Annotated in this window: 52 protein-coding genes (2 of these 52 cut by a window edge); 32 read left to right on the top strand and 20 right to left on the bottom strand. The window is 56.8% G+C overall.

Annotated features, from left to right (window positions below; translation table 11 throughout):
- Positions 1 to 18, bottom strand: the start of a protein-coding gene (gene can / locus ABIC80_RS12780) for a carbonate dehydratase (protein WP_042716572.1). 645 nt of this gene lie to the left of the window's left edge; only the first 18 of its 663 coding nucleotides appear in the window; its start codon is at positions 16 to 18; its stop codon lies off the left edge, out of view.
- Between the two features lie 107 nt (positions 19 to 125).
- Between can and ABIC80_RS12785 the strand changes: the two genes are divergently transcribed.
- Together ABIC80_RS12785 and ABIC80_RS12790 are read left to right on the top strand one after the other, a co-directional pair.
- A complete protein-coding gene (locus tag ABIC80_RS12785; RefSeq protein ID WP_023480271.1) occupies positions 126 to 1,052 on the top strand; it encodes an ABC transporter ATP-binding protein in 927 nt (308 codons plus the stop codon).
- Positions 1,049 to 1,819 (top strand): ABC transporter permease, encoded by a 771-nt coding sequence (locus ABIC80_RS12790; RefSeq protein WP_094419373.1) that lies wholly within the window; start codon positions 1,049 to 1,051, stop codon positions 1,817 to 1,819. The genes ABIC80_RS12785 and ABIC80_RS12790 overlap by 4 nt, the downstream gene beginning before the upstream one ends.
- A gap of 81 nt (positions 1,820 to 1,900) precedes the next feature.
- Here ABIC80_RS12790 and ABIC80_RS12795 read toward each other — a convergent pair whose 3' ends face one another.
- Positions 1,901 to 2,230, bottom strand: a complete 330-nt coding sequence (locus ABIC80_RS12795) for a hypothetical protein (protein WP_305206853.1) — start codon at positions 2,228 to 2,230, stop codon at positions 1,901 to 1,903.
- 216 nt (positions 2,231 to 2,446) lie between these two features.
- On the opposite strand from ABIC80_RS12795, the gene ABIC80_RS12800 reads away from it, so the two are divergent.
- Positions 2,447 to 3,691, top strand: a complete 1,245-nt coding sequence (locus ABIC80_RS12800; protein ID WP_023480477.1) for a polysaccharide deacetylase family protein — start codon at positions 2,447 to 2,449, stop codon at positions 3,689 to 3,691.
- A gap of 4 nt (positions 3,692 to 3,695) precedes the next feature.
- Here the strand turns inward: ABIC80_RS12800 and panD are convergent, their stop codons facing one another.
- The 9 genes from panD to thpR all read right to left on the bottom strand — a co-directional run bounded on the left by panD (position 3,696) and on the right by thpR (position 10,780).
- Entirely contained in the window at positions 3,696 to 4,076 is a 381-nt protein-coding gene (gene panD / locus ABIC80_RS12805) for an aspartate 1-decarboxylase (protein WP_023480241.1), read from the bottom strand.
- Between the two features lie 105 nt (positions 4,077 to 4,181).
- Entirely contained in the window at positions 4,182 to 5,039 is an 858-nt protein-coding gene (gene panC, locus ABIC80_RS12810; RefSeq protein ID WP_242388971.1) for a pantoate--beta-alanine ligase, read from the bottom strand.
- 11 nt (positions 5,040 to 5,050) lie between these two features.
- Positions 5,051 to 5,842: a 3-methyl-2-oxobutanoate hydroxymethyltransferase gene (panB, locus tag ABIC80_RS12815; protein WP_023480251.1), complete on the bottom strand. Its 792-nt coding sequence runs from the start codon at positions 5,840 to 5,842 to the stop codon at positions 5,051 to 5,053.
- 108 nt (positions 5,843 to 5,950) lie between these two features.
- A complete protein-coding gene (gene folK / locus ABIC80_RS12820) occupies positions 5,951 to 6,430 on the bottom strand; it encodes a 2-amino-4-hydroxy-6-hydroxymethyldihydropteridine diphosphokinase (protein ID WP_054802815.1) in 480 nt (159 codons plus the stop codon).
- On the bottom strand, positions 6,427 to 7,824 hold the full coding sequence (pcnB, locus tag ABIC80_RS12825) for a polynucleotide adenylyltransferase PcnB (protein ID WP_225975754.1): 1,398 nt from the start codon (positions 7,822 to 7,824) through the stop codon (positions 6,427 to 6,429). The genes folK and pcnB overlap by 4 nt, the downstream gene beginning before the upstream one ends.
- 58 nt (positions 7,825 to 7,882) lie before the next feature.
- Positions 7,883 to 8,779 (bottom strand): tRNA glutamyl-Q(34) synthetase GluQRS, encoded by an 897-nt coding sequence (gluQRS, locus tag ABIC80_RS12830; protein WP_139567589.1) that lies wholly within the window; start codon positions 8,777 to 8,779, stop codon positions 7,883 to 7,885.
- 90 nt (positions 8,780 to 8,869) lie between these two features.
- On the bottom strand, positions 8,870 to 9,325 hold the full coding sequence (gene dksA, locus ABIC80_RS12835; RefSeq protein ID WP_007373199.1) for an RNA polymerase-binding protein DksA: 456 nt from the start codon (positions 9,323 to 9,325) through the stop codon (positions 8,870 to 8,872).
- A 172-nt stretch (positions 9,326 to 9,497) separates the two neighbouring features.
- Positions 9,498 to 10,202 carry a DNA/RNA nuclease SfsA gene (gene sfsA, locus ABIC80_RS12840; protein WP_042714932.1) on the bottom strand — a complete coding sequence of 235 codons (705 nt, stop codon included), beginning with the start codon at positions 10,200 to 10,202 and terminating at the stop codon, positions 9,498 to 9,500.
- A gap of 44 nt (positions 10,203 to 10,246) precedes the next feature.
- A complete protein-coding gene (thpR, locus tag ABIC80_RS12845) occupies positions 10,247 to 10,780 on the bottom strand; it encodes an RNA 2',3'-cyclic phosphodiesterase (protein WP_429177391.1) in 534 nt (177 codons plus the stop codon).
- Between the two features lie 72 nt (positions 10,781 to 10,852).
- On the opposite strand from thpR, the gene hrpB reads away from it, so the two are divergent.
- The 6 genes from hrpB (at position 10,853) to fhuB (ending at position 22,138) form a co-directional block, all read left to right on the top strand.
- On the top strand, positions 10,853 to 13,282 hold the full coding sequence (gene hrpB / locus ABIC80_RS12850; protein WP_429177392.1) for an ATP-dependent helicase HrpB: 2,430 nt from the start codon (positions 10,853 to 10,855) through the stop codon (positions 13,280 to 13,282).
- 117 nt (positions 13,283 to 13,399) lie between these two features.
- On the top strand, positions 13,400 to 15,922 hold the full coding sequence (mrcB, locus tag ABIC80_RS12855; protein WP_139567587.1) for a bifunctional glycosyl transferase/transpeptidase: 2,523 nt from the start codon (positions 13,400 to 13,402) through the stop codon (positions 15,920 to 15,922).
- A 250-nt stretch (positions 15,923 to 16,172) separates the two neighbouring features.
- Positions 16,173 to 18,422: a ferrichrome porin FhuA gene (gene fhuA / locus ABIC80_RS12860; RefSeq protein WP_429177393.1), complete on the top strand. Its 2,250-nt coding sequence runs from the start codon at positions 16,173 to 16,175 to the stop codon at positions 18,420 to 18,422.
- A 49-nt stretch (positions 18,423 to 18,471) separates the two neighbouring features.
- Positions 18,472 to 19,269, top strand: a complete 798-nt coding sequence (gene fhuC / locus ABIC80_RS12865; RefSeq protein WP_023480201.1) for a Fe3+-hydroxamate ABC transporter ATP-binding protein FhuC — start codon at positions 18,472 to 18,474, stop codon at positions 19,267 to 19,269.
- Positions 19,269 to 20,159: a Fe(3+)-hydroxamate ABC transporter substrate-binding protein FhuD gene (gene fhuD, locus ABIC80_RS12870; protein WP_429177394.1), complete on the top strand. Its 891-nt coding sequence runs from the start codon at positions 19,269 to 19,271 to the stop codon at positions 20,157 to 20,159. The genes fhuC and fhuD overlap by 1 nt, the downstream gene beginning before the upstream one ends.
- A complete protein-coding gene (gene fhuB / locus ABIC80_RS12875) occupies positions 20,156 to 22,138 on the top strand; it encodes a Fe(3+)-hydroxamate ABC transporter permease FhuB (RefSeq protein WP_429177395.1) in 1,983 nt (660 codons plus the stop codon). Before fhuD ends, fhuB begins: the two co-directional genes overlap by 4 nt.
- 132 nt (positions 22,139 to 22,270) lie before the next feature.
- On the opposite strand, the gene ABIC80_RS12880 is transcribed toward fhuB, so the two are convergent.
- A complete protein-coding gene (locus tag ABIC80_RS12880) occupies positions 22,271 to 22,510 on the bottom strand; it encodes a hypothetical protein (RefSeq protein ID WP_429177397.1) in 240 nt (79 codons plus the stop codon).
- 28 nt (positions 22,511 to 22,538) lie between these two features.
- On the bottom strand, positions 22,539 to 23,819 hold the full coding sequence (gene hemL, locus ABIC80_RS12885; protein ID WP_270221330.1) for a glutamate-1-semialdehyde 2,1-aminomutase: 1,281 nt from the start codon (positions 23,817 to 23,819) through the stop codon (positions 22,539 to 22,541).
- Between the two features lie 168 nt (positions 23,820 to 23,987).
- On the opposite strand from hemL, the gene clcA reads away from it, so the two are divergent.
- Both clcA and erpA read left to right on the top strand, forming a co-directional pair.
- Positions 23,988 to 25,394, top strand: a complete 1,407-nt coding sequence (gene clcA / locus ABIC80_RS12890; protein ID WP_042711953.1) for a H(+)/Cl(-) exchange transporter ClcA — start codon at positions 23,988 to 23,990, stop codon at positions 25,392 to 25,394.
- 81 nt (positions 25,395 to 25,475) lie between these two features.
- On the top strand, positions 25,476 to 25,820 hold the full coding sequence (gene erpA, locus ABIC80_RS12895) for an iron-sulfur cluster insertion protein ErpA (protein WP_023480429.1): 345 nt from the start codon (positions 25,476 to 25,478) through the stop codon (positions 25,818 to 25,820).
- Positions 25,821 to 25,861: 41 nt separating this feature from the next.
- On the opposite strand, the gene ABIC80_RS12900 is transcribed toward erpA, so the two are convergent.
- From ABIC80_RS12900 to mtnN, 3 genes are read right to left on the bottom strand one after another with little or no spacing between them, the layout of a single operon-like run.
- Complete coding sequence (locus ABIC80_RS12900) at positions 25,862 to 26,485, bottom strand: TRIC cation channel family protein (RefSeq protein ID WP_023480298.1); 624 nt, start codon at positions 26,483 to 26,485, stop codon at positions 25,862 to 25,864.
- A 14-nt stretch (positions 26,486 to 26,499) separates the two neighbouring features.
- Positions 26,500 to 27,300 carry a vitamin B12 ABC transporter substrate-binding protein BtuF gene (gene btuF, locus ABIC80_RS12905; protein WP_429177398.1) on the bottom strand — a complete coding sequence of 267 codons (801 nt, stop codon included), beginning with the start codon at positions 27,298 to 27,300 and terminating at the stop codon, positions 26,500 to 26,502.
- A complete protein-coding gene (mtnN, locus tag ABIC80_RS12910; RefSeq protein WP_042711574.1) occupies positions 27,293 to 27,991 on the bottom strand; it encodes a 5'-methylthioadenosine/S-adenosylhomocysteine nucleosidase in 699 nt (232 codons plus the stop codon). The genes btuF and mtnN overlap by 8 nt, the downstream gene beginning before the upstream one ends.
- A gap of 106 nt (positions 27,992 to 28,097) precedes the next feature.
- On the opposite strand from mtnN, the gene dgt reads away from it, so the two are divergent.
- The 3 genes from dgt (at position 28,098) to cdaR (ending at position 32,504) form a co-directional block, all read left to right on the top strand.
- On the top strand, positions 28,098 to 29,612 hold the full coding sequence (gene dgt, locus ABIC80_RS12915; protein ID WP_128483615.1) for a dGTPase: 1,515 nt from the start codon (positions 28,098 to 28,100) through the stop codon (positions 29,610 to 29,612).
- A 135-nt stretch (positions 29,613 to 29,747) separates the two neighbouring features.
- Positions 29,748 to 31,184: a serine endoprotease DegP gene (degP, locus tag ABIC80_RS12920; RefSeq protein ID WP_312277772.1), complete on the top strand. Its 1,437-nt coding sequence runs from the start codon at positions 29,748 to 29,750 to the stop codon at positions 31,182 to 31,184.
- 162 nt (positions 31,185 to 31,346) lie between these two features.
- Positions 31,347 to 32,504: a DNA-binding transcriptional regulator CdaR gene (gene cdaR, locus ABIC80_RS12925; RefSeq protein ID WP_023480257.1), complete on the top strand. Its 1,158-nt coding sequence runs from the start codon at positions 31,347 to 31,349 to the stop codon at positions 32,502 to 32,504.
- Between the two features lie 212 nt (positions 32,505 to 32,716).
- On the opposite strand, the gene ABIC80_RS12930 is transcribed toward cdaR, so the two are convergent.
- The 4 genes from ABIC80_RS12930 to map form a co-directional block, all read right to left on the bottom strand.
- The gene (locus ABIC80_RS12930) at positions 32,717 to 33,106 is read right to left on the bottom strand and encodes a DUF3461 family protein (protein WP_023480393.1); all 390 of its coding nucleotides are present in this window, start codon (positions 33,104 to 33,106) and stop codon (positions 32,717 to 32,719) included.
- Positions 33,107 to 33,227: 121 nt separating this feature from the next.
- Positions 33,228 to 34,052: a 2,3,4,5-tetrahydropyridine-2,6-dicarboxylate N-succinyltransferase gene (dapD, locus tag ABIC80_RS12935; RefSeq protein ID WP_023480482.1), complete on the bottom strand. Its 825-nt coding sequence runs from the start codon at positions 34,050 to 34,052 to the stop codon at positions 33,228 to 33,230.
- A 34-nt stretch (positions 34,053 to 34,086) separates the two neighbouring features.
- Positions 34,087 to 36,762 carry a bifunctional uridylyltransferase/uridylyl-removing protein GlnD gene (gene glnD, locus ABIC80_RS12940; RefSeq protein WP_042716715.1) on the bottom strand — a complete coding sequence of 892 codons (2,676 nt, stop codon included), beginning with the start codon at positions 36,760 to 36,762 and terminating at the stop codon, positions 34,087 to 34,089.
- Positions 36,763 to 36,916: 154 nt separating this feature from the next.
- The gene (map, locus tag ABIC80_RS12945; RefSeq protein WP_023480350.1) at positions 36,917 to 37,708 is read right to left on the bottom strand and encodes a type I methionyl aminopeptidase; all 792 of its coding nucleotides are present in this window, start codon (positions 37,706 to 37,708) and stop codon (positions 36,917 to 36,919) included.
- A gap of 309 nt (positions 37,709 to 38,017) precedes the next feature.
- Here map and rpsB point away from each other — a divergent pair, with 309 nt between their 5' ends.
- From rpsB to ABIC80_RS13035, 18 genes are all read left to right on the top strand, one after another.
- Entirely contained in the window at positions 38,018 to 38,743 is a 726-nt protein-coding gene (rpsB, locus tag ABIC80_RS12950; protein ID WP_023480483.1) for a 30S ribosomal protein S2, read from the top strand.
- 140 nt (positions 38,744 to 38,883) lie between these two features.
- Positions 38,884 to 39,735: a translation elongation factor Ts gene (gene tsf, locus ABIC80_RS12955; RefSeq protein ID WP_023480457.1), complete on the top strand. Its 852-nt coding sequence runs from the start codon at positions 38,884 to 38,886 to the stop codon at positions 39,733 to 39,735.
- 145 nt (positions 39,736 to 39,880) lie between these two features.
- Positions 39,881 to 40,606 (top strand): UMP kinase, encoded by a 726-nt coding sequence (pyrH, locus tag ABIC80_RS12960; protein ID WP_023480331.1) that lies wholly within the window; start codon positions 39,881 to 39,883, stop codon positions 40,604 to 40,606.
- Positions 40,607 to 40,756: 150 nt separating this feature from the next.
- Positions 40,757 to 41,314: a ribosome recycling factor gene (gene frr, locus ABIC80_RS12965; protein ID WP_023480286.1), complete on the top strand. Its 558-nt coding sequence runs from the start codon at positions 40,757 to 40,759 to the stop codon at positions 41,312 to 41,314.
- Positions 41,315 to 41,411: 97 nt separating this feature from the next.
- Complete coding sequence (gene ispC, locus ABIC80_RS12970) at positions 41,412 to 42,608, top strand: 1-deoxy-D-xylulose-5-phosphate reductoisomerase (protein WP_023480337.1); 1,197 nt, start codon at positions 41,412 to 41,414, stop codon at positions 42,606 to 42,608.
- 186 nt (positions 42,609 to 42,794) lie between these two features.
- Positions 42,795 to 43,553, top strand: a complete 759-nt coding sequence (gene ispU, locus ABIC80_RS12975; RefSeq protein WP_023480217.1) for a (2E,6E)-farnesyl-diphosphate-specific ditrans,polycis-undecaprenyl-diphosphate synthase — start codon at positions 42,795 to 42,797, stop codon at positions 43,551 to 43,553.
- A 12-nt stretch (positions 43,554 to 43,565) separates the two neighbouring features.
- Positions 43,566 to 44,423: a phosphatidate cytidylyltransferase gene (gene cdsA / locus ABIC80_RS12980; protein ID WP_305206841.1), complete on the top strand. Its 858-nt coding sequence runs from the start codon at positions 43,566 to 43,568 to the stop codon at positions 44,421 to 44,423.
- 11 nt (positions 44,424 to 44,434) lie between these two features.
- Positions 44,435 to 45,784: a sigma E protease regulator RseP gene (rseP, locus tag ABIC80_RS12985; RefSeq protein WP_429177400.1), complete on the top strand. Its 1,350-nt coding sequence runs from the start codon at positions 44,435 to 44,437 to the stop codon at positions 45,782 to 45,784.
- Between the two features lie 31 nt (positions 45,785 to 45,815).
- Positions 45,816 to 48,230: an outer membrane protein assembly factor BamA gene (gene bamA, locus ABIC80_RS12990; protein ID WP_263753235.1), complete on the top strand. Its 2,415-nt coding sequence runs from the start codon at positions 45,816 to 45,818 to the stop codon at positions 48,228 to 48,230.
- 114 nt (positions 48,231 to 48,344) lie between these two features.
- Positions 48,345 to 48,839, top strand: coding sequence for a molecular chaperone Skp (skp, locus tag ABIC80_RS12995; protein ID WP_023480303.1), 495 nt, complete (start codon positions 48,345 to 48,347; stop codon positions 48,837 to 48,839).
- A 3-nt stretch (positions 48,840 to 48,842) separates the two neighbouring features.
- Positions 48,843 to 49,871 (top strand): UDP-3-O-(3-hydroxymyristoyl)glucosamine N-acyltransferase, encoded by a 1,029-nt coding sequence (gene lpxD, locus ABIC80_RS13000; RefSeq protein ID WP_429177402.1) that lies wholly within the window; start codon positions 48,843 to 48,845, stop codon positions 49,869 to 49,871.
- Positions 49,872 to 50,044: 173 nt separating this feature from the next.
- The gene (gene fabZ, locus ABIC80_RS13005; protein ID WP_023480493.1) at positions 50,045 to 50,500 is read left to right on the top strand and encodes a 3-hydroxyacyl-ACP dehydratase FabZ; all 456 of its coding nucleotides are present in this window, start codon (positions 50,045 to 50,047) and stop codon (positions 50,498 to 50,500) included.
- 3 nt (positions 50,501 to 50,503) lie between these two features.
- Positions 50,504 to 51,292, top strand: coding sequence for an acyl-ACP--UDP-N-acetylglucosamine O-acyltransferase (lpxA, locus tag ABIC80_RS13010; protein WP_054802825.1), 789 nt, complete (start codon positions 50,504 to 50,506; stop codon positions 51,290 to 51,292).
- Positions 51,292 to 52,440 carry a lipid-A-disaccharide synthase gene (gene lpxB / locus ABIC80_RS13015; RefSeq protein WP_076768869.1) on the top strand — a complete coding sequence of 383 codons (1,149 nt, stop codon included), beginning with the start codon at positions 51,292 to 51,294 and terminating at the stop codon, positions 52,438 to 52,440. Before lpxA ends, lpxB begins: the two co-directional genes overlap by 1 nt.
- On the top strand, positions 52,437 to 53,033 hold the full coding sequence (gene rnhB, locus ABIC80_RS13020; protein WP_042712004.1) for a ribonuclease HII: 597 nt from the start codon (positions 52,437 to 52,439) through the stop codon (positions 53,031 to 53,033). The genes lpxB and rnhB overlap by 4 nt, the downstream gene beginning before the upstream one ends.
- A 37-nt stretch (positions 53,034 to 53,070) precedes the next feature.
- Positions 53,071 to 56,553, top strand: a complete 3,483-nt coding sequence (dnaE, locus tag ABIC80_RS13025; RefSeq protein WP_094419397.1) for a DNA polymerase III subunit alpha — start codon at positions 53,071 to 53,073, stop codon at positions 56,551 to 56,553.
- Positions 56,554 to 56,565: 12 nt separating this feature from the next.
- The gene (gene accA / locus ABIC80_RS13030; RefSeq protein ID WP_023480513.1) at positions 56,566 to 57,525 is read left to right on the top strand and encodes an acetyl-CoA carboxylase carboxyl transferase subunit alpha; all 960 of its coding nucleotides are present in this window, start codon (positions 56,566 to 56,568) and stop codon (positions 57,523 to 57,525) included.
- A gap of 111 nt (positions 57,526 to 57,636) precedes the next feature.
- Positions 57,637 to 57,671: the start of a lysine decarboxylase LdcC gene (locus tag ABIC80_RS13035; RefSeq protein WP_054802827.1), read on the top strand. The gene runs 2,104 nt beyond the window's last position; 35 of the gene's 2,139 nt are visible here — the first part of the coding sequence; the start codon lies at positions 57,637 to 57,639; its stop codon lies beyond the right edge, outside the window.

Below are 57,671 nucleotides of genomic sequence, written 5' to 3' on the forward strand. Positions count from 1 at the left end.
TGTATCTATGTCTTTCATAGCGCTTTGCGACCTGTAAGCAAAATGAGTGCGAGGCCTAATATAGGTCAACTCTTTCTCTTTTAAAACCACACATCGAGTGTAAGAAAATAGGTAAGTGATAATTCATGACCATTGCACTGGAGCTTGAGCAGCTTAAAAAAACCTATCCTGGCGGCGTTCAGGCGCTGCGCGGAATCGATCTGCAAGTCGAGGCGGGAGACTTCTACGCCCTGCTTGGGCCGAACGGCGCGGGTAAGTCGACCACCATCGGTATTATCAGCTCGCTGGTGAATAAAACCTCTGGCCGGGTCAGCGTCTTTGGCTATGACCTGGAAAAGGATGTGGTGAACGCCAAACGCCAGCTTGGGCTGGTGCCGCAGGAGTTCAACTTCAACCCCTTTGAAACCGTACAGCAGATTGTCGTTAACCAGGCGGGCTACTACGGTGTCGATCGCAAAGATGCGTTAGTGCGCAGCGAAAAGTACCTTAACCAGCTCGATCTGTGGGGAAAGCGTAACGAACGTGCGCGCATGCTCTCCGGCGGGATGAAGCGTCGTTTGATGATTGCCCGTGCGCTGATGCATGAGCCAAAACTGCTCATTCTTGATGAGCCAACGGCGGGCGTCGACATCGAACTGCGCCGCTCCATGTGGGGCTTTTTGAAGGATCTGAACGACAAAGGCACCACCATTATTCTCACCACTCACTATCTGGAAGAGGCGGAGATGCTGTGCCGCAATATCGGCATCATCCAGCATGGCGAGCTGGTGGAGAACACTTCGATGAAGTCACTGCTCTCCAAGCTCAAATCGGAGACCTTTATCCTCGATCTGGCGGCGAAAAGCGCGCTGCCGAAGCTGGAAGGGTATCAATATCGACTGGTAGATACCTCAACGCTCGAAGTGGAAGTGCTGCGCGAGCAGGGGATCAACAGCGTCTTTAGCCAGCTGAGCGCGCAGGGGATCCAGGTATTAAGTATGCGTAACAAAGCCAACCGCCTTGAAGAGCTGTTCGTTACGCTGGTGCATGACAGGAAAGGAGAGGGCGCATGATGCAGCTTTATTGGGTGGCGCTGAAGAGTATCTGGTACAAAGAGATCCAGCGTTTTATGCGTATCTGGGTGCAGACACTGGTGCCGCCGGTGATCACCATGACCCTCTACTTTATTATTTTCGGCAACCTGATCGGTTCGCGTATTGGTGAAATGCACGGCTTCACCTATATGCAGTTTATCGTTCCGGGTCTGATCATGATGGCGGTGATCACCAACGGCTATGCCAACGTTGCCTCCTCCTTCTTTAGCGCCAAGTTCCAGCGCAACATTGAAGAACTGCTGGTGGCACCGGTGCCGACGCACGTAATTATCGTGGGTTATGTTGGCGGCGGCGTGGCGCGCGGCCTGTGCGTTGGCGTGCTGGTAACGGCGGTGTCGCTCTTCTTCGTGCCTTTCCAGGTGCACTCATGGCTATTTGTCGGGCTGACGCTGCTGCTCACCGCGGTGCTCTTCTCGCTGGCCGGTCTGCTGAATGCGGTGTTCGCCAAAACCTTTGACGATATCAGCCTGATCCCGACCTTTGTGTTGACCCCGCTGACCTACCTCGGCGGCGTCTTCTACTCCCTGACGCTGCTGCCGCCGTTCTGGCAGGCGCTGTCGCACCTGAACCCGATCGTCTATATGATCAGCGGCTTCCGCTTCGGCTTCCTCGGGATTAGCGATGTACCGCTTATCACCACGGTCGGCGTGCTGGTGGTCTTTATCCTCGGCTTCTATCTAACCTGCTGGTATCTGATTCAGCGTGGGCGCGGATTGCGTAGCTAACGGTTATCCGGCTATTTTCAGCATTGCTCTAAAAAACAATAAGATCGCTTCGGCGATCTTATTGTTTTGCATGAACAGCACTTAATCGTGTTTTAAAGACATTCTAATTTGATCGCCCGTTTCTAATCGGTAGTCACAATAAGTGAGTCCATTGTTTCTGGTGGGCTGATTCATCGCATTTAAGAGTTCTTTTACTTTACTGCCTATGATGGCCATCGGGTCGAATCCTTTCCATCTACAGTTAGTGGCGGATGGGGAGCAATAAACCACGCTTGAAATCCCATCCGTGTCCGTTTCCACGCCCGTTGACGTTATGCTTCCTTTTGCCGGGCATTGACCCGCGAAAGCCGCGCCTGACGCGGATGAAAAGCCTAAAAGCAGAGCGAGAATAATAGCTTTATCCATGTTCATGATGATCCCTTAGTCCATTATTAAGGTGCAATTGCACAAATAACATACAGCAGGGAAATGGAAAGGCAAAGTTTGAACAGAAGATGAGCATTCCACACCAGAGGTCACCTGCCAGGAAGCAATCCACCGAGTTAGCCCACTTTTTGACCTAAACAAAGCCATTAAATCCCTCAGGTTTTGTTACAATCACGCCACTTTCCTAACGCGGTTCGTCTCATGTCTCGTTTGATTGCCTTTCTCTTTCTGTTGCTGGCCGGTAGCGCCTCTGCCGCCATTATCAGCGAACAAGCTGTTCCTGCACGTTATCTGCAAACCACCGAAGATGCCGACATCTGGGCGCAGGTGGGCGATAAGGTCATTACCGTCGGCAATATTCGCGCCGGGCAGATCATCGGCGTGGTGCCGGGCGAGGAGGATTACTACGCCTTTCGCTTCGGCTTTGGCTCGGGGTTTATTGATAAAGGCCATCTCGGCACGGTGACGGGCAACAAGCGCGTGCAGGATAGCCTCGGCGATCTTAATAAGCCGCTCAGCAACCAGAATCTCATCACCTGGCAGGATACGCCGCTCTACAACGCGCCGGATAAAACCAGCCCGCAGTTCGGCACGCTGGCGCAAAACCTGCGCTACCCGATTATCGATAAGCTCAAGGATCGCCTGAACCAGACCTGGTTTCAGATCCGCATCGGCAACCGGCTGGCGTGGGTCAGCAGCCTCGATGCGCAGGAAGATAACGGCCTGCCGGTGCTGACCTACCACCATATTTTGCATGACGAAGAGAACACCCGCTTTCGCCACACTTCCACTACCACTTCGGTTCGTGCCTTTACCAACCAGATGACGTGGCTGCGCGACCAGGGCTACGCCACGCTGTCGATGTATCAACTGGAAGGGTATGTGCGTAACCGCATGAATCTGCCCGCCCGCGCGGTGGTGATCACTTTTGATGATGGGCTGAAGTCCGTCAGCCGCTACGCCTACCCGATCCTGCGCCAGTATGGTTTTAAAGCGACGGCGTTTATTATCTCGTCGCGCATCAAGCTAAAGCCGCAGAAGTGGGACCCGAAATCGCTGCAATTTATGAGCGTGTCGGAACTTAACGGCATTCGTGACGTGTTTGATGTGCAGTCACACACTCACTTCCTGCACCGGGTCGATGACGCGCGCCATCCGATCCTTTTTAGCCGCAGCTATCACAACATTCTGTTTGATTTTAAACGTTCGCGCCGCGCGCTGGCGCAGTTCAACCCGCATGTGCTCTATCTCTCCTATCCGTTTGGCGGTTATGACGATAAAGCGGTGAAAGCGGCAAATGACGCCGGTTTCCATATGGCAGTGACTACGGTGCGCGGGAAGGTGAAGCCGGGGGACAATCCGTTCCTGTTAAAACGGCTCTATATCTTACGCACGGACTCGCTGGAAACGATGTCGCGGCTGATCAGCAATCAGCCGCAGGGGTAGGGCATCAGGCAACCTGAACCGGCACGGCTTTCGCGGTGCGTTTCATCTCGTTGTCGCCGTCAAAATAGGCCACTTTCGGCTGCCAGCTGCGGGCCACGTCATCGGGCATGGTGACGTAGCTGGCGATAATCAGAATATCGCCGACATCCGCACAGTGCGCCGCCGCGCCGTTAACGGAGATAATGCGCGAGCCGCGCTCACCGGCAATCGCATAGGTAGAGAAGCGCTTACCGTTGGTGACGTTATAGATATCAATGGCTTCGTATTCAAGGATACCGGCCGCTTCCAGAAAATCCTGGTCGATGGCGCAGGAGCCTTCGTAATGCAGGTCGGCCTGCGTCACTTTGACGCGGTGGAGCTTGCCTTGCAGCATAGTGCGAATCATAAGTTGAACCTTCGTTACTGAGAGTAAAGCCGAAACGGGGAGACGGCTCCCTGCTTAACCCCGTCTGTTGTTGCTGCGCCTTAACCGGCGCAGCGTTCTGCCAGATTATTTCTGGGTCAATTCAACCACTTTGTTGTCGATAAGCCGCGCCTGGCCGAGCCATGCCGCCATCAGAATCACCGCGCGCTGGCTGCTCTCAGTGAGTTCAAGCAGCGTGTCCGCATCACGGATCTGAATATCATCAGCGCGGAAACCGGCTTCATTAACCTGCTGCTCCGCCAGTGCCACCAGCTCTTCGATATCGCGCTCGCCCGCCTGTAACTTATCGGCGATGGCGTTCATCACTTTGCTCATCCCCGGCGCGATTTTGCGCTGGTCAGCGGTGAGATAGCCGTTACGCGAGCTGAGCGCCAGGCCATCTTTCGCCCGCACGGTGGGCACGCCGACAATCTCAATGTCGTAACCCATATCCGCCACCATTTTGCGGATCAACTGCAACTGCTGATAATCCTTCTCGCCGAAGCAGGCGATGTCGGGCTGGACCAGGTTAAACAGCTTGCTGACGATGGTGGAGACGCCGCGGAAATGGCCGGGACGGCTGGCACCTTCCAGCATCGTCGAGATGCCCGGAACGTCCACATAAGTCTGGCCTTCCGTGCCCTGCGGGTAGATATCCGCAGGCGCAGGGGCAAAGACGAAATCGACTTTACGTTTGTTCAGCTTTTCGCAATCTTCCTGCAAGGTGCGCGGGTAGCGCACCAGGTCATCCTGGCGGTCAAACTGCATCGGGTTTACAAAGATGCTTACTACCACCACATCGGCGCGCAGTTTCGCTTCGTCGACCAGCTTCATATGACCATCGTGCAGGTTGCCCATGGTCGGCACCAGCGCAATGCGTTTTCCTTCCTGACGCAGGCGGCGAATATGCTGGCGCAGCAGCGGCAGGGTTTCAATAATCAACACAACAAGGCTCCTTAATGGAAACTGTGCTCTTCGCCCGGATAGGCTCCGGACTCGACTTCAGCCACATACTGCCTGACCGCGGCACGCATGTCGCCTGCTTCATTGAGGAAATTTTTAGCAAATTTTGGAATATGTCCACCGGTAATGCCAAAGGCGTCATGCATCACCAGAATCTGTCCGTCTGTCACATTGCCTGCGCCAATACCAATCACCGGAATGGTTAGCGCCTCAGTAATGCGCTGCGCCAGTTCAACCGGCACACACTCCAGCACCAGCAGCTGCGCGCCTGCCGCTTCCAGCGCCAGCGCATCTTCATACAGGCCCTGCGCCGCATCGCCGCGCCCCTGCACTTTATAACCGCCGAAGATGTTGACCGATTGCGGGGTTAAACCGAGATGACCGCATACCGGCACTGCGCGTTCGGTAAGCATTTTCACCGTTGGCGCCAGCCAGCGGCCGCCTTCGATTTTCACCATATTGGCACCGGCGCGCATCACCGCAGCCGCGTTCTCAAACGCCTGTTCGGGGGTGGCGTAGGCCATAAACGGCAGATCGGCGAGTAGCAGGCAGGCAGGCGCGCCGCGGCGAACCGCCTGGGTGTGATAAGCAATGTCGGCTACCGTTACCGGCAGCGTGGAGTCGTGCCCTTGTACCGTCATGCCTAACGAATCGCCGACCAGCATCACGTTGATTCCCTCTTCGGCAAAGAGTTTGGCGAAGCTGTAGTCATAGGCGGTGATGGTGGCGAAGCGGCGCTTCTCCTGCTTACATTTCAGCAGCCACGAGAGGGTCGTCGGTTTCATAGCGTTTCCTGATAGTCGAAGGCGAATCTGGCGCATTCTAAGCAGCAACATTCAGGGGGGCAATGACTTTAGGCAACCCGTTGATGCAGGTCACCTTTTCAGGCGGGGTTACCAGGCGTGAGGTTTTGGCGCGTTCAGCCGCGTCAGCACGGCCTGTAATGATTCGCCATCGGGGAAGTGCAGATCCGGGGCGATCTCAAACAGTGGCCACAGCATAAAGCCGCGGTTTTTCATATCGTAATGGGGAATGGTCAGGCGCGCGGTCTGCACCGTCATCTCGCCAAACAGCATAATATCGAGGTCGAGGGTACGCGGCCCCCAGCGCTCGGCTTTACGCACGCGCCCCTGTTGCAGCTCAATGCGCTGCGTATGGTCGAGAAGGGCTTCCGGCGCGAGCGTGGTTTCCAGCGCCACGGCGGCGTTGAGATAGTCAGGCTGATCCGGCGGGCCGAGCGGGGGAGTGCGGTAAAGCGAGGAGCACGCCACGATCCGGCTGTCGGGGATCTCCCCCAGCGCGGCTATCGCGGCGTTAACTTGATCGAGCGGCGAGGCGAGATTGCTGCCCAGCGCGATAAAGGCCAGCGTCACGCACTGCCCTCACGGCGCGGTGCGCGCTTGCGCGGACGGCGATGGCGACGGCGCTCGGCCGGCTCTTCACCTAAATCATCAAGCATATGTTTTTGCGCCGGCGGTGCAGAGACCTGGAACTCGCCCCACCATTTTGTCAGGCGTTGCAGTTCAGCATTGTTTTCCGCCTCGGCGCGCAGCGCCAGCAGATCGTACGAGGCGCGGAATTTCGGATGCTCCATCAGTTTCCAGGCGCGTTTGCCCTGGCGACGGGACATGCGCAGCTGCAGCTGCCAGATATCGCGAACCAGCGTAGTGATGCGTTTCGGGATCGCCAGCGAGCGGCACGCTTCGTCGAGCACGTCGTTCATCGCCAGTGCGAAGGCGTCGTAGTAGGCCAGCCCGCCCTCCTGGGTAATACGCTGCGCGTTCTCCAGCAGCGGATACCAGAACATAGCGGCAAACAGAAACGCCGGGTTAACGCGCATATCGTTGTGAATGCGGTTATCGGTGTTCTTCAGCACCTGGGCAATAATGCGCTCCATCGGGCTGTCGCCGCGCTCGGTAAAGCAGCGGGTGATAATCGGGAAGAGCGGCTGGAAGAGGCCATATTCGCGCAGGAGCTGGTAGGTATCGTAACCGTAACCGGCCTGCAGCAGCTTCAGGGACTCTTCAAACAGACGCGCCGGCGGCACGTCGTTAATTAAGGTTGCCAGACGCGGGATCGGCTCGGCGGTCTCTTCGCTGATCTGCATCCCCAGCTTGGCGGCGAAACGCACCGCGCGCAGCATGCGCACCGGATCTTCGCGGTAGCGGGTTTCCGGGTTGCCGATCAGGCGGATGGTGCCCTCTTGCAGATCGCGCATGCCGCCGACGTAATCACGTACGGTAAAGTCGGCAACGCTGTAATAGAGGCTGTTAATGGTGAAGTCACGACGCTGGGCATCTTCTTCAATTGAGCCGAAGATGTTGTCGCGCAGCAGCATGCCGTTCTGGCCGCGCTGGGAGATGGTGCGATCGGTTTGTTGATCGTCATGATGACCACGGAAGGTCGCCACTTCGATAATCTCCGGCCCGAACATCACATGTGCGAGGCGGAAACGGCGACCCACCAGGCGGCAGTTGCGGAACAGCTTGCGCACCTGATCCGGCGTGGCGTTGGTGGTGACATCAAAATCTTTTGGTTTTTTGCCCAGCAACAAGTCGCGCACACCGCCGCCTACCAGGTAAGCTTCATAGCCCGCTTTATTCAGACGATAGAGCACTTTGAGCGCATTTTCGCTGATATCTTTGCGGGAAATAGCGTGCTGCTCACGCGGGATAACCGCCATTTGCGGTTTGGCCATTGCCTCAACGGCCATGCTCTCTTCGCGGCTTAGCACCTTGCGGCAAAAATTAGCGACTCGGGTAAAAATAGTACACCTCGGTAGTGTCAGACGTCATCGGGACAAAAAAATAGCGGCTAATCATAGCTCAGCGCGAAGCATTTGAGAATGCTGTATTCGCATCGCCTGTTACAGGTACGCGTGAAAGCGACCAGTTCGCCACCGCCTTTTCCAGCAGATCCTCCAGCGAGAGATCCTGCCACTCTTTTGTTACATCCTGGTTCATAAATTGTAAAGCACGGATCAACACAGGACGCGGATCGCCCTCCGGCAGGGCAGGCGCATGGTTCTGCTTGGAGAGCTTATCCCCTTGTTCATTAAGGGCTAATGGCAGATGAACATACTCAGGTGCCGGCCAGCCTAATTGTTGATAAAGGGAGAGGTGCCGCACCGTCGGTGCAATCAGATCCGCGCCGCGCACGATCTCCGTCACACCCTGAAAATGGTCATCGACCACCACGGCGAGGTTATAAGCAAATAATCCATCGCGGCGGTGAATAATAAAATCTTCGCGCGCCAGTTTCTCTTCGGCGACGATGCGCCCGCGCAGGCGGTCGGTAAATTCCAGCACCGGCTGGCGTTGCAGCAGGCGGACCGCGGCGTTTTCCGGGCCATGATTCAGGGTGCGGCAGTGGCCATCATAGAAACCGCCGACACTTTGAATACGCGCCCGCGTGCAGGTGCAGAAGTAGCTCAGCCCTTCACGGTGCAGCCGTGCCAGCACTTCCCGATAAGCCTCATGTCGCCGCGATTGCCACAGCACCTCGCCGTCCCAGTGCAGGCCGTAATGTTCCAGCTGGCGCAAAATTGTCTCTGCCGCACCGGGCACTTCGCGGGGAGGATCGATATCTTCAATCCGCACGCGCCAGATTCCATGCTGAGCACGGGCTTGCAGATAGCTACCGAGGGCGGCAATTAACGAACCAAAATGCAGTTCACCGGATGGGGATGGCGCAAAGCGCCCGATATAGTGTGATTCAGGCATATCGACAGGCAAAAAAGTACAGGGCGGGCGCGTTCGCCGCCGTATAAGAGACGCCCCGCATCAGCGGGGCGTCTTGGGGAATGCCGGGGGTTAGCCCGCCATCTGTTTTTCGCGGATTTCCGCCAGGGTTTTGCAGTCGATGCACAGGTCGGCAGTCGGACGCGCTTCCAGACGACGGATACCAATTTCAACGCCGCAGGATTCGCAGAAACCGAAATCTTCGTCTTCTACTTTTTTCAGCGTTTTTTCGATCTTCTTAATCAGCTTACGCTCGCGATCGCGGTTACGCAGTTCGAGGCTGAACTCCTCTTCCTGAGCAGCACGGTCAACCGGGTCCGGGAAGTTAGCCGCTTCGTCCTGCATGTGCGTAACGGTGCGATCGACTTCATCCCTAAGTTGATTGCGCCATGCTTCAAGAATCCGCTTGAAGTGCGCCAGCTGGGCTTCGTTCATATACTCTTCGCCCGGTTTCTCTTGATACGGCTCCACCCCAGCGATGGCGAGAATACTCAGGGACGATGTTTTACGGTTTTGCCCTTCTTGCATGTTGCTTCTCCTTAACACGCACTATCGATCCCCGTATGGGGGAAAAATCAGGCCGCTATAAATAGCAGATGCTTTTACGGATGGCAAATATCCATACGTAACACTTGACAACCCTGTGAAGAAAAGCGTATTTGCGCACGCGACCAAATCACTTATTCGTCAGGCGCTTGCCTTAAAGCGAGAACGGTAGCGGCAAGCTAAGACTCATATTATCGGCAGAAAGTTCCGCTTTATAAGCAATAACTTCCACCCCATTTTGTTGCGCTTCACTCAATAATCGTGCGTATTCCCCATCAATATGGCGCGCGGGTGCGAAATGTTCAACGGCGGAGTGCAGAATGGCAAACAAGATCACCGCACGGTCACCATTGGCCGCAACGCTCATCAACTCCCGTAAATGCTTCTGCCCGCGCAGTGTGACCGCATCCGGGAAATAGCCTGACTGCTGCTCGGCGAGCGTGACCGATTTCACTTCAATATAGCAGTTGCGGCGATCCTCCGCCTGTAACAGAAAATCAATTCTGCTGCGCTCCGCACCATATTTCACTTCGCTTTTCAGCGCGCTATATCCCGTTAACTCAGGCAGGCGGTCGGCGATAATCGCCTCTTTCGTCAACATATTTGCCCGCTGCGTATTCACGCAAATAAACGCGCCCTGTTGCGTTTCAGTTAATTCCCAGGTGTGGGCATATTTGCGCTTCAGATTTGTTGAGGTGGAATACCAGACCCGATCGCCTGGCGTCGCGCAGCCGGTCATCGCGCCGGTATTGGGGCAGTGCAGCGTCAGGGTTTCGCCTTCGGGCGTCACGACATCCGCCAGAAAGCGCTTATAGCGCGTCACAAGCGTGGCGGATTGTAGCGGTGGGGTGAATTCCATATCTCTTCCTTAATATGTTCGTGGCTCAGGACGCGCAGAAATGATTACTCCCCGCTAAGGGACCAGCGCTTCAGGGCGGTGTAACGGGTACGCCCGTTGAGAAACTGCGACTCGTAGAGCGCAAACTCAGCGACCGCAAAAGACCAGCGAAAACCCGGCGGCGGGAGCGAAACCGCGTGGCTGGCATCGCGCAGCAGCGTGATATGCGGGTGAAAAGGCTGCGGGCTTTGATAGCAGCCGCTACGTGCTGCCTGCGCGCGCAGCATATCCGCCAGTTGCAGTAATCCGCGCGGCGGCTGGCGCGAACCGAGCCACACCACGCGCGAGCGCAGCCACTGCCCGGCATCATCCAGCGTCAACGTAAAGCCCGGCTGGCGAATGCGCCCGGCCAGCGTCTCCAGCGCCTTCTGTTTCTCGGCGCTGATATCGCCCAGAAAGGCCAGCGTCAGATGTAAATTGGCGGCGGCAATTGGCCGTCCCGCTTCCGGCGCGAAGTGTTGCGCGCGCCACTGCACCAGTTGGGGCTGGAGTTCGGCGGGCAGTTCGATGGCAAAAAAGAGCCTTTTTGATGCGGGCATAGTGTGCTCGAGGTCAAGAATATGTGGGGATGGTATACTGCCGCTCCTCTTCTGTTAACCCCTGGAGCGTTTGTGTCCTTACTGCCGGTTGCCGCCGTTCTGCCCAATCTTCTCTCTGCGCTGAAAAATGCGCCACAGGTGCTGCTGAGCGCCCCGACCGGGGCCGGGAAATCGACCTGGCTGCCGCTGCAACTGCTGCAACAGAATGCAGTTGAAGGGAAAATTTTGCTGCTGGAGCCGCGACGTCTGGCGGCGCGCAACGTTGCGCAGCGGCTGGCGGAGCTTCTCAATGAGCAGCCCGGCGACACCGTGGGTTACCGCATGCGCGCCGATACCTGCGTCGGCCCGAACACCCGCCTTGAAGTGGTCACCGAAGGGATCCTCACGCGCCTGATCCAAAACGATCCGGAGCTAAACGGCGTCGGGCTGGTGATCCTCGACGAGTTCCACGAGCGCAGTCTACAGGCCGATCTGGCGCTGGCGCTGCTGCTTGATGTGCAGCAGGGACTGCGTGACGATCTGAAAGTGCTGATTATGTCCGCGACGCTGGATAATGAGCGTCTACACTCGCTGTTGCCGGATGCGCCGGTGATCGTCTCCGAAGGGCGTACGTTCCCCGTTGAACAGCGCTACCAGTCACTGCCCGCTCATCAACGTTTTGATGAGGCGGTGGCACAGGGCACGGCTGAGCTACTGCGCAACGAGCCGGGTTCGCTGCTGCTCTTTTTGCCGGGTGTCGGCGAAATTCAGCGCGTGCAGGAGCAACTGGCGTCGCGCGTCGGCAGCGATGTGCTGCTCTGCCCCCTGTATGGTGCGCTGCCGTTAAGCGAACAGCGCAAAGCGATTCTGCCTGCGCCCGCCGGCAAACGAAAAGTGGTGCTGGCGACCAATATTGCCGAAACCAGCCTGACCATTGAAGGGATCCGGCTGGTGGTGGACAGCGCGCAAGAGCGCGTTGCCCGTTTTGATGTCCGCAGCGGCTTAACGCGCCTGATTACCCAGCGCATCAGCGTGGCGTCGATGACCCAGCGCGCCGGACGCGCCGGGCGTCTGGAGCCGGGTATCTGCCTGCATCTGATTGCCAAAGAGCAGGCGGAGCGCGCGGCGGCGCAGAGCAGCCCGGAGATCGTTAATAGCGATCTCTCCGGTCTGTTGATGGAGTTATTGCAGTGGGGCTGCCAGGATGCTGCCCAGCTTAATTGGCTGGATCTGCCGCCTGAGACTAACCTGGCGGCGGCGCGCAGGCTGCTGACGCAACTGCGCGCGCTGGAAGAGGGGCGTTTAACGCCGTTTGGCATGAAAATGGCGGCGCTCGGCAACGATCCGCGTCTGGCAGCAATGCTTTCGAGCGCGCAGGGCGATGATGAGATTGCCACCGCCGCGAAGCTTGCAGCGATCCTCGAAGAGCCGCCGCGCGGCGGTAATTCTGATTTGAGCGCTGCCTTCTCGCGCCAGCAGGGGACCTGGCAACAGCGCGCGCGCCAGCTGGCACGCAGGCTGAAGAGCAGCAGAGGCGAGCCGGATAACAGCGCGCTGGCACCGCTTCTCGCCTGTGCGTTTGCCGATCGTATCGCGCGCCGACGCGGTCAGCAGGGGCGCTACCAGCTGGCGAACGGTCTAGGTGCAACGCTGGATGCCGATGACGCGCTAAACCGTCACGAATGGCTGCTCGCGCCGCTGCTGTTGCAGGGGAGCCAGTCGCCGGATGCGCGCATATTACTGGCGCTGCCGCTGGATATTGATGCGCTTGTGGCTCAATGCCCGCAGCTGATTACCCAGTCCGACAGCGTCGAATGGGATGAAACGCTCGGTACGCTGAAAGCATTTCGTCGTCGGCAAATTGGTCAACTGACGCTGAGCGCGCAGCCGCTGGCGAAGCCCTCTGAGGAGGAGCTGCACCAGGCGATGCTAAACGGTATTCGCGAAAAGGGGCTGCGGGTGCTGAACTGGACAAGCGAAGCGGCGCAGTATCGTTTACGCTTACTCTGCGCCGCGAAGTGGTTGCCGGAGTTCGACTGGCCCGCCGTTGATGACGCCTCGCTGCTCGACACCCTTGAGGCGTGGCTGCTGCCGCAGATGGGCGGCATTCGTTCCCTGCGCGATTTGCAGTCTCTCGACGTGGGGCAGGCGTTGCAGCAGGCGCTGCCGTGGTCGTTGCGTCAACGGCTGGATAGTGAGCTGCCTGGGCATTACACTGTGCCGACCGGAAGCCGGATAGCCATCCGATATCATGAAGATAATCCGCCTGCGCTGGCGGTGCGGATGCAGGAGATGTTCGGTGAAGCCACCACGCCGACGATTGCGCAGGGGCGCGTGGCGCTGGTGCTGGAGCTGCTTTCGCCTGCCCAGCGGCCGCTGCAAATTACGCGCGATTTAGGCGCGTTCTGGGCCGGAACCTACCGCGAGGTGCAAAAAGAGATGAAGGGGCGCTACCCCAAACATGTCTGGCCGGACGATCCGGCGAACACCGCGCCGACGCGGCGAACGAAAAAGTATTCATAGTGCTGATGCGTATAGCGTCATTCAGCAGTGGTATAAATTGAGAGAGTTCTTCTTCTGCCTGTGGGCCGAAGAGCTGAGAATCGGGCCCTTGCGCCTGAACGTTGCGGAGAGTAAAGCATGGCGGGGAATGACCGCGAGCCAATTGGACGTAAGGGGAAACCTGCGCGCCCGGCAAAAGAGAAAATCAGTCGTCGTCGCGTTCGTGATGAAGAGTATGACGAATACGATGATGAAGAGGAAAACGCAGTGCCGAAAAAGGGAAGAGGCAGAGGCAAGAAGCCCCGCGGTAAACGCGGTTGGTTCTGGCTGCTGCTGAAAATTTTCATTGTTTGCGCAGTGCTGTTTGCCATTTATGGCGTCTATCTGGATCAGAAAATCCGCGCGCGTATCGACGGTAAAGTATGGCAGCTGCCTGCCGCCGTCTATGGCCGTATGGTCAACCTCGAGCCGGATATGGCCATCAGCAAAAATGAGATGGTCAAGCTGCTGGAGGCGACGCAGTACCGCGAAGTGACCAAGATGACGCGTCCCGGTGAATTCACCGTGCAGGCGAAAAGCATCGAGATGATCCGCCGTCCGTTTGATTTCCCGGACAGCAAAGAGGGCCAGGTGCGCGCGCGTCTGACCTTTGACGGCGATCGCCTGGAGACAATCGAGAATATGGACAGCAACCGCCAGTTCGGTTTCTTCCGTCTCGATCCGCGCCTGATCACCATGCTCTCTTCGCCGAACGGCGAGCAGCGCCTGTTTGTTGCGCGTAACGGCTTCCCGGATCTGCTGGTCGATACACTGCTGGCGACGGAAGACCGCCACTTCTACGAGCATGACGGCATCAGCTTCTACTCCATTGGCCGTGCGATGCTGGCGAACCTTACCGCGGGTCGCACGGTGCAGGGGGCGAGTACGCTGACCCAGCAGCTGGTGAAAAACCTCTTCCTGAGCAGCGAGCGCTCCTACTGGCGTAAAGCCAACGAAGCCTATATGGCGCTGATCATGGATGCCCGCTACAGCAAGGATCGCATCCTTGAGCTCTATATGAACGAGGTCTACCTCGGTCAGAGCGGCGATAACGAAATCCGCGGTTTCCCGCTGGCGAGCCTCTACTACTTTGGCCGTCCGGTTGAAGAGCTGAGCCTCGATCAGCAGGCGCTGCTGGTGGGGATGGTAAAAGGGGCGTCGATTTATAACCCATGGCGTAACCCGAAACTGGCCCTTGAGCGTCGTAACCTGGTGCTACGCCTGCTGCAACAGCAGAGCGTGATTGACCAGGAGCTGTATGACATGCTCAGTGCCCGTCCGCTCGGCGTGCAGCCGCGCGGTGGGGTGATCTCTCCTCAGCCAGCCTTTATGCAGATGGTGCGTCAGGAGCTGCAGAGCAAACTTGGCGATAAAGTCAAAGATCTCTCCGGCGTGAAGATCTTCACCACCTTTGACTCGGTGGCGCAGGATGCTGCCGAAAAAGCGGCGGTGGAGGGCATTCCGCTGCTGATCAAACAGCGCAAGCTGTCGGATCTGGAAACCGCGATGGTGGTGGTCGATCGCTACACCGGTGAAGTTCGCGCGATGGTGGGCGGTGCGACACCGCAGTTTGCCGGTTATAACCGTGCCATGCAGGCGCGTCGCTCTATCGGCTCGCTGGCAAAACCGGCAACCTACCTGACGGCGCTGAGCCAGCCAAATACCTATCGCCTGAACACCTGGATTGCGGATGCGCCGATTTCCCTGCGCCTCTCCAACGGCCAGGTGTGGTCACCGCAGAACGACGATCGCCGCTTCAGCGGTCAGGTGATGCTGGTGGATGCGCTGACGCGCTCGATGAACGTGCCGACCGTTAACCTCGGCATGGCGGTAGGCTTACCGGCGGTAACGGACACCTGGGAGAAACTCGGCGCGCCGAAAAATCAGCTGAACGGCATGCCGTCGATGCTGCTGGGTGCGCTCAACCTGACGCCGATTGAAGTGGCGCAGGCCTTCCAGACCATCGCCAGCGGCGGTAACCGCGCGCAACTCTCCGCGCTGCGTTCGGTGATTGCTGAAGATGGCACGGTGCTCTATCAGAGCTACCCGCAGGCGGAACGTGTGGTGCCTGCTCAGGCAGCGTACATGACGCTGTGGACTATGCAGCAGGTGGTTCAGCGCGGAACGGGTCGCCAGCTTGGCGCGAAGTATCCGGGCCTCCATCTGGCAGGGAAAACCGGTACCACCAACAACAACGTTGATACCTGGTTTGCCGGCATCGACGGGCGTGAAGTGACCATCACCTGGGTTGGCCGCGATAATAACCAGCCGACCAAGCTGTATGGTGCCAGCGGCGCGATGGCGATTTACCAGCGTTATCTGCAAAACCAGTCGCCGATCCCGCTGGATCTGACGCCGCCGGAGGACATCACCAACATCGGCGTTGATGATATGGGTAACTTTATCTGCGGCGGCGGTGGCGTACGTCAGCTGCCGGTCTGGACCACCAATCCGGACGCGCTGTGCCAGCAAAGCCAGATGATGCAGCCGCAAACGGGCAACCCGTTCGATCAGTCGACGCAGCCGCAACAGCAGCAACAGCCGCAGCAACAACAGCCGCAGCAGGAGCAGAAGAGCGACGGCGTCGCGGGCTGGATTAAAGATATGTTCGGCAGTAACTAGTAATAAAAACCCCGGTTCAGCAGACCGGGGTTTTTATTTTGTCCTTTCTGATACATTCAAATAACGCCGCGTTAAATTCCTTTCTTCATGCAATTAACATCCTGCTTTTTCAGCGACTAATTTTTTTCTGTTAAGCCCCGCCGGGCGGCATTGCGCTTGCTATGCACTGAGCGCTTCGCATATTATTCTGCGGTCATAATAATAATTCTCGTTTACGTTAACGTTCACTTACTGAATCAGAGATACACTCATGGCGCGTCCAACAACTGCTCAGCCAGTCACTTTTACGCTGCGTACCGTCGCAGTCGTAGTAGCCACAGCGGTTAGCGGCATGTCTGTTTATGCACAGGCTGCCACCACCTCAAAAGAAGAAACCATCACCGTCACCACCGCCGCGCCGCAAGAGAATGCGTGGGGGCCGGCGGCGACTATCGCGGCGAAACATACCGCGACCGCGACAAAAACGGATATGCCGCTGGAAAAAACGCCGCAGTCCATTTCTGTCGTCACCGCCGAAGAGATCGCGCTGCACCAGCCGAAATCGGCGAAAGAGGCCCTGAGCTACACGCCGGGCGTCAGCGTTGGCACGCGTGGGGCGTCCAATACTTACGATCAGCTGATCATCCGCGGTTTTGCCGCTGATAACCAAAGCCAGAATAACTACCTCGACGGCCTGAAGTTGCAGGGCAACTTCTATAACGACGCGGTAATCGATCCCTATATGCTGGAACGCGTTGAGTTGCTGCGCGGGCCAACCTCCGTGCTCTACGGAAAAAGCAGCCCCGGCGGCCTGATGAATATGGTCAGCAAGCGCCCGACCACCACGCCGCTGCATGAAATTCAGTTTAAAGCCGGCACCAATAGCCTGTTTCAGACCGGGTTTGATTTCAGCGACGCGCTGGATGACGACGGTGTTTACTCCTATCGCCTGACCGGACTGGCGCGCTCTGCTAATGCGCAGCAGGACGGGAAAAAAGAGCAGCGTTATACCATCGCCCCCTCTTTTAGCTGGCGGCCGGATGATAAAACCAATTTCACCTTCCTCTCCTATTTCCAGAATGAGCCCGACACCGGCTACTACGGCTGGTTGCCGAAAGAGGGGACCGTTGAACCGCTGCCGAACGGCAAACGCCTGCCGACCAGCTTCAACGAAGGCGCGAAGAACAACACTTACTCCCGTAACCAGAAGATGGTCGGTTACAGCTTTGAGCACGCCTTCGACGATACCTTTACCGTGCGCCAGAACCTGCGCTACGCCGAGAACAAAACCTCGCAAAACAGCGTCTACGGTTACGGCATGTGTTCTGACCCGCTCTACACCGCCGATGCAAAAAAAAGCCCCTGTGCCAGCATCGCGCCGTCGCAGTGGAACCACTACCTGACGCGCCAGTATGTGATTGATAACGAGAAGTTGCAGAACTTCTCGGTCGATACGCAGTTGCAGAGCACCTTTGCCACCGGATCTATCGACCATACGCTGCTGACCGGCGTCGACTTTATGCGTATGCGTAACGACATCGACTCGTGGTTTGGCTATGCGGGATCGGTTGCGCCATCGGATATCTATAACCTCGATCGCGGCGATTTTGATTTCGCTGCCCACTCTGGCCCGTCTGGCGCTTACCGCATTCTTAACCGCCAAAAACAGACCGGCCTCTATGCGCAGGATCAGGCGCAGTGGGAGAAGGTGCTGGTTACGCTGGGCGGCCGTTACGACTGGGCGAAGCAGAGCGCGTTTAACCGCGAGACTGGCATCACCACAACCCGTGACGATAACCAGTTCAGCTGGCGCGGCGGCGTTAACTACCTGTTTGATAATGGCGTCACGCCATACTTCAGCTACAGCGAATCTTTCGAACCGTCGTCCACCTCCGGTGCGAATGGCGCGATCTTCGCCCCGTCGAAAGGCAAGCAGTATGAAGCCGGGGTGAAATATAGCCCGAGCGATCGGCCGATTGTGCTGACCGGCGCGCTCTATCAGCTGACCAAGAGCAACAACCTGATGGCCGACCCTGCGGGATCGGTCTGGTCAGTCGAAGGCGGCAAAGTGCGTTCACGCGGCGTGGAGCTTGAAGCCAAAGCGGCGCTCTCCGCCAACCTTAACGTGGTCGGCTCTTATACCTATACGCAAGCGGAATACACCACCGATACCAAACTGAAAGGTAACACTCCGCCGCAGGTGCCAAAACATATGGCTTCGCTGTGGGGAGATTACACCTTCTATGATGGCGCGCTCTCCGGCCTGACGCTGGGCACCGGCGCGCGCTTCACCGGCTCAAGCTTCGGCGATCCGGCGAACTCGTTTAAAGTCGGTAGCGCTACCGTCGTTGATGCGCTGGTGCGTTACGACCTGGCGCGCCTGGGCATGGCGGGCTCCAATGTCGCCCTGCACGTCAATAACCTGTTCGACCGTGAGTATGTCGCCAGCTGCTTTAACAGTTACGGCTGCTTCTGGGGCGCTGAACGTCAGGTGACGGCAACCGCAACATTCCGCTTCTAATCTTTCTCTTCGGGCACGGTTCGCCGTGCCCTCTGACAAGTTGGCAACCATGCAGGAAAACAAAACGCTTCCCGATACCACCTTTCAACTGAACGATGTCACCTTTCGCGTGCCGGGACGCACGCTGCTGCATCCGCTGTCGTTGACCTTCCCGAGCGGGAAAGTGACCGGCCTGATTGGTCATAACGGCTCGGGTAAATCGACGCTGCTGAAGATGCTCGGCCGCCATCAGGCGCCCTCTGAGGGCGATATTCTGCTCGACGGGCAGCCGCTGGAGAGCTGGAGCAGCAAATCCTTCGCCCGCAAAGTCGCCTATCTGCCGCAGCAGCTGCCGCAGGCGGAAGGGATGACCGTGCGCGAACTGGTGGCGATTGGGCGTTATCCGTGGCATGGGGCGCTGGGGCGTTTTGGTGTGGCTGACCGCGAGAAAGTGGAGGAGGCAATTGCGCTGGTCGGTTTAAAACCGCTGGCACACCGGCTAGTGGATAGCCTCTCCGGTGGAGAACGCCAGCGTGCGTGGATCGCCATGCTGGTGGCGCAGGATAGCCGCTGCCTGCTGCTTGATGAGCCGACCTCTGCGCTCGATATTGCCCATCAGGTTGATGTGCTGGCGCTGGTGCACCGCTTAAGCCAGCAGCGTGGCTTGACGGTAATTGCCGTGCTGCACGATATCAATATGGCGGCACGCTACTGTGACTATTTGGTGGCGCTGCGCGGCGGTGAGATGATCGCCGAAGGCGCGCCGGAGGCGTTAATGCGCGCCGAAACGCTGGAGCAGATTTACGGTATCCCGATGGGGATCCTGCCACACCCGGCCGGTGCCGCGCCCGTGAGCTTTGTCTACTGATGGCCGGTATACCTGAACTCAGCCGTCGGCGTTTACTGACGGCCATGGCGCTATCGCCGCTGCTCTGGCAGATGCGTGGTGCGAAGGCTGCCAGCGTCGATCCGCAGCGCGTCGTCGCTCTTGAGTGGCTGCCGGTCGAGCTGCTACTGGCGCTGGGCGTGATGCCCTACGGCGTCGCCGATGTGCAGAATTACAACACCTGGGTCAACGAACCGTCGCTGCCAGCATCGGTTATTGATGTTGGCCTGCGTACCGAACCGAACCTCGAACTGCTGACGCAGATGAAGCCATCGCTGCTGGTCTGGTCGGCGGGCTATGGCCCCTCCGAAGCGAAGCTGGCGACCATTGCGCCGGGGCGCGGGTTTACCTTTAGCGACGGCAAAAAGCCGCTGGCAATGGCCCGACGCTCGCTGAATGAGATGGCGCAGTTGCTCAACAAAGAGGCGCAGGCGCGTCAGCATCTTGCGCAGTTCGATGCGCTGATGAGCGCCACAAAGCCGCGCTTTGCCCGGCGCGGCGATCGCCCGCTGTTAATGATTACCCTGCTCGATCCGCGCCATGTACTTGTATTTGGTGCCAACTGCCTGTTTCAGGAAGTGCTCGATGATTTCGGCATTCGTAATGCCTGGCAGGGTGAGCAGACCTTCTGGGGCAGCGTGGCGGTCGGCATCGATCGGCTTGCCGCCTATAAAGACGCGGATGTGATCTGCTTTGATCACAACAATGAACAGGATATGCAAAAAGTGATGGCGACACCGCTCTGGCAGGCGATGCCGTTTGTGCGGCAGGGGCGTTTTCAGCGCGTGCCGGCGGTCTGGTTCTATGGCGCGACGCTCTCCGCCATGCACTTCACCCGCGTTCTCGATAACGCGCTGGGAGGCCGGGCATGATCCGTCGCTTCTCCCTCTCATCGGCGCTGCTGCTGGCGGTGCTATTTATCCTGGCGGCCGGGTTGACCTGGTACAATCTGACCCTTGCGCTGCCGCGCGCCCAGTGGGGACAGGCGCTGTTTACGCCGAATATCGATCGTATCGATCAGATGCTGTTTCACTACAGCCTGCTGCCGCGCCTTGCGATCTCGCTGCTGGTCGGCGCCGGGCTTGGGCTGGTGGGCGTGCTGTTCCAGCAGGTGTTGCGTAACCCGCTGGCGGAGCCGACCACGCTTGGCGTGGCGACCGGCGCGCAGCTTGGCATCACTATCACCACGTTGTGGGCGATCCCGGGCGTAATGGCATCGCAGTTTGCGGCGCTGCTCGGTGCCTGCGCCGTCGGCGCGCTGGTGTTTGGCGTGGCGTGGGGAAAACGGCTCTCCCCGGTGACCCTGATTCTTGCGGGCCTGGTGGTGAGCCTCTACTGCGGGGCGATCAACCAGCTTTTGGCACTGTTTCACCACGATCAGCTGCAAAGCATGTTTTTGTGGAGCACCGGTACGCTGACGCAGACCGACTGGAGCGTGGTGCAGCATCTCTGGCCGCAGCTGCTGGGCGGCACGGTGTTAACGCTGCTGCTGCTGCGTCCGCTGACCTTAATGGGGCTGGATGATGGTGTGGCGCGTAACCTTGGGCTGGCGCTGTCGCTGGCGCGGCTGGCGGCGTTAACGCTGGCGATTGCACTCAGTGCGCTGCTGGTTAACGCGGTTGGCATTATCGGGTTTATCGGCCTCTTCGCGCCGCTGCTGGCGAAGATGCTCGGCGCACGGCGTCTGCTGACGCGTCTGATGCTGGCCCCGCTGATTGGCGCGCTGATCCTCTGGCTCTCCGATCAGGTGATCCTCTGGCTGACGCGCATCTGGATGGAGGTCTCCACCGGATCGATGACGGCGCTGATTGGCGCACCGCTGCTGCTCTGGCTGCTGCCGCGTCTGCGCAGTATGAGCGCCCCGGCAATGGATGGCGGGGATAAGATCCGCCCCGAGCGCGGGCATGTGATGTGGTTTGCGCTGGGCGGCGTGCTGTTACTGCTGCTGGCGATGTGGGCGGCGCTCAGTTTTGGCCGCGATGCCCACGGCTGGCAGTGGGCCAGCGGTACGCTGCTGGATCAACTGCTGCCCTGGCGCTGGCCGCGCATTATTGCCGCGCTGACCGCCGGGATGATGCTGGCGGTGGCCGGGTGCATTATCCAGCGCCTGACCGGTAACCCGATGGCCAGCCCGGAAGTGCTGGGCATCAGCTCCGGCGCGGCGTTTGGCGTGGTGTTGATGCTCTTCTTTGTGCCGGGCAACGCCTTTGGCTGGCTGCTGCCCGCCGGAAGCCTTGGCGCGGCGGCAACGCTATTGATCATTATGCTCGCCGCCGGGCGCGGCGGCTTTTCGCCGCACCGCATGCTGCTGGCGGGGATGGCGCTCAGTACCGCCTTTACCATGTTGTTGATGATGTTGCAGGCGAGCGGCGATCCGCGCATGGCGACGATCCTGACCTGGATCTCCGGCAGTACCTATAACGCTTCTGGTGAGCTGGTGGTGCGCAGCGCGGTGGTGATGGTGGTGCTGCTGGCGTTAACCCCGCTGTGCCGCCGCTGGCTGATGATCCTGCCGCTCGGCGGGGAGAGTGCGCGCTCGGTAGGGATGGCATTGACCTCGTCGCGTGTCGTGCTGCTGCTGCTGGCAGCCGCGCTGACGGCGGCAGCGACGATGACCATCGGGCCGCTCAGCTTTGTCGGGCTGATGGCACCGCATATCGCGCGCATGATGGGCTTTCGCCGCACGATGCCGCATATGGTCATTTCGGCGCTGGTAGGTGGCGTGTTGCTGGTGTTTGCCGACTGGTGCGGGCGGATGGTGCTGTTTCCGTTCCAGATCCCGGCGGGGCTGCTCTCGACCTTTATCGGCGCGCCGTACTTTATCTATCTGCTGAGAAAGCAGAGCCGCTAAAAAAATGCCCGGTGGCGCTAGCGCTTACCGGGCCTACGAAGGCTGAGAACACGATTTTGTAGGCCGAATAAGCGTCAGCGCCATCCGGCAATTCCCGATGGCATCACGATGGTTTTGTAGGCCGGATAAGCGTCAGCGCCATCCGGCATTTCCCGATAGCAGCACGACGATTTTGTAGGCCGGATAAGCGCAGCGCCATCCGGCAATTCCCGATAGCAGCACGGTGGTTTTGTAGGCCGGATAAGCGCAGCGCCATCCGGCATTTCCCGACGGCAGCACGGTGGTTTTGTAGGCCGGATAAGCGTGAGCGCCATCCGGCAATTCCCGATAGCAGCACGGTGGTTTTGTAGGCCGGATAAGCGTGAGCGCCATCCGGCATTTCCCCGATATCAGCAGGGCATTACAGCTTCGCGAAGGCGCGCTTCGCGGCGTCGATGGTGTTATCGATATCCTCAACGCTGTGGGCAACGGACATAAAGCCTGCTTCAAACGCGGATGGTGCCAGGTAAACCCCTTCCTCCAGCATCAGGTGGAAGAAGTGTTTAAAACGCTCAACATCACACTTCACCACATCCTGATAGCTCGTCACGCTCTGCGCATCGGTAAAGAAGAGACCAAACATCCCGCCGACATGGTTAACCACCAGCCCAATGCCCGCTTCCTGCGCGGCGTTCAGCAAACCTTCCGCCAGGCGAGTCGTCAGATCGGTCAGGGTAGAGTGAATGCCCGGCTGCGCCACTTCGTTCAGACAGGCGAAGCCCGCGGCCATCGCAATCGGGTTACCGGACAGCGTGCCCGCCTGGTAAACCGGCCCGGTCGGTGCCAGCGCTTCCATCACGTCGCGGCGACCGCCGAAGGCGCCTACCGGCATGCCGCCGCCGATGATTTTGCCAAGACAGGTCAGATCCGGCACCACATCGTAGTAAGCCTGCGCACCCGCCAGCGCGACGCGGAAACCGGTCATCACTTCATCGATAATCAGCAGCGCGCCAAACTCGTCGCACAGCGCACGAAGGCCTGGCAGGAACTCCGGCAGCGGCGGTACGCAGTTCATGTTGCCTGCGACCGGCTCAACGATGATACAGGCGATATCCTGCGGATACTGCTCGAACGCCGCGCGCACCGAGTCGAGATCGTTATAGGTGCAGGTGAGGGTGTGCTTAGCGAAATCCGCCGGTACACCGGGTGAGTTCGGCTGACCGAGGGTTAACGCGCCGGAGCCCGCTTTCACCAGCAGGCAGTCGGCGTGGCCGTGGTAGCAGCCCTCGAATTTGATGATTTTGTCGCGATGGGTAAAACCGCGCGCGAGGCGGATGGCGCTCATTGTCGCTTCGGTGCCGGAGTTGACCATACGCACCATATCCATGGTCGGAACCAGTTCGGTCACCAGCTCCGCCATTTTCACTTCCATCTCGGTCGGCGCGCCGAAGCTCAGCCCGCGGCTGGCCGCTTCAATCACCGCATTGCGGATCGCCGGGTGGTTGTGGCCCAGCACCATCGGTCCCCAGGAGCCGACATAGTCGATATAGGCTTTGCCATCGGCATCGTACAGATAAGCTCCGTCAGCCCGCTCGATAAACAGCGGCGTACCGCCAACGCCGGTGAAGGCGCGTACCGGTGAATTGACCCCGCCAGGGATAAGCTGTCGCGCTGTATTAAAGAGGTTTTCAGACTTACTCATGCTTTCATTCCTGGTTGCTGGAAAAAATCGTTGCCGCTCATTCTATGTGATTACCGGAAGCGGATGAAAGTTTTGCCGGGAAGAACGACATATTTTGCAGGGATTTTGCCCGCGACGCGGCGGCAACGGGTGGCTACAATACTCCTTTTGTATGACGTATCAGAGCCGATGTCAGAAAACACTCCCTCATTTGAACAGCAGCAGGTTGAACGACGCCGACGCAGAGATATTCTGCGCCGCATGCTGCAACGTGATAAAACGCCGCTGGCGATCCTCGTGGTGGCGGCCGTAGCGGGAACGCTTACCGGGCTGGTGGGCGTCGCCTTCGAAAAAGCGGTTAACGCGGTGATCAACCTGCGCATTGGCGCGCTGGCGCAGGTGGCGAACAGCGCTGTCGTCTGGCCGCTGGCCTTTATCGCCTCGGCGCTGCTGGCGATGATTGGCTACTTTTTGGTGCGCCGCTTCGCGCCGGAAGCGGGCGGCTCCGGAATTCCGGAGATCGAAGGCGCGCTGGAGGATCTGCGCCCGGTGCGCTGGTGGCGCGTGTTGCCGGTGAAGTTTTTCGGCGGCATGGGCACGCTGGGCGCGGGCATGGTGCTGGGGCGCGAAGGGCCAACGGTGCAGATTGGCGGCAACGTCGGGCGGATGGTGTGCGATCTTTTCCGTCTGCGCAGCGGCGAAGCGCGCCACACTCTGCTGGCAACCGGCGCGGCGGCGGGGCTCTCTGCGGCCTTTAACGCGCCGCTGGCGGGCATTCTCTTTATCATTGAGGAGATGCGCTCGCAGTTTCACTACAACCTTATCTCCATCAAAGCCGTCTTTACCGGGGTGATCATGTCGAGCATCGTCTTTCGCCTGTTCAACGGCGAAGCGGCGGTCATCGATGTCGGTAAGTTGAGTAATGCGCCGGTGAACACCCTGTGGCTCTATCTGCTGCTGGGAATGGTGTTTGGCTGTATCGGCCCGCTGTTTAACACGCTGGTGCTGCGGACCCAGGATCTGTTTCAGCGCCTGCACGGCGGGAAGACGGGAAAGTGGGTGCTGATTGGCGGCCTGATTGGCGGAACCTGCGGCGTGCTCGGCCTGATGGCTCCTGCGCTCTCCGGCGGCGGTTTTGCGCTAATCCCTATCGCCTCTGCCGGGAATTATGGCCTCAGCGCGCTGCTGTTTATCTTTCTGATCCGCGTGGCGATGACGCTGCTCTGCTTTAGCTCCGGCGCGCCGGGCGGGATTTTTGCGCCGATGCTGTCGTTAGGCACGGTGCTCGGCATGGCCTTCGGCGCGGCGAGCATGGCGATTTTTCCCCATTATCAGCTCGATGCGGCGACCTTTGCCGTCGCCGGAATGGGGGCGTTACTTGCCGCGTCGCTGCGCGCGCCGTTGACCGGAATTGTGCTAGTTTTGGAAATGACTGACAATTATCAGCTTATTTTGCCAATGATCATTACCTGCCTTGGTGCGACACTGTTAGCCCAGTTTTTGGGCGGTAAACCGCTCTATTCCGCCATCCTGGCACGTACGCTTGCCAGGCAGGAGGCCGCCGCTGAGCGTGCGCTGCCGCGGGAGAATACTTGAACGATTGACTACCCTAATGGATAATAGCCGCCATGATCGGGTCAATATTTGCCCAGGTCGACGTATTAACGGGAGCAAGACATGAGTGATGACGTAGCGCTGCCGCTGCAGTTTACCGACGCAGCAGCCAATAAAGTAAAAAGCCTGATCGCGGACGAAGAGAACCCTAATCTGAAACTGCGTGTCTACATCACCGGTGGTGGTTGCAGCGGCTTCCAGTACGGTTTTACCTTTGACGATCAGATTAACGACGGCGATATGACCATTGAGAAGCAGGGCGTTGGCCTGGTGGTTGACCCGATGAGCCTGCAATACCTGGTGGGCGGTTCGGTGGATTACACCGAAGGTCTGGAAGGTTCCCGCTTCGTGGTGACTAACCCGAACGCGACCAGCACCTGCGGCTGCGGTTCGTCGTTCAGCATCTGATTACGTGAAATGCCGGGTAATACCGGCATCTACTCTAATTTTTAACGCCCCGCTTCATCCAGCGCAAAGGTTGGCAGCTTCAGGTGCCAGCGGATCGCCGCCAGGCGAATCACCAGCGTGACGACCATTCCCACCATACTCGCTGACTCCAGCGGCACGGCAAAAACATAGAACGCCGTAGCATGGACGATGCCACCCGCAATACAGGCCGTGGCGTAAATTTCAGTGCGCAGGATCATCGGTATCTCACGCGCCAGCACATCACGAATAATGCCGCCGCCGACGCCCGTTACCACGCCCATACAGATCGCCACCAGCGGCCCGGTGCCGGCAAGAAATGCTTTATTAACGCCAATACCGACAAACACCGCCAGACCGACCGCATCCAGCACCGGCAATATCCACTTCGGCAAGCGGCGCGGCTGGCGCACTAAAATAATGGTTAACATGCAGGTGACCATCGCCACCACCAGATCGGTGGGATCTTTCACCCAGAAGACCGGTCCGTGCGCCAGCGCCATATCGCGAATGGTACCGCCGCCGACCGCGGTCACCACGCCCAGCACCAGCACGCCAAAAGGGTCCATCCGCAACTTTCCGGCAAGCAGAACGCCTGAGATGGCGAAAACGGCGGTGCCGATAATATCCAGCCAGTAGACCAGCATGGTTCATTCCCCGGTTATTTCACCTGCGCAAGGGCAGAACAGAGTTGTTGAGCGGCGAGGATAATACGCGGGCTCGCCCGTTCAAACCAGTCATCATGCAGAGAAATAATCGGCACATTCAACTGGTCGCCCCAGAACGCTTTTACGCGCGTTTGCGCCTTCTCTCCACCGGCGAGAATAATTGCCTGCGGATGGCGTGCCAGCACCTGTTCACGGCTCACCTGGGGCCAGGGCACGCGGCTTTCGGCAAAGATATTCTCCCCGCCGCACAACTCCACCACCTGGTGTTGAATCGATCCTTTCCCGCTGGTAAAGAGCGGCTGCGTGCCGAACTGCATAAAGACGCGTTTTTTCGGCTCTGCTGCGTAGCGGGACTTTAACGCCTCATACGCGCTCATCAGCTGTTGCGCGGCCTGCTCAGCCTGCGCGGGCTGTGGGCTGTAAGGGGCGAGCTGGCGCAGTGTCTGCGCGACCTCTTCAATGGAGACGGCATCGATCCACATCACGTGGATGCCAAACTTTTTCAGCTGATCGACCTGACGCTCCGGGTTGCCTCCGCGCCAGGCCAGCACCACGTCGGGCTTCAGGGCGAGGATGCGTTCGAGGTTTATCCCTTGCCAACTGGCAACCTGCTCAATCTGCGCGGCGGCGGGGGGATAGTCGGAGTAACTGCTGACGGCGACGGGCGTGATACCGGCGGCAAAAGCCAGTTCAGTATTGGCCGGAGAGAGCGAAATAACGCGCGGCGCAGCGAAGAGCCACGCCGGCAGAAACAGAAGCAGGGCGGCGAGCGCCCTGAAAAGGGGATTACCCACGTGCCAGTTTCTGCACCAGGGTTTCAACCATCAGGCTGGACTGTTTTGCCGCCACCACCAGGAACTCATCAAAGCTCAGGTGAGACTGCTGGTCCGCCACGTCGGAGATGGCGCGAACCACCACAAACGGCACGCCAAAGTTGTGGCAAACGTGAGCGATAGCGGTCGCTTCCATCTCAACGGCAACCGCCTGCGGGAAGTTGTGGCGAATTTTTGCCAGTCCAACAGAACCGTTGATGAACGCATCGCCGCTGACAATCAGCCCGCGCACCGCGTTCAGGTTCAGCTCACCGATGCAGGCTTCTGCCGCCAGCACCAGCTTCTCATCGGCTTTAAAGCCCGCCGGGCAGCCCGGCAGCTGGCCATACTCATAGCCAAAGGCGGTAACGTCGGCATCGTGATAACGCGCTTCATCAGAGACCACGATATCGCCCACTTTCAGGGTTGGCGCCAGGCCGCCTGCGGAGCCGGTATTGATAATCACATCCGGCTTGCAGTGCTCCAGCAGCAGGGTGGCGCCCATCGCGGCGGCAACTTTACCAATACCAGACTTAAGCAGGGCCACGTCTGTGCCATTCAGCGTACCGGTGTAAATTTCGCTTCCGCCAATATTCAGCGTCTGACGGTTTTCGATTTTGTCACGCAGCAGCGTAACTTCTTCTTCCATTGCACCAATGATGCCAATTTTCATGGAGATACTCGCTAATGTGATAAGGCAGGAATAGGTTTACAGGGCATAGTCTATCATGGCATACACAATTGCATGACACCCCGTGCGCCTGCGTAGAGGAGAGGAAATGGACGACATCGATTTTCGCAACAAGATCAACTGGCATCGCCGGTATCGCTCGCCGCAGGGCGTGAAAACCGAACATGAGATCCTGCGCATCTTCGAAAGCGATCGCGGACGTATTATCAACTCCGCCGCCATCCGGCGTTTGCAGCAGAAAACCCAGGTCTTTCCTCTTGAGCGTAACGCGGCGGTTCGCACCCGTTTAACGCACTCTATGGAAGTTCAGCAGGTCGGGCGCTATATCGCCAAAGAGATTTTAAGCCGGCTGAAAGAGCAGCGCCTGCTGGAGAAGTATGGCCTGGATGAGTTAACCGGGCCGTTTGAGAGCATCGTTGAGATGGCCTGCCTGATGCACGATATCGGCAATCCGCCGTTCGGCCACTTTGGTGAAGCGGCGATTAATGACTGGTTCCGCCAGCGACTGGCACCCGATGATGCCCTCGGCGAGCCGCTTGGTGACGATCGCTGTGAAGTGATGGCTCTGCGCCTGCGTGAAGGGGAGGGAACACTCAACGCGCTACGCAGTAAAGTGCGCCACGACTTAAGCCACTTCGAAGGAAACGCGCAGGGTATTCGCATGGTGCATACCCTGATGCGCATGAACCTGACCTGGGCGCAGGTCGGCTGTATTTTAAAATATACCCGCCCGGCGTGGTGGGTCGGTGATCCGCCCGCCTCCCATAGCTATTTAATGAAAAAGCCCGGCTACTATTTCTCGGAAGAGGCGTACGTTGAGCGGCTGCGTAAAGAGTTAAACCTCGATACCTATAGCCGCTTTCCATTGACCTGGATAATGGAAGCCGCGGATGACATCTCCTATTGCGTGGCCGATCTCGAAGATGCGGTTGAGAAGCGTATATTTTCCGCCGAGCAGCTCTATCAGCATCTTTACGAGGCGTGGGGTGAGCATGAAAAGGGATCGCTGTTTGCTCAGGTTGTCGAAAATGCGTGGGACAAATCGCGCGCGAATTCCATGAGCCGCAGCGCCGAAGATCAATTCTTTATGTATTTGCGCGTCAACACGCTTAATAAGCTGGTGCCCTATGCTGCCCAGCGCTTTATTGACAACCTGCCGCAAATCTTCAGCGGTGAATTCAACCACGCGCTGCTGGAAGATGACAGCAGCTTCAGCCAGCTGCTTGAATTATATAAAAACGTCGCCATTAAACAGGTATTCAGCCACCCCGATGTGGAGCAGCTTGAATTACAGGGCTACCGCGTGATCAGTGGGCTGCTGGAAATTTATCGACCCTTGTTGCAATTATCGCTGGCGGACTTTACCGAGCTGGTGGAAAAAGAGCGTCTGCGCCGTTTTCCGATTGAATCGCGCCTGTTCCAGAAACTGTCGACGCGCCACCGGTTAGCCTACGTCGAAGCGGTAAGCAAATTATCGCCTGATGACGAAGCCTATTCGGTGCTGGAGTATTATCACCGTTGTCGATTAATTCAGGACTATATTAGCGGAATGACGGATCTTTATTCATGGGATGAATATCGTCGTTTAATGGCGGTGGAATAATCCCGCTGAATTGTAAAGAGCGACAATATTTTTTTACTTTTTCCAGAGGCTTAAGGCCTGAACTTCACGCTATAAATCGACTCTGAGTGACACATACACAGCAGTTCGCGTTAATCAGAAAAGAGATTGAGAGAGATGAAAAAAACGACGTTAGCAATGAGTGCACTGGCTTTAAGTTTAAGTTTTGCGCTGTCTCCTCTGTCTGCGACGGCAGCAGAAACAGCCTCGTCAACCACCGCAACATCGCAGCAGATGCCAAGCCTCGCACCGATGCTGGAAAAGGTGATGCCGTCAGTCGTGAGCATTAACGTTGAAGGCAGCACCACGGTGAACACACCGCGCATGCCGCGCAACTTCCAGCAATTCTTCGGTGATAACTCACCCTTCTGCCAGGACGGTTCGCCGTTCCAGAGCTCCCCCTTCTGCCAGGGTGGCGGTAGCCCGGATGGGCAGGGCGGCGGCCAGCAGCAGAAATTTATGGCGCTGGGCTCCGGCGTAATCATTGACGCAGCGAAAGGCTACGTTGTTACCAACAACCACGTGGTCGATAACGCCAGCACCATCAAAGTGCAGCTCAGCGACGGGCGTAAATTTGACGCCAAAGTGGTGGGCAAAGATCCGCGCTCCGATATCGCGCTGATCCAGATTCAGGATCCAAAAAACCTCACCGCCATTAAGCTTGCCGACTCCGATGCGCTGCGCGTCGGCGACTACACGGTGGCGATTGGTAACCCGTTTGGTCTTGGCGAAACCGTTACCTCCGGGATTGTCTCAGCGCTCGGCCGAAGCGGCCTGAACGCGGAAAATTATGAAAACTTTATACAGACCGATGCCGCCATTAACCGCGGTAACTCCGGCGGTGCGCTGGTTAACCTCAACGGCGAGCTGATTGGGATTAACACCGCTATCCTCGCACCGGACGGTGGCAACATCGGTATCGGCTTTGCTATCCCAAGTAATATGGTGAAAAACCTCACCAGCCAGATGGTGCAGTACGGCCAGGTGCGCCGTGGCGAACTGGGGATTATGGGCACCGAGCTGAACTCTGAGCTGGCGAAAGCGATGAAAGTCGACGCCCAGCGCGGGGCGTTTGTTAGCCAGGTGATGCCGAACTCCGCCGCGGCAAAAGCGGGCGTCAAGGCGGGTGACGTGATCACCACGCTCAACGGCAAACCGATCAGCAGCTTTGCGGCGCTGCGCGCAGAAGTGGGTTCAATGCCGATTGGCAGCAAAGTTACGCTGGGGATGCTGCGCGACGGCAAACCGGTCAACGTGACCCTTGAACTGCAGCAGAGCAGCCAGAACCAGGTTGAATCCAGCACCATCTTCAGCGGTATCGAAGGGGCGGAGATGAGCAACAAAGGCAAAGATGGCGGCGTGGTGGTGAATGCGGTGAAACCGAATAGCCCGGCGGCGCAAATCGGCCTGAAAAAAGGTGATGTGATCCTCGGCGTAAACCAGCAGCCGGTGAAAAACATTGCTGAACTGCGCAAAATTCTCGACAGCAAACCGTCGGTGCTGGCGCTGAGTATCCAGCGCGGCGACACCTCTATCTACCTGCTGATGCAGTAATCCTCTGTAAAACCCTCTTCTCCCCAGCGGGGAAGAGGGGCTTCCCGCCCTTTTTGTGAAGCCTTCCACAACTCCACACTTCTCGCTGCCGCTTTGTGCATCCGCACAATGCGCGGGCCAATTTTCTGCCATATGCTTGGCCTCTGCACCGGGGAGGGTTACATGGCTGGCTGGCATCTTGATACCAAAATGGCACAGGATATCGTGGCGCGTACCATGCGTATCATCGATACAAACATTAACGTGATGGATGCGCGCGGGCGGATTATTGGCAGCGGCGATCGCGAGCGCATTGGTGAATTGCACGAAGGTGCGCTGCTGGTGCTGTCGCAGGGGCGCGTGGTCGATATCGACGATGCGGTGGCGCGCCATCTGCATGGCGTGCGCCAGGGCATCAACCTGCCACTGCGCCTCGAAGGGGAGATTGTCGGCGTCATCGGCCTGACCGGCGAACCCGAAACGTTGCGTAAATATGGCGAGCTGGTCTGTATGACGGCGGAGATGATGCTGGAGCAGTCGCGGCTGATGCATCTGCTGGCGCAGGATAGCCGCCTGCGTGAAGAGCTGGTGATGAACCTGATTCAGGCAGAAGAGCACACGCCAGCGCTGACCGAATGGGCGCAGCGTTTAGGTATCGATCTTAATCAGCCGCGCGTGGTGGCGGTGGTGGAGGTTGATAGCGGGCAGCTGGGCGTCGACAGCGCAATGGCGGAACTTCAGCAGCTACAAAACGCCCTCACCACGCCGGAGCGCAATAATCTTATCGCCATCGTCTCACTGACCGAAATGGTGGTGCTGAAGCCGGCGCTGAACCCGTTTGGCCGCTGGGACGCAGAAGATCACCGCAAGCGGGTTGAGCAACTGATTACGCGAATGAAAGAGAATGGGCAACTGCGTTTTCGCGTCGCGCTGGGCAACTACTTTACCGGCCCCGGCAGCATTGCGCGCTCCTACCGCACGGCGCGGACCACCATGATGGTGGGCAAACAGCGGATGCCGGAGAGCCGCAGCTACTTCTATCAGGATTTGATGCTGCCGGTGCTGCTCGACAGCCTGCGCGGCGGCTGGCAGGCCAACGAGCTGGCGCGCCCGTTAACGCGGCTGAAAGCGATGGATAATAATGGTTTGCTGCGCCGCACGCTGACGGCGTGGTTTCGTCACAATGTGCAGCCGCTGGCGACGTCGAAGGCGCTGTTTATCCACCGTAATACGCTGGAGTATCGCCTGAATCGTATCTCGGAGCTGACCGGGCTGGATTTGGGAAATTTTGACGACAGGTTGTTGCTCTATGTGGCATTGCAGCTGGATGAGCAGCATTGAGGTTTGTTTTTGTGCCGGATGGCGCTGCGCTTATCCGGCCTACGCGATCGTGCCGGTTTGATATGGGTGAGGCGCTTATCTGGCCTACGCGCTGCTTTTTTGCCGGATGGCGCTGCGCTTATCCGGCCTACATGATCGTGCCGATTTGGGATGGATCAGTAACGGGGCAAAGTCGCCATCAGGCTTAACAGGCCAGATGGCGGTAATAAAACTTATTTCCCGCGCGTCAGCTTCTCAAGATCGGATTCGATTTCACTGATCTTGTTGGTAACAACGCTTTCGAGATGGCGCAGATCGTCAAGGATCTTACGCTTCAAATCCACTTCAGTGCGATCGCGCTGGCAGATCTGATCCAGTTCATCAATCACGTAACGCAGGTTAGGGCTAATCTCCTGCACCTCTTTATAACCCTGGCCTACGCCATCGGCGACCACGGTTTTGCGCTGACGCGGATATTTGAACTTGACGCTCTTGGCGAAGAACTCGCCCCGGTCTTTATGAAAATAGATTTTAAGAATGTCGTTATTCGCTTCCTGGCGGAGGCTATAGCGATCGATTTCATCGGGATTGGTAATGCCTAAACTTTTAAGATTGTCGTACATAGCGGACCCTTAAGCTCAACATAACCTATGAATAATTAACGAAAAAATCTATTTTCGCCACTGACGTATGCAAAAAAGGCGGGCTATATCACCCTCTCCCGCACGGGGAGAGGGAAAAGGCTTAGTCGATGGTGCGCAGCAGTTCGTTGATACCGACTTTGCCGCGGGTTTTCGCATCCACTTTTTTCACGATAACCGCACAGTAGAGGCTGTATTTACCATCTTTCGACGGCAGGTTACCGGACACCACCACTGAGCCTGCCGGTACGCGGCCATAGTGCACTTCGCCCGTTTCGCGGTCGTAAATACGGGTGCTTTGACCAATATAAACACCCATCGAGATAACCGAACCCTCTTCAACGATCACGCCTTCAACCACTTCGGAGCGCGCGCCGATGAAACAGTTATCTTCAATAATAGTCGGATTTGCCTGCAGTGGTTCCAGTACGCCGCCGATACCTACACCGCCGGAGAGGTGAACGTTTTTACCGATCTGCGCGCAGGAGCCGACGGTTGCCCACGTATCTACCATTGAGCCTTCATCAACGTAAGCGCCGATGTTGACATAGGAAGGCATCAATACCGTGTTACGAGCGATATAGGCGCCCTGACGTACTGCCGCTGGCGGCACTACGCGGAAACCCTCTTTCTGGAAACGCGCTTCGTCGTAATCAGCGAACTTCATCGGCACTTTATCGAAGTAGCGGCTCTCCGCACCGTCGATAACCTGGTTATCGTTAATGCGGAAAGAGAGCAGAACCGCTTTTTTCAGCCACTGGTGGGTGACCCACTGGCCGTCGATTTTTTCTGCGACACGCAGCGCGCCGGAGTCAAGCAGGGCGATAACCTGGTTGACCGCTTCACGGGTCACGGTATCGACATTGGCCGGGGTGATTTCTGCGCGGCGCTCGAAAGCGGCTTCAATAACGTTCTGTAACTGCTGCATTGTTAAACTCTTTCCATCTTGTGTAAAAAAATAATCACCCTTTATCGTTTGGATTGAGGGCCTCTGTCAACCGTTGTTGTACCTCCTTTTGCAGCGCATTATTAAGGCCACGCCGGTCGGCGGTAGCGATTATGAATAAATCTTCTACTCGCTCGCCAATAGTTGTAATTCTTGCGCCGTGCAGCGAAATTCCAAGGTCGGCAAAAATCTGCCCGACCCGCGCCAGCAGCCCTGGCTGGTCAAGCGCAATCAACTCCAGGAACGATTTTCTGTCCGTATGGGTCGGCAGGAAATTCACTTCGGTATCGACGGTAAAGTGGCGCAGCTTGGCCGGTTGACGACGCGGCTGCGGCGGCTGCCAGGTATGCTGGGTGATCGCCTGCTTCAAGCCGAAACAGATCGCCTCGTGACGATCGGCAGAGAGCGGGCTGCCGTCCGGCTCCAGCACAATAAAGGTGTCCATCGCCATGCCGTCGCGGGTGGTAAAGACCTGCGCGTCATGGACGCTGAGATTGCGGCGATCCAGCTCGGCACAGACGGCGGCAAAGAGATAGGGGCGATCGGGGCTCCAGATAAAGATCTCGGTTCCACCGCGCGTCGCCTGCGGGCTTAACAGGATCAGCGGCTTGGTCAGATCGTGTTGCAGCAGATGCCGCGCGTGCCAGGCGAGCTGGTTTGGGCTGTGGCGGACAAAGTAGTTAGCGCGGCAGCGCGCCCAAATCTGGTGCAGCCGCTCCTCATTTATATTATCCATGCGCAGCAGCGCCAGCGCCTGCAACTGGTGATGACGCACGCGCTCGCGCATATCCGGCGTGTTCTGCATCCCGCGGCGCAGCTGTTTTTCAGTGGCGAAATAGAGTTCGCGCAACAGGCTCTGCTTCCAGCTGTTCCACAACGTTTCGTTGGTCGCGCAGATATCGGCAACCGTCAGGCAGACCAGGAAGCGCAGGCGGTTCTCCGTTTGCACCTCTTCGGCAAACTGCTTAATCACTTCCGGATCCTGAATATCACGGCGCTGCGCGGTGACCGACATCAGCAGATGGTGGCGCACCAGCCAGGCGACCAGCTGCGTTTCCCGCGAATTCAGGCCGTGAAGCTCAGCGAACTTCAGCACATCCTGCGCACCCAGCACCGAGTGGTCGCCGCCGCGCCCTTTGGCGATATCGTGAAACAGCGCCGCAATCAGAATCAGCTCCGGGTGCGTCAGCCGCGGCCAGAGCTCCACGCAGAGCGGATGTTTGCTGCGCGTCTCCTCTTTGGCAAAACTCTCCAGCTTCAGCAGGACGCGGATGGTGTGCTCATCGACGGTATAGGCGTGAAAAAGGTCGAACTGCATCTGGCCGACAATATGCGACCACTGCGGCATATAGGCCCACAGCACGCTGTGGCGATGCATCGGCAACAATCCACGGCTCACCGCGCCCGGATGGCGCAGCATACTGAGGAAGATTGTGCGCGCTTCCGGAATGTAGCAGAGCGGCTGGGTTAAATGGCGGCGCGCATGACGCAAGTGACGCAGGGTGGTGGAGTAGATGCCGGTAATGGCGCTGTTACGCACCATAATCGCGAACATACGTAAAATCGCCTGCGGCTCGCGGATAAACAGCGTCTCATCGCGCAGATCGATAAGCGTGCCGCGCAGCTGAAACTCATCATCGATTGGGCGTGGCTTTTCGTCAGGCGTCAGGGCCAGAATCGCCTCGTCGAAGAGTTGCAACAGCATATGGTTAAGTTCCGACACGCGGCGCGTGACGCGGAAGAAATCCTTCATCATATGCTCAACGGGCTGATTGCCGTCGCCGACATAGTTGAGGCGCTGCGCCACACTAAGCTGGCGGTCGAATAGCAGACGGTTATCGTAGCGCGTCACTTCCAGATGCAGGGCGAAGCGAATGCGCCATAGCAGATGCAGGCACTCATTCAGTTCGTTGCGTTCCGCTTCGGTCAGAAAGCCGAAGCCGACCATCTCATTAAGCGAGGTAGCGCCAAAATGGCGGCGCGCGACCCACTGTAAGGTATGAATATCGCGCAGGCCCCCCGGGCTGCTTTTAATATCGGGCTCAAGGTTATAGCTGGTGCCGTGATAGCGCTGATGACGCTCGTTCTGCTCCACCACTTTTGCCGGAAAGAAGGTCTCCGACGGCCAGAAATTGTCGCTGAAGATATGTTTTTGCAGTTCCAGAAACAGCGCGACATCGCCGACCAGCAGGCGTGATTCGATAAGGTTAGTGGCGACAGTAAGATCCGATAACCCCTCTTGCAGGCACTCATCCAGCGTGCGTACGCTGTGACCCACCTCCAGCTTCACATCCCACAGCAGAGTCAGCAGTTCGCCGATCTTTTGCGCCTGCTCATCCGGCAATTTATTGCGGCTGAGGATCAGCAGATCGATATCGGATAAGGGGTGCAGCTCGCCGCGGCCATAGCCGCCAACGGCCACCAGCGCGGTATCGCCCGCATCGCCAAAGCCATATTGCAGCCACAAGCGCTGCAAAAGCTGATCGATAAATTCGGTGCGCGCCTCAATTAACTGCTCGGCCGAGATCCCGGCGTCAAACACCTGCCCCAGCCACTGCTGAAAAGCATCAATGCGCGCTTTGATGGTGGCGCAGTGCAGCTCCTCTGCGGGCCATACTCCGGGATGTTCAGGCTGGCCGGGAAGGGTGGGCTGAACGCTGCTGACAAATTGTTCGGAAGAGATATTGCTCATGATTAGCCACCCAGTTGGCGTGCGGATCCACTGCAAAACAAAGTAAAAGAGATGGATGGAAATGAAAAGTCGTTTATATGTATGACCCGGCCGGAAAGCGTGCAAAAAAAAACGGCCCGCGAAGCGGACCGTTGTGGCAGGCAGAGAGGCGCTATCAGGCGGCGGTCAGCACAGCCTCGATGGTGTCATCTTTACGCAGCGTGAGGATCTCACAGCCGGTTTCAGTGACAACAATCGTGTGCTCATACTGCGCAGAGAGGCTGCGATCTTTGGTTTTCACCGTCCAGCCATCTTTCATGGTACGAATGCGGTAATCACCAGCATTTACCATCGGCTCGATGGTAAAGGTCATACCGGCTTTCAGCACTACGCCGCCGTCATCAGCATCGTAATGCAGCACCTGCGGCTCTTCGTGGAAGCCGCGACCAATGCCGTGACCGCAATATTCGCGCACCACGGAGAAGCCTTCGCCTTCAACATATTTCTGGATAGCTGCACCGAGCGTACGCAGGCGAATACCCGGTTTTACCATACGCAGCGCCAGGTAGAGGCTATCCTGGGTGACGCGGCAGAGGCGCTCGCCAAGAATGGTCGGTTTACCGACGATAAACATCTTCGAGGTGTCGCCGTGATACTCATCTTTAATGACGGTGACGTCGATATTGACCACATCGCCATCTTTCAGCAGTTTTTCGTCGTCCGGGATGCCGTGGCAAACCACTTCATTAATTGAGATACAGACCGATTTCGGGAAGCCGTGGTAGCCCAGGCAGGCCGAAACGGCGTGTTGCTCATTAACGATGTAATCGTTACAGATGCGGTCCAGTTCGCCGGTGCTGACGCCGGGTTTAATGTGCGGTTCGATCATTTCAAGCACTTCGGCGGCGAGACGGCCGGCAACGCGCATTTTTTCAATTTCTTCGGGTGTTTTAATAGAGATAGCCATGAGAAGTGTCCATCAGTGTCGATTTTTTCGACTATACCAGGAGTAGTGCTGTCAATGGTAACAGTCGGGCAAGCGTTGTGCCAAATTGAGAATCGTTAACAGCACGCTGCGGTAACAACTATTGGTGTCCTGCTCGCTTTTGTGATATAAAGCGCGCCGGACTTCCGTTCCTGTTTTGGAATGGGAGCCACAAATCTCACTTTGTGTAATAACACACACGTATCGGCACATATTCCGGGGTGCCCTTCGGGGTCGGTAATATGGGATACGTGGAGGCATAACCCCAACTTTTATATAGAGGTTTTAATCATGGCAACTGTTTCCATGCGCGACATGCTCAAGGCTGGTGTTCACTTTGGTCACCAGACCCGTTACTGGAACCCGAAAATGAAGCCTTTCATCTTCGGCGCGCGTAACAAAGTTCACATCATCAACCTTGAGAAGACTGTACCGATGTTCAACGAAGCCCTGGCTGAGCTGAACAAGATCTCTGCTCGTAAAGGCAAGATCCTGATCGTTGGTACTAAACGCGCTGCAAGCGAAGCGGTGAAAGAAGCAGCTCAGAATTGCGATCAGTTCTTCGTGAACCATCGCTGGCTGGGCGGCATGCTGACTAACTGGAAAACCGTTCGTCAGTCCATCAAACGTCTGAAAGACCTGGAAACTCAGTCTCAGGACGGCACCTTCGACAAGCTGACCAAGAAAGAAGCGCTGATGCGCACTCGTGAGCTGGACAAGCTGGAAAACAGTCTGGGCGGTATCAAAGACATGGGCGGCCTGCCGGACGCACTGTTTGTTATCGACGCTGACCACGAGCACATCGCAATCAAAGAAGCAAACAACCTGGGTATCCCGGTATTTGCTATCGTTGATACCAACTCCGATCCGGACGGCGTTGACTTCGTTATCCCGGGTAACGACGATGCAATCCGTGCTGTTAGCCTGTACCTGAATGCCGTTGCTGCTACCGTTCGTGAAGGCCGTTCTTCTGATCTGGCTACTCAGGCGGAAGAAAGCTTCGTAGAAGCTGAGTAATAAGGCACGCTCGCTGAGCCCCTTATTGAGCAGGTAGTACCGAGTTTGGTTAGGGGGCCTGTTTATGGCCCCCTTTTTCACTTTCAAGCCTGTTTGGTTCCTGGAACCGGGCAGGTCATATCTCTCCCGAGGATTAAAGAATGGCTGAAATTACCGCATCCCTGGTAAAAGAGCTGCGTGAACGTACTGGCGCAGGCATGATGGACTGTAAAAAAGCGCTGACCGAAGCAAGCGGCGACATCGAGCTGGCAATCGAGAACATGCGTAAGTCCGGTGCGATCAAAGCGGCGAAAAAAGCGGGCAACGTTGCTGCTGACGGCGTGATCATCACCAAAATCGACGGCACCTACGGCATCATTCTGGAAGTTAACTGCCAGACTGACTTCGTTGCTAAAGATGCTGGTTTCCAGGCATTTGCTAACAAAGTTCTGGACGCTGCTGTTGCTGGCAAAATCACCGACGTTGAAGTTCTGAAAACGCAGTTCGAAGAAGAGCGCGTTGCACTGGTTGCTAAAATCGGTGAGAACATCAACATCCGTCGCGTTTCTTCCCTGGAAGGCGAAGTACTGGGCTCTTACCAGCACGGCGCGCGTATCGGTGTTCTGGTTGCGGCGAAAGGCGCCGATCAGGAGCTGGTTAAGCAGCTGGCTATGCACGTTGCTGCAAGCAAGCCGGAATTCGTTAAGCCGGAAGACGTGTCTGCTGAAGTGGTTGAGAAAGAGTACCAGGTTCAGCTGGACATCGCCATGCAGTCTGGCAAGCCGAAAGAGATCGCAGAGAAAATGGTTGAAGGCCGCATGAAGAAATTCACCGGCGAAGTTTCTCTGACCGGCCAGCCTTTCGTTATGGACCCGAGCAAAACCGTTGGCCAGCTGCTGAAAGAGCACAACGCTGACGTGACTGGCTTCATCCGCTTCGAAGTGGGCGAAGGCATCGAGAAAGTTGAGACTGACTTCGCAGCAGAAGTTGCTGCCATGTCCAAGCAGTCTTAATCAATAAAAGGAGCCGCCTGAGGGCGGCTTCTTTTTATGTCCTTCATCTGAAAAACAGCCAGCACACTAGTGTTAGCGCTGACAGGCGACGTATCATAGCGCCAGATTAAACCCGTCTAATTGTTCACAGTCTCAGGAAAGAAACATGGCTACCAATGCAAAACCCATCTACAAACGCATTCTGCTTAAGCTGAGTGGCGAGGCGCTTCAGGGCTCTGAAGGTTTCGGTATCGACGCAAGCATTCTTGACCGTATGGCGCAGGAAATTAAAGAACTGGTTGAACTGGGTATTCAGGTTGGCGTAGTCATTGGCGGGGGTAACCTGTTCCGTGGTGCGGGCCTGGCGAAAGCGGGGATGAACCGTGTTGTGGGCGATCACATGGGTATGCTGGCAACAGTGATGAACGGCCTGGCAATGCGTGATGCTCTGCATCGTGCCTATGTGAACGCGCGCCTGATGTCCGCATTCCCGTTAAACGGTGTGTGTGACAACTACAGCTGGGCTGAAGCAATCAGCCTGCTGCGTAATAACCGCGTAGTGATTTTCAGCGCCGGTACCGGTAACCCCTTCTTCACCACCGACTCCGCAGCCTGCCTGCGCGGTATCGAAATCGAAGCCGATGTGGTGCTGAAAGCGACCAAAGTGGACGGCGTCTATACCGCCGATCCGGTGCTGGATCCGACCGCAACCCTCTGCGAGCGCCTCTCCTATACTGAAGTGCTTGATAAAGAACTGAAAGTGATGGATCTGGCCGCCTTTACCCTCGCTCGCGACCATAAATTACCGATTCGCGTGTTCAATATGAACAAACCAGGCGCGCTGCGCCGCGTGGTAATGGGCGAAAAAGAGGGCACATTGATTACGGAATAATTCCCGTAAGCGATAAATAAAGGTAAGATTCCGCTTTAATTTATTCAGCAGAACGTTCCGGCATCTTTACGATGCCATCATGGGAACAAGGCTATACTTAGCACAACCGCCGTATGGCCTGTCTGCGACAAGATTTCAAGGATCCGTAACGTGATTAGCGATATCAGAAAAGATGCTGAAGTACGCATGGAAAAATGCGTAGAATCCTTCAAAACCCAAATCAGCAAAGTCCGTACCGGCCGCGCTTCTCCGAGCCTGCTGGACGGCATCGTTGTGGAATATTACGGTACGCCGACGCCTCTGCGTCAGCTGGCCAGCGTAACGGTAGAAGACTCCCGTACTCTGAAAATCAACGTCTTCGATCGCTCGATGAGCCCGGCCGTTGAAAAAGCGATCCTCACCTCCGATCTGGGTCTGAACCCAAGCTCCGCGGGCAGCGATATTCGCGTTCCGCTGCCGGCACTGACCGAAGAGCGTCGTAAAGATCTGATCAAAGTGGTGCGCGGTGAAGCTGAGCAGGCCCGTGTTGCCGTGCGCAACGTGCGCCGTGACGCTAACGATAAAGTGAAAGCACTGCTGAAAGACAAAGAGATCAGCGAAGATGATGACCGTCGTTCTCAGGATGACGTGCAGAAGCTGACCGACGCTGCGATCAAGAAAGTTGACGCGGCGCTGGCGGATAAAGAAGCGGAACTGATGCAGTTCTGATTCGATAAAAAACGACTAAAACGCCGTCCAGAGAGCCGTGCAAGCGGCTTGCTGACGGCGTTTTTGCTTTTCCCCCTTGCAACGTTGCGAGCGTTTCATGAAGCATTTAACTCTTCTGGGCTCAACGGGTTCCATAGGTTGCAGCACGCTTGCTGTGGTTCGTCATAATCCCGATCGTTTCACCGTCACCGCGCTGGTCGCGGGAAAAAATGTCGCGCGCATGGTTGAGCAGTGCCTCGAGTTCTCTCCACGCTATGCGGTGATGGATGACGCTGACAGCGCGCAGCAGTTACAGCGTACCCTGAGCGAGCATGGCAGCCGTACGGAAGTGCTGAGCGGCCAGCAGGCCGCCTGTGAGATGGCGGCGCTTGATGAAGTCGATCAGGTGATGGCTGCTATCGTCGGCGCGGCTGGATTATTGCCAACGCTTGCGGCTATTCGTGCCGGTAAGAGCGTACTGCTTGCCAATAAAGAGTCGCTTGTTACCTGCGGCCGCCTGTTTATGGAGGCGGTGAAAGAGAGCAGGGCGCAGCTGCTGCCGGTCGACAGCGAGCATAATGCGATTTTTCAGAGTTTGCCGGAACCAATCCAGCATAACCTGGGGTACGCTGATCTCGAACAGAATGGCGTATCGTCTATTCTGCTTACCGGGTCTGGTGGCCCATTCCGGGAGACGCCGATGGCGGATCTGGCGCTAATGACGCCGGATCAGGCTTGTCGCCATCCGAACTGGTCGATGGGGCGTAAAATCTCCGTTGATTCTGCCACCATGATGAATAAAGGTCTGGAATACATTGAAGCACGCTGGTTATTTAATGCCGCTGCCCGCCAGATGGAAGTGCTGATTCACCCGCAATCGGTGATCCACTCCATGGTGCGTTATCAGGATGGCAGTGTGTTGGCGCAGTTGGGTGAGCCGGATATGCGAACACCCATCGCACACACGATGGCCTGGCCGGAGCGTGTGTCGTCAGGTGTCAACGCCCTTGATTTCTGCAAGCTGAGCGCATTGACTTTTGCCGCCCCCGATTTCGATCGTTATCCCTGTCTGAAGCTGGCGATTGACGCCTCCAGCGAGGGTCAGGCGGCGACAACTGCGCTCAACGCAGCTAATGAGGTGGCCGTTTCGGCTTTCCTGGCATCCGCTATTCGTTTCACTGATATTGCCGCTCTCAATCTCTCTGTGCTGGAACAGATGGATTTACGTGAACCGCAGAGTATTGATGACGTTCTGGCCGTCGATGTACTGGCACGAGAGATTGCGCAAAAACAAGTGATGCGCTTCGCAAGCTAGTGATAATGCTGTCCGGAGTGACGGTGCTATTTGTTAGCGTAGGGCTTCAGTGATATAGTCTGCGCCACAAAATTGCCGCTTTTTATTATGGCGAATTGTGTAAGCCGTGGTTTGCGCGGCTTTTTTGTGTGAAGGCTTTTGTATTCCTGAGTACCGCTAAATCCTTTTCAGGGACTAAAACGCGTTATGTTGTCTGCTAACCAACCGATAAGCGAAAATTTGCCAACGCATGGCTGCCGCCATGTAGCGATAATTATGGATGGCAATGGTCGCTGGGCAAAAAGGCAGGGGAAACTCCGTGCCTTTGGACACAGAGCGGGAGCGAAATCCGTTCGCCGCGCAGTCTCTTTTGCCGCCAACAATGGTATCGACGCGCTGACGCTGTATGCTTTTAGTAGCGAAAACTGGAACCGTCCGGCGCAGGAAGTGAGTGCGCTGATGGAACTGTTTGTGTGGGCGCTGGATAGCGAAGTGAAAAGCCTGCACCGCCATAATGTTCGTTTACGCATTATTGGCGATACCAGCCGGTTTAATGCGCGTTTGCAGGAGCGAATCCGCAAAGCGGAAGCGTTAACCGCCCAGAACAGCGGGCTAACGTTAAATATCGCCGCCAACTACGGTGGGCGTTGGGATATCGTTCAGGGAGTTCGGCATTTAGCTGAGCAAGTGCAGGAAGGGCTGTTGCGCCCGGACGAAATAGATGAAGAGACGCTGAACAAGCAAGTCTGCATGCATGAGCTGGCTCCCGTTGATTTAGTGATTAGGACGGGCGGCGAACATCGCATAAGTAATTTTTTACTTTGGCAAATTGCCTATGCCGAACTTTACTTTACTGATGTTCTTTGGCCTGATTTTGATGAACAAGACTTTGAAGGTGCGCTGAATGCCTTTGCTAATCGAGAGCGTCGTTTCGGTGGTACCGAGCCTGGTGGCGACAAAGCCTGATGGGGGTTGCTTTTGCTGAAGTATCGCCTGATTTCTGCGTTTGTATTGATACCCATTGTTATCGCGGCGCTTTTTTTGCTGCCACCGGTGGGATTTGCGATTATCACTCTCGCCGTCTGCATGCTCGCCGCATGGGAATGGGGCCAGCTGAGCGGCTTAACCTCGTGCACGCAGCGCGTGTGGCTGGCGGTGCTCTGTGGGCTGCTGTTAGCGCTGATGCTGTTTACGCTGCCGGAGTATCATCACAACGTTCACCAGCCGCTGGTTGAAGGCTCGCTTTGGGCCTCTCTGGTGTGGTGGCTGGCGGCATTGGGGCTGGTGCTGGGTTATCCGGCCTCTGCGGCGCTGTGGCGCAACTCTAAAGCGCTGCGCCTGCTGTTTGGCGTTCTCACCATCATTCCCTTCTTCTGGGGCATGCTGGCGCTGCGGGTCTGGCACTATGAGGTCAACCCCTACAGCGGCGCAATCTGGTTGCTCTACGTCATGATCCTTGTCTGGGGCGCGGACTCGGGTGCTTATATGTTTGGCAAACTGTTTGGCAAACATAAGCTGGCACCGAAGGTATCGCCCGGTAAAACCTGGCAGGGTTTCCTCGGCGGGTTGCTGACCGCGGGGATCATCTCATGGGGCTACGGCGCATGGGCGAACCTCGAAGTGGCGCACTCTACGCTGCTGATCTGCTCTGTGGTGGCCGCGCTTGCTTCGGTGCTGGGCGATTTAACCGAGAGCATGTTCAAGCGTGAAGCCGGCATTAAAGATAGTGGTCATCTTATTCCAGGCCACGGCGGTATACTGGATCGCATTGACAGCCTGACGGCGGCGGTTCCCGTATTTGCCTGTCTGTTACTGCTGGTTTTCAGGACGATTTGACGGAAGGTTTTATGCTGAGCATTCTCTGGAATCTGGCGGCGTTCATTATTGCGCTTGGTGTTTTGATCACGGTGCATGAATTTGGCCATTTCTGGGTTGCTCGCCGTTGCGGCGTCCGCGTCGAGCGCTTCTCCATTGGTTTTGGTAAAGCGCTCTGGCGCCGCTTCGATAAGCAGGGCACCGAATTTGTTATCGCCCTGATCCCGCTGGGCGGTTACGTCAAAATGCTTGATGAGCGCGTCGAGCCGGTCGCCCCGGAGATGCGCCACTTCGCGTTTAACAACAAAACCGTTGGCCAGCGCGCCGCGGTGATCGCGGCGGGTCCCATCGCCAACTTCATCTTCGCTATCTTCGCCTACTGGCTGGTGTTTATCATCGGCGTCCCTGGCGTTCGCCCGGTAATTGGTGAAATAACGCCCAACTCTATCGCTGCAAGCGCGCAAATTGCACCCGGCACGGAACTTAAAGCCATTGACGGTATCGAAACGCCTGATTGGGATGCAGTGCGCTTACAGCTGGTGTCAAAAATCGGTGACAGTCAGACGACCGTCAGCGTGGCACCTTTCGGCAGTAACAATCGACAGGATAAAGTGCTGGACCTGCGCCACTGGACCTTTGCGCCTGATAAGGACGATCCGGTGATGTCGCTGGGGATTCGGCCGCGCTCCGCGCAGCTGGAACCGGTGCTCGCTGAAGTCCAGAGCGGTTCCGCCGCCAGCAAAGCAGGTTTGCAAGCAGGCGACAGGATCGTTAAAGTCGAGGGTCAGCAGTTAACGCAGTGGACCACCTTTGTCACGCTGGTGCGGGACAACCCCGGTAAGGCGTTAGCGTTAGACGTGGACAGGCAGGGGACTCCCTTGTCCGTCACACTGGTACCGGATACAAAACCCGGTAACAAGGTAGAGGGTTTTGCGGGCGTCGTGCCCAAAATTATCCCGCTGCCGGATGAATATAAGACAGTACGCCAGTACGGGCCTTTCAGCGCCATCGCCGAAGCCACGGGTAAAACCTGGCAGTTGATGAAGCTGACGGTCAGTATGTTGGGGAAATTGATCACCGGTGATGTAAAACTGAACAACCTCAGTGGGCCGATCTCTATCGCCCAGGGGGCTGGGATGTCAGCAGAGTTCGGGTTGATTTACTACCTGATGTTCCTCGCTTTGATAAGCGTGAACTTAGGCATTATCAACCTGTTCCCGCTCCCCGTTTTAGACGGCGGACATCTGCTGTTTTTAGCGATTGAGAAGCTGAAAGGCGGACCGGTATCCGAGCGAGTTCAAGACTTTAGTTATCGCATTGGCTCTATTTTGCTGGTGTTGTTAATGGGGCTTGCACTTTTCAATGATTTCTCTCGCTTGTAAGAGAGTTTGTTAGGAAGAACGCATAATAACGATGGCGATGAAAAAGTTGCTCATAGCGTCGCTGCTGTTTAGCAGCGCCACCGTATACGGTGCTGAGGGGTTCGTAGTGAAGGATATTCATTTCGAAGGCCTACAGCGTGTCGCCGTTGGTGCGGCCCTCCTCAGTATGCCAGTACGTCCAGGCGATACGGTGAATGATGAAGACATCAGTAACACCATTCGCGCACTGTTTGCCACTGGCAACTTTGAGGATGTTCGTGTCCTGCGTGATGGCGATACCCTTCTCGTTCAGGTGAAAGAACGCCCGACAATCGCCAGCATCACCTTCTCCGGCAACAAGTCGGTAAAAGATGACATGCTGAAACAGAACCTTGAGGCTTCTGGCGTGCGTGTTGGCGAATCACTGGATCGCACCACCCTCTCCGATATTGAAAAAGGGCTGGAAGATTTCTACTACAGCGTCGGTAAATACAGCGCCAGCGTAAAAGCTGTCGTCACGCCGCTGCCGCGTAACCGCGTCGATCTTAAGCTGGTCTTCCAGGAAGGCGTCTCCGCGCAGATCCAGCAGATCAACATCGTCGGTAACCACGCGTTTTCGACCGAACAGCTGATCTCTAACTTCCAGCTGCGCGATGAAGTGCCATGGTGGAACGTGGTCGGCGATCGTAAATACCAGAAGCAGAAGCTGGCGGGCGATCTTGAAACCCTGCGCAGCTACTACCTGGATCGCGGTTATGCCCGTTTCAACATTGATTCGACGCAGGTCAGCCTGACGCCGGACAAAAAAGGTATCTACATTACCGTTAACGTCACCGAAGGCGATCAGTACAAGCTTTCTGGCGTGCAGGTTGCCGGCAATCTGGCGGGCCACTCAGCGGAAATTGAAGGCCTGACCAAAATTCAGCCGGGCGAGCTCTACAACGGCACCAAAGTGACCAAAATGGAAGACGATATTAAAAAGCTTCTGGGTCGTTATGGTTATGCCTATCCGCGCGTACAGTCTCAGCCTGAGATTAATGACGCCGATAAGACCGTTAAGCTGCATATCAACGTCGATGCGGGTAACCGTTTCTACGTGCGTAAGATCCGCTTTGAAGGCAATGACACCTCAAAAGATACCGTTCTGCGTCGCGAAATGCGCCAGATGGAAGGGGCATGGCTCGGCAGCGATCTGGTCGATCAGGGGAAAGAGCGTCTGAACCGTCTCGGCTACTTTGAAACCGTCGATAGCGAAACGCAGCGTGTTCCGGGCAGCCCGGATCAGGTTGATGTGGTCTACAAAGTCAAAGAGCGTAACACCGGTAGCTTCAACTTTGGTGTCGGTTACGGCACGGAAAGCGGCGTCAGCTTCCAGGTCGGCGTGCAGCAGGATAACTGGTTAGGTACCGGTTACTCTGTCGGCATCAGCGGCACCAAGAACGACTACCAGACCTACTCGGAACTCTCGGTTACCAACCCGTACTTCACGGTTGATGGTGTGAGCCTCGGCGGTCGTCTGTTCTACAACGACTTTAAAGCGGACGACGCGGACCTCTCATCCTACACCAACAAAAGTTATGGTCTGGATGGCACGCTCGGGTTCCCGATCAACGAATACAACACGCTGCGCACCGGCTTAGGCTACGTGCACAACAGCCTGTCGAAGATGCAGCCGCAGATCGCCATGTGGCGTTATCTCGATTCTGTGGGGCAGAATGCCAGCACCAAAGATGACAGCAACGGCTACTCGGCGGATGATTTTACCTTCAACTATGGCTGGACGTATAACAACCTTGACCGCGGTTACTTCCCGACGAAAGGTTCACGCGTCAACCTGAACGGTAAAGTGACGATTCCGGGCTCCGATAACGAGTTCTACAAAGTCACTGTCGATACCGCGTCCTACTTCCCGATTGACGACGATCACAAATGGGTGGTTCTGGGTCGTACACGTTGGGGCTATGGCGACGGTATCGGTAGCAAAGAAATGCCGTTCTATGAGAACTTCTATGCAGGTGGTTCCAGCACCGTGCGCGGCTTCCAGTCCAATAACATTGGTCCGAAAGCGGTCTACTACGGCGGCAGCGGTCTGGAAAACTGTAACACTACCACGTCGAAATTCTGTAAGTCTGACGATGCGGTGGGCGGTAACGCAATGGGTGTTGTCAGCGCCGAGCTGATCACGCCAACGCCGTTTATCAGCGAGAAGTATGCTAACTCTGTACGTACCTCCTTCTTCTGGGATGCGGGCAGCGTATGGGATACGAACTGGCAAAATACCGCGGAGATGAAAGCGCTGGGTATTCCGGATTATAGCGATCCGAGCAATATCCGCATGTCTGCCGGTATCGCACTACAATGGATGTCCCCATTGGGGCCGTTGGTCTTCTCCTACGCCCAGCCGTTTAAAAAGTACGATGGAGACAAAGCGGAGCAGTTCCAGTTTAACATCGGTAAAACCTGGTAACGCCGCACTGCAAAGGAATGCGCAAGCAGTGTAGTGATGGCTGCGGCTTCGAAGAAGCCCAGCCTCGCAAAGAGCTGTACCTCCGGGTACAAACGGGATGGTAAGGAGTTAATTGTGAAAAAGTTGTTATTAGCTGCAGGTTTAAGTCTGGCAATGGCCGCGTCGGCTCAAGCTGCTGACAAAATTGCGATTGTTGATATGGGTAACCTGTTACAGCAGGTCGCACAGACTTCCGGCGTTTCTCAGACCATGAAAAACGAATTCGGCGGCCGTGCCAACGAACTGCAGAGCATGGAGTCCGACCTGCAAGCAAAAGCACAGCGTTTGCAGCGCGACGGTTCTACCATGAAAGCGAGCGAACGCAGCAAACTGGAAAAAGATATCACTTCCGGTCGCCAGGCATTCGCTCAGAAAGCGCAGGCTTTTGAGCAGGATCAGGCTCGCCGCTCTAACGAAGAGCGCGGCAAGCTGGTCACCCGCATCCAGTCCGCAGTGAAGAAAGTCGCTGCCGATCAGGGTGTGGATCTGGTTATCCCTGCCAATGCCGTTATTTACAACAGCAATGATGTGAAAGACATCACCGCTGATGTACTGAAACAGGTTAAATAAGTAATGCCTTCAATTCGACTCGCTGATTTAGCTCAGCAGTTGGATGCAGAATTACACGGTGATGGCGATATCGTCATCACCGGCGTTGCGTCCATGCAATCTGCCGAAGCAGGTCATATCACTTTCATGGTAAATCCTAAATACCGTGAACACCTGGCCGCATGCCAGGCCTCTGCCGTTGTAATGACGCAGGACGATCTTCCTTTTGCCCACAGCGCCGCACTGGTCGTGAAGAACCCTTATCTGACCTACGCGCGTATGGCACAAATTCTTGATACCACGCCGCAGCCTGCCCAGAACATCGCGCCTGGCGCCGTTATCGATCCGACCGCGACGCTGGGCAGCAATGTCTCTATCGGCGCGAATGCGGTGATTGAATCCGGGGTGACCCTCGGCGACAACGTCGTGATCGGCCCTGGCTGCTTCGTGGGGAAAAATACGAAAATTGGCGCAGGATCGCGTCTTTGGGCCAACGTATCTATTTACCATGAGATTGAGATCGGTGAGAACTGCCTGATTCAATCGGGGACGGTAATAGGTTCGGATGGCTTTGGTTATGCTAACGATCGCGGAAATTGGGTGAAAATCCCGCAACTTGGTCGCGTAATCATCGGCAACAATGTCGAGATTGGCGCATGTACCACCATCGACCGCGGCGCGCTTGATGACACCCGTATCGGTAACGGCGTAATTATCGATAACCAGTGTCAGATTGCACATAACGTTGTGATTGGCGACAATACCGCCGTTGCCGGTGGCGTCATCATGGCAGGCAGCCTGAAAATTGGCCGTTACTGCATGATTGGCGGAGCCAGCGTAATCAACGGGCATATGGAAATTTGCGACAAGGTTACGGTAACGGGGATGGGTATGGTGATGCGTCCTATCACTGAGCCAGGCATTTATTCTTCCGGCATTCCGTTACAACCCAATAAAACGTGGCGAAAAACCGCAGCCCTGGTGATGAATATCGACGAGATGAGTAAGCGTTTGAAAGCTGTCGAACGCAAGATAAATCAACAAGACGAGTAATTCATTCACCTGACGCTTGTACACAAAAGCGTTCGGGTTAACAGAAAAAGCGACAAAACGCCTCTGCAACTCGACGCATAAAGTGTATATACTCCCCGGCCTGTTGGCATTCTCAGGAATGTCGCGGGCCGTGTTATTATTGCTTTTTTGTATATTTAGACAGGAAGAGTATTTTGACTACTGACACTCATACTCTGCACATTGAAGAGATCCTGGAGCTTCTGCCGCACCGCTACCCGTTCTTACTGGTAGATCGTGTGCTGGATTTTGAAGAGGGTCGTTTTCTGCGCGCAGTCAAAAATGTTACGGTAAACGAACCGTTTTTCCAGGGCCACTTCCCTGGCAAACCGATTTTCCCGGGCGTGCTGATCCTCGAAGCAATGGCGCAGGCAACCGGTATTCTGGCGTTTAAAAGCGTTGGTAAACTGGAACCGGGTGAGCTGTACTACTTCGCCGGCATCGACGAAGCGCGCTTTAAGCGCCCCGTTGTGCCTGGTGATCAGATGATCATGGAAGTCACTTTCGAGAAAACGCGCCGTGGCGTGACCCGCTTTAAAGGGGTTGCTATGGTTGACGGTAAAGTTGTTTGTGAAGCTACTATGATGTGTGCACGTAGCCGGGAGGCCTGATACGTGATTGATAAAACCGCCTTTATTCATCCTACCGCCATTGTTGAAGAGGGTGCCGTCATTGGCGCCAACGTTCATATTGGCCCGTTTTGTATTGTGGGACCTCACGTCGAAATCGGCGAAGGGACCGTACTGAAATCTCACGTTGTTGTTAACGGCCACACCAAAATCGGTCGTGATAACGAGATTTATCAGTTCGCCTCCATCGGTGAAGTAAACCAGGATCTGAAATATGCTGGTGAACCGACCCGCGTGGAAATTGGCGATCGCAACCGCATTCGCGAAAGCGTCACCATCCATCGTGGCACAGTACAGGACGCTGGACTGACGAAGGTGGGCAGCGATAACTTACTGATGATCAACTCGCACGTTGCGCATGACTGCATTATCGGTAACCGCTGCATCCTCGCGAATAATGCAACGCTGGGCGGCCACGTCACAATCGGTGATTTTGCGATCATCGGTGGCATGACGGCAGTTCACCAGTTCTGCATTATTGGCGAGCACGTGATGGTTGGCGGCTGCTCCGGCGTCGCGCAGGACGTACCGCCTTATGTCATTGCTCAGGGCAACCATGCCACGCCGTATGGCGTGAACATCGAAGGCCTGAAACGCCGTGGCTTCAGCCGCGAAGCGCTGGTGGCTATCCGTAACGCGTACAAATTGCTCTATCGCAGCGGTAAAACGCTCGACGAAGCAAAACCGGAGATTGCCGAGCTTGCCGCGAAGCACCCGGAAGTTGATGCGTTTATGCAGTTTTTTGAGCGCTCGACGCGTGGCCTGATCCGTTAATGGTCGACAAGCGTCCGCTTACGATAGCCCTTGTCGCCGGAGAAACCTCCGGCGATATTCTTGGTGCCGGTCTTATCCGCGCACTGAGAGCGCGCGTGCCCAACGCCCGTTTTGTTGGCGTTGCCGGCCCGCGTATGCAGGCTGAAGGGTGTGAAGCCTGGTATGAGATGGAAGAGCTGGCGGTGATGGGGATCGTCGAAGTGCTTGGCCGTCTGCGTCGCCTGCTGCATATCCGCGCTGATTTGACCCGTCGATTCAGCGAGCTGCAACCCGATGTGTTTGTCGGGATTGATGCGCCGGACTTTAACATTACCCTTGAGGGTAATTTAAAAAAACGCGGCATCAAAACGATTCACTACGTCAGCCCGTCTGTCTGGGCGTGGCGACAAAAGCGCGTTTTCAAAATTGGTAAAGCGACCGATCTGGTATTGGCGTTTCTCCCTTTCGAAAAAGCGTTTTACGACCGGTTTAATGTTCCATGCCGCTTTATCGGGCACACCATGGCCGATGCCATGCCGCTCGATCCCGATAAAAATGCGGCGCGCGCGCACCTGGGGATTAGCCCGCAGGCGCGCTGCCTGGCGCTGCTGCCCGGCAGCCGTGGTGCAGAAGTCGAGATGCTCAGCGCCGACTTTTTGCGTACCGCGCAGCTGCTGCGTGAGCGCTACCCGGAGCTGGAAGTCGTGGTTCCACTGGTCAATGCGAAACGCCGCGAGCAGTTTGAGCAGATCAAAGCGCAAGTTGCGCCGGATTTGACGGTGCACCTGCTTGATGGCCAGGCGCGGGAAGCGATGATCGCGTCCGATGCCGCGCTGCTTGCCTCTGGCACCGCGGCGCTGGAGTGCATGCTGGCGAAATGCCCGATGGTGGTCGGCTATCGTATGAAGCCCTTCACCTTTTGGCTGGCGAAACGGCTGGTGAAAACGCCTTATGTTTCGCTGCCGAACCTGCTCGCCGGGCGCGAAGTGGTTAAAGAGCTGTTGCAGGAAGAGTGCCAGCCGCAGGCGTTGGCTGCCGCACTGGAACCGCTGCTGGCGAACAGTGAAACCCGCCATGAAATGCATGATCTGTTTCGCGAGCTGCATCAGCGCATCCGCTGTAATGCCGATGAACAGGCAGCGGACGCGGTACTGGAGTTAGCAAAATGATTGAGTTTGTTTATCCGCACACGCATCTTGTTGCGGGTGTGGATGAAGTAGGGCGCGGCCCGCTGGTCGGCGCGGTTGTGACGGCGGCGGTGATCCTCGATCCCGCTCGGCCAATTGTGGGTCTCAACGACTCAAAAAAACTCTCCGAAAAACGCCGTTTGTCGCTCTTTGATGAGATTAAAGAGAAAGCGCTGGCCTGGAGTCTTGGCCGCGCGGAGCCGCACGAAATCGATGAGCTTAATATTCTGCACGCCACGATGCTGGCGATGCAGCGCGCTGTCGCCGGGCTTGCTATCACGCCGGAGTACGTGCTGATTGACGGCAACCGTTGCCCGGCGCTTGCCATGCCCTCGATGGCGGTGGTGAAAGGCGACAGCCGCGTGGCGGAAATCAGCGCGGCGTCGATTATCGCCAAAGTCACGCGCGATGCCGAAATGGCCGCGCTGGATGCGATCTTCCCGCAGTATGGCTTTGCACAACATAAAGGCTATCCCACGGCTTTTCATCTGGAAAAGCTGACGGAGCATGGCGCAACCGAGCATCACCGACGCAGCTTTGCGCCGGTCAGGCGCGCGTTGGGCGTCGTCTCCTGACTCTTAAGAACGTGAAACTACAGGCTGGAATTGAATAATGGCTGAACCACGTTTCGTACACCTGCGGGTGCATAGCGACTACTCCATGATTGACGGGCTGGCGAAAACCGGGCCGCTGGTGAAGAAGGCGGCCGCCCTTGGCTCGCCCGCGCTGGCGATCACCGATTTCACCAACCTCTGCGGTCTGGTGAAGTTCTACGGAACGGCGCACGGTGCCGGGATCAAGCCCATCGTCGGCGCTGACTTCCACGTGCAGTGCGATCTGATTGGTGACGAGCTGACGCAGCTTACCGTCCTTGCCGCCAACAATACCGGCTACCAGAACCTGACGCTGCTGATTTCGCGCGCTTATCAGCGCGGCTACGGCGCGGCGGGACCCTATATCGATCGCGACTGGCTAATTGAGCTTAACGAAGGGCTGATCCTGCTTTCCGGCGCGCGAATGGGCGACGTCGGCAAAAGCCTGCTGCGCGGCAACAGCGCGCTGGTGGAGCAGTGCCTCGATTTCTATAAAACCCATTTCCCGGATCGCTACTATCTGGAGCTGATCCGCACCGGTCGTCAGGACGAAGAGAACTACCTGCACGCGGCGGTCGCGCTGGCAGAAGCGCAGGGGGTGCCGGTTGTCGCCACCAACGATGTCCGCTTCCTCGAAGAGGGCGACTTTGACGCCCATGAAATTCGTGTCGCCATCCACGACGGCTTTACCCTCGACGATCCCAAACGCCCGCGTAACTACTCGCCGCAGCAATATATGCGCAACGAAGAGGAGATGTGCGAACTCTTCTCCGATATTCCGGAAGCGCTGGAAAACAGCGTCGAAATTGCTAAACGCTGTAACGTCACCGTGCGCCTCGGCGAGTACTTCCTGCCGCAGTTCCCGACCGGGGATATGACCACTGAAGATTTCCTGGTCGTGAAATCGAAAGAGGGGCTGGAAGAGCGACTCGAATTCCTCTTCCCCGATCCGGCAGTGCGCGCCGAGAAACGCCCGCCTTACGACGAGCGCCTCGACATTGAGCTCCAGGTTATCAACCAGATGGGCTTCCCGGGCTACTTCCTGATCGTTATGGAGTTTATCCAGTGGTCGAAAGATAACGGCGTGCCCGTTGGGCCTGGACGTGGTTCCGGTGCCGGGTCGCTGGTCGCCTATGCGCTGAAGATCACCGATCTTGACCCGCTGGAGTTTGACCTGCTGTTCGAACGTTTCCTTAACCCGGAACGTGTCTCGATGCCCGACTTCGACGTCGACTTCTGCATGGAGAAACGTGACCAGGTGATCGAGCACGTGGCGGATATGTATGGCCGCGACGCGGTGTCGCAGATCATCACCTTTGGTACCATGGCGGCGAAAGCGGTTATCCGCGACGTTGGCCGTGTGCTGGGCCACCCCTATGGCTTTGTCGACCGTATCTCCAAGCTGGTGCCGCCCGATCCGGGCATGACGCTGGCAAAAGCGTTTGAAGCGGAACCGCAGCTGCCGGAGATCTACGAAGCTGATGAAGAGGTGCGGGCGCTGATCGACATGGCGCGCAAGCTGGAAGGGGTGACGCGTAACGCCGGTAAACACGCCGGTGGTGTGGTGATCGCGCCAACTAAAATTACCGACTTTGCACCGCTTTACTGCGATGAAGCCGGGCAGCATCCGGTTACCCAGTTTGATAAGAACGATGTGGAATACGCGGGCCTGGTGAAGTTCGACTTCCTCGGCCTGCGTACGCTCACCATCATCAACTGGGCGCTGGAGATGATCAACGCCCGGCGCGAGAAGCAGGGCGAGCCGCCGCTGGATATCGCCGCCATCCCGCTTGAAGACAAGAAGAGCTTCGACATGCTGCAACGCTCGGAGACCACGGCGGTCTTCCAGCTTGAATCCCGCGGCATGAAGGATCTGATTAAGCGTCTGCAGCCGGACTGCTTCGAAGATATGATCGCACTGGTGGCGCTGTTCCGCCCGGGCCCGCTGCAGTCGGGCATGGTAGATAACTTTATCGACCGTAAGCACGGGCGCGAAGCGATCTCCTACCCGGACGTGCAGTGGCAGCACGAGAGCCTGAAGCCGGTGCTGGAGCCGACCTACGGCATTATCCTGTATCAGGAACAGGTAATGCAGATCGCCCAGGTGCTCTCCGGTTACACCCTCGGCGGCGCGGATATGCTGCGTCGTGCGATGGGTAAGAAGAAGCCGGAAGAGATGGCCAAACAGCGCTCCATTTTTGAAGATGGCGCGAAGAAAAACGGCATCGATGGCGAACTGGCGATAAAAATTTTCGACCTGGTGGAGAAATTCGCCGGGTATGGATTTAACAAATCGCACTCCGCCGCCTATGCTTTGGTTTCCTACCAGACCCTGTGGCTGAAAGCGCACTATCCGGCCGAGTTTATGGCGGCGGTAATGACTGCCGATATGGACAACACCGAGAAAGTGGTCGGGTTGGTGGATGAGTGCTGGCGCATGGGGCTGAAGATCCTGCCGCCGGACATTAACTCCGGGCTCTACCACTTCCACGTCAACGACGACGGCGAGATCGTCTACGGCATCGGCGCGATTAAAGGCGTGGGCGAAGGGCCGATTGAAGCGATTATCGAAGCGCGTAACAACGGCGGTTACTTCCGCGAGCTGTTCGATCTCTGTGCGCGTACCGATATCAAAAAGCTCAATCGCCGGGTGCTGGAAAAGTTGATTATGTCCGGGGCGTTCGACCGCCTTGGCCCGCATCGCGCGGCGCTGATGAACTCGCTGGGCGATGCGCTGAAAGCCGCCGATCAGCACGCGAAAGCGGAAGCGATCGGCCAGGCGGATATGTTCGGTGTGCTGGCGGAAGAGCCGGAGCAGATTGAGCAATCCTACGCCAGCTGCCAGCCGTGGCCGGAGCAGGTTCAGCTTGAGGGCGAGCGGGAGACGTTGGGGCTTTACCTGACGGGACACCCGATCAACCAGTATTTAAAAGAGATAGAGCGCTATGTCGGAGGCTACAGGCTGAAAGACATGCATCCGACCGAACGTGGGAAGGTCACCACGGCGGCCGGGCTCGTCATTGCTGCGCGGGTTATGGTCACCAAGCGCGGCAATCGTATCGGCATCTGTACGTTGGATGACCGTTCCGGGCGTCTTGAAGTGATGTTGTTCACTGACGCGCTGGATAAATACCAGCAGTTGCTGGAAAAAGACCGCATACTCATCGTCAGCGGACAGGTCAGCTTTGATGACTTCAGCGGTGGGCTTAAAATGACCGCCCGTGAAGTCATGGACATTGACGAGGCCCGTGAAAAATATGCCCGCGGGCTTGCTATATCGCTGACGGACAGGCAAATTGATGACCAGCTTTTAAACCGACTCCGTCAGTCTCTGGAACCCCACCGTTCGGGAACCATTCCAGTACATCTCTATTACCAGAGGGCGGATGCGCGCGCGCGGTTACGCTTCGGCGCAACCTGGCGTGTCTCTCCGAGCGATCGTTTACTTAACGATCTGCGTGGCCTCATTGGTTCGGAGCAGGTGGAACTGGAGTTTGACTAATACAGGAATACTATGAGTCTGAATTTCCTTGATTTCGAACAGCCGATTGCTGAGCTGGAAGCGAAAATCGATTCTCTGACCGCCGTTGGCCGTCAGGATGAAAAACTGGATATTAACATCGACGAAGAGGTGCATCGTCTACGTGAAAAGAGCGTAGAGCTGACACGTAAAATCTTTGCCGATCTCGGTGCCTGGCAGGTTGCGCAGTTAGCCCGCCATCCGCTGCGTCCATACACCCTGGATTATGTTCGCCTGGCGTTCGACGAATTTGACGAGCTGGCCGGCGACCGCGCCTATGCTGACGATAAAGCTATCGTTGGCGGCATCGCGCGTCTGGATGGTCGCCCGGTGATGATCATTGGTCATCAGAAAGGCCGTGAAACGAAAGAGAAGATTCGCCGCAACTTCGGTATGCCAGCGCCGGAAGGGTATCGTAAAGCGCTGCGTCTGATGGAGATGGCGGAACGCTTTAACATGCCGATCATCACCTTCATCGACACGCCGGGTGCGTATCCGGGCGTGGGCGCGGAAGAGCGCGGCCAGTCTGAAGCGATTGCCCGCAACCTGCGTGAAATGTCTCGCCTGAGCGTGCCGGTTATCTGCACCGTGATTGGCGAAGGCGGCTCCGGCGGCGCGCTGGCCATTGGCGTTGGCGACAAGGTCAATATGCTGCAGTACAGCACCTACTCGGTGATCTCCCCGGAAGGTTGCGCCTCGATCCTGTGGAAAAGCGCGGACAAAGCACCGCTGGCAGCTGATGCAATGGGCATCATCGCACCGCGTCTGAAAGAGCTGAAACTGATCGACTCTATCATTCCGGAACCGCTGGGTGGCGCGCACCGCAACCCGGAAGCGATTGCCGCTTCGCTGAAAGCGCAGCTGCTGGCAGATCTCGCCGATCTGGAAGGGCTGAGCAAAGACGATCTGCGCAACCGCCGTTACCAGCGTCTGATGAGCTACGGCTACGCCTGATAGCGAAACGCTGTGTAAAGCGCGATAATGAGCCGCACCCTGGGTGCGGCTTTTTTTATACCTGCTGTTTACCTCAACTATGCTTAGCTAAAGTTTTTAACGGAGGTAGTTGTGAATATTATTGCCATCATGGGACCCCATGGCGT

The organism is Kosakonia sp. 1610 (assembly GCF_050435845.1).
Lineage (GTDB): Bacteria > Pseudomonadota > Gammaproteobacteria > Enterobacterales > Enterobacteriaceae > Kosakonia > Kosakonia cowanii.

Coding starts and splice junctions, on each gene's coding strand:
- ABIC80_RS12785 (WP_023480271.1), top strand. CDS start 126: ATGACCATTGCACTGGAGCTTGAGCAGCTTAAAAAAACCTATCCTGGC.
- ABIC80_RS12790 (WP_094419373.1), top strand. CDS start 1,049: ATGATGCAGCTTTATTGGGTGGCGCTGAAGAGTATCTGGTACAAAGAG.
- ABIC80_RS12795 (WP_305206853.1), bottom strand. CDS start 2,230: ATGAACATGGATAAAGCTATTATTCTCGCTCTGCTTTTAGGCTTTTCA.
- ABIC80_RS12800 (WP_023480477.1), top strand. CDS start 2,447: ATGTCTCGTTTGATTGCCTTTCTCTTTCTGTTGCTGGCCGGTAGCGCC.
- panD (WP_023480241.1), bottom strand. CDS start 4,076: ATGATTCGCACTATGCTGCAAGGCAAGCTCCACCGCGTCAAAGTGACG.
- panB (WP_023480251.1), bottom strand. CDS start 5,842: ATGAAACCGACGACCCTCTCGTGGCTGCTGAAATGTAAGCAGGAGAAG.
- gluQRS (WP_139567589.1), bottom strand. CDS start 8,779: ATGCCTGAATCACACTATATCGGGCGCTTTGCGCCATCCCCATCCGGT.
- dksA (WP_007373199.1), bottom strand. CDS start 9,325: ATGCAAGAAGGGCAAAACCGTAAAACATCGTCCCTGAGTATTCTCGCC.
- sfsA (WP_042714932.1), bottom strand. CDS start 10,202: ATGGAATTCACCCCACCGCTACAATCCGCCACGCTTGTGACGCGCTAT.
- thpR (WP_429177391.1), bottom strand. CDS start 10,780: ATGCCCGCATCAAAAAGGCTCTTTTTTGCCATCGAACTGCCCGCCGAA.
- mrcB (WP_139567587.1), top strand. CDS start 13,400: ATGGCGGGGAATGACCGCGAGCCAATTGGACGTAAGGGGAAACCTGCG.
- fhuA (WP_429177393.1), top strand. CDS start 16,173: ATGGCGCGTCCAACAACTGCTCAGCCAGTCACTTTTACGCTGCGTACC.
- fhuC (WP_023480201.1), top strand. CDS start 18,472: ATGCAGGAAAACAAAACGCTTCCCGATACCACCTTTCAACTGAACGAT.
- fhuD (WP_429177394.1), top strand. CDS start 19,269: ATGGCCGGTATACCTGAACTCAGCCGTCGGCGTTTACTGACGGCCATG.
- fhuB (WP_429177395.1), top strand. CDS start 20,156: ATGATCCGTCGCTTCTCCCTCTCATCGGCGCTGCTGCTGGCGGTGCTA.
- ABIC80_RS12880 (WP_429177397.1), bottom strand. CDS start 22,510: ATGGCGCTCACGCTTATCCGGCCTACAAAACCACCGTGCTGCTATCGG.
- hemL (WP_270221330.1), bottom strand. CDS start 23,819: ATGAGTAAGTCTGAAAACCTCTTTAATACAGCGCGACAGCTTATCCCT.
- clcA (WP_042711953.1), top strand. CDS start 23,988: ATGTCAGAAAACACTCCCTCATTTGAACAGCAGCAGGTTGAACGACGC.
- erpA (WP_023480429.1), top strand. CDS start 25,476: ATGAGTGATGACGTAGCGCTGCCGCTGCAGTTTACCGACGCAGCAGCC.
- ABIC80_RS12900 (WP_023480298.1), bottom strand. CDS start 26,485: ATGCTGGTCTACTGGCTGGATATTATCGGCACCGCCGTTTTCGCCATC.
- mtnN (WP_042711574.1), bottom strand. CDS start 27,991: ATGAAAATTGGCATCATTGGTGCAATGGAAGAAGAAGTTACGCTGCTG.
- dgt (WP_128483615.1), top strand. CDS start 28,098: ATGGACGACATCGATTTTCGCAACAAGATCAACTGGCATCGCCGGTAT.
- degP (WP_312277772.1), top strand. CDS start 29,748: ATGAAAAAAACGACGTTAGCAATGAGTGCACTGGCTTTAAGTTTAAGT.
- cdaR (WP_023480257.1), top strand. CDS start 31,347: ATGGCTGGCTGGCATCTTGATACCAAAATGGCACAGGATATCGTGGCG.
- ABIC80_RS12930 (WP_023480393.1), bottom strand. CDS start 33,106: ATGTACGACAATCTTAAAAGTTTAGGCATTACCAATCCCGATGAAATC.
- dapD (WP_023480482.1), bottom strand. CDS start 34,052: ATGCAGCAGTTACAGAACGTTATTGAAGCCGCTTTCGAGCGCCGCGCA.
- glnD (WP_042716715.1), bottom strand. CDS start 36,762: ATGAGCAATATCTCTTCCGAACAATTTGTCAGCAGCGTTCAGCCCACC.
- map (WP_023480350.1), bottom strand. CDS start 37,708: ATGGCTATCTCTATTAAAACACCCGAAGAAATTGAAAAAATGCGCGTT.
- rpsB (WP_023480483.1), top strand. CDS start 38,018: ATGGCAACTGTTTCCATGCGCGACATGCTCAAGGCTGGTGTTCACTTT.
- tsf (WP_023480457.1), top strand. CDS start 38,884: ATGGCTGAAATTACCGCATCCCTGGTAAAAGAGCTGCGTGAACGTACT.
- pyrH (WP_023480331.1), top strand. CDS start 39,881: ATGGCTACCAATGCAAAACCCATCTACAAACGCATTCTGCTTAAGCTG.
- ispC (WP_023480337.1), top strand. CDS start 41,412: ATGAAGCATTTAACTCTTCTGGGCTCAACGGGTTCCATAGGTTGCAGC.
- ispU (WP_023480217.1), top strand. CDS start 42,795: ATGTTGTCTGCTAACCAACCGATAAGCGAAAATTTGCCAACGCATGGC.
- rseP (WP_429177400.1), top strand. CDS start 44,435: ATGCTGAGCATTCTCTGGAATCTGGCGGCGTTCATTATTGCGCTTGGT.
- bamA (WP_263753235.1), top strand. CDS start 45,816: ATGGCGATGAAAAAGTTGCTCATAGCGTCGCTGCTGTTTAGCAGCGCC.
- lpxD (WP_429177402.1), top strand. CDS start 48,843: ATGCCTTCAATTCGACTCGCTGATTTAGCTCAGCAGTTGGATGCAGAA.
- lpxB (WP_076768869.1), top strand. CDS start 51,292: ATGGTCGACAAGCGTCCGCTTACGATAGCCCTTGTCGCCGGAGAAACC.
- rnhB (WP_042712004.1), top strand. CDS start 52,437: ATGATTGAGTTTGTTTATCCGCACACGCATCTTGTTGCGGGTGTGGAT.
- dnaE (WP_094419397.1), top strand. CDS start 53,071: ATGGCTGAACCACGTTTCGTACACCTGCGGGTGCATAGCGACTACTCC.
- accA (WP_023480513.1), top strand. CDS start 56,566: ATGAGTCTGAATTTCCTTGATTTCGAACAGCCGATTGCTGAGCTGGAA.